The organism is Rothia sp. HMSC061D12 (genome assembly GCF_001836735.1).
Lineage (GTDB): Bacteria > Actinomycetota > Actinomycetes > Actinomycetales > Micrococcaceae > Rothia.
This window is the reverse complement of sequence record NZ_KV830305.1, coordinates 1,288,491-1,346,161: the sequence shown is the minus strand read 5'-3', so window position 1 is coordinate 1,346,161 and position 57,671 is coordinate 1,288,491. Positions and strand designations below refer to the sequence as shown.

Below are 57,671 nucleotides of genomic sequence, written 5' to 3'. Positions count from 1 at the left end.
GCCGAAATCCTCGTCATTGACGACGGATCCGGCAGCACCTACGCACCGATCTTTACCGAACTGCGTATCGACGGCGTGACCGTGCAGACCCACCCCTCCAACAAGGGCAAGGGTGCGGCACTGCGCACCGGCATCGCCTGGGCGAAAGCAAACCGCCCCGGCGAGGTCATCGTCACCGCCGATGCGGACGGCCAGCACCTACCCCAGGACATCTTCCGCGTGGGTGTGCGCACCGAAACCGCGGCGTCGGCAGGCCAGAAGAGCATCGTGCTCGGTGTGCGTACCAAGCCCGACCCCAACGCCGGCGAAGAAGGCACCAAGGTGCCGCTACGCTCCAAGATTGGCAACAGCGCAACCGTAGGCTTCTTCGCCCTGGCGACCGGCGCCCGCGTGGCAGACACCCAGACCGGCCTGCGCGGCTTCACCCCGCAGATCCTGGACTGGCTACTGCAGATCCCTGGCGATAAGTACGAGTACGAGTTCTCCATGCTGCTGCGCGCAACCCGCGCAGACGTGGACCTGGTACAGGTACCCATCGTGAAGGTCTACGAGCCGGGCAACCCGACCAGCCACTTTAGGCCCCTGCAGGACTCGGCGCTCATCTACGCACCGCTGCTCGCCTTCCTGGCCTCGTCTTTCCTGACCGGCTTCCTCGTGGATGCTATCGCCCTCTTCATCCTGGTGGGCTTGGGTGCTCCGCTCCTGGCAGCCGTAGTCGGTGCACGTATCATCTCGGCGCTGACGAACTTCACCGTCAACCGAATGCTCATGCACGACGGAGGCGCACGCCCCTCGGCATCCTCCTCGCTGGTGCGGTACGCCGTGCTGGCGGTGGGTATCCTCGCAGCCAATGCGGCTCTGATGGAAACCCTGACCGGCCTGGGAGTATCCCTGCTGGTTGCCAAGATCCTGACCGAGCTGATCCTCATTCCGGTCAGCTTCGCGGTCCAGCGCCGCTGGGTTTTTCTACCCGCCCAGAGTCAGGAAAAGCCGCGAGAAAAGGCGGTGGCAACCAACGCGCCTTCGGGTCTGCGTGCGGTGAGCAGCTACGAGTCCGCTCGCATGGAGGCAGCCGGTATCCGTACCGGTGTGCGCGCCTCCCAGGTACGTCCCTAGCGCTTTCTACCTAGCGTCCAGCTCGCTAGGGGCGTACCCCAAGATTTCTCCCACCCGTCAGTCGTGAGGGTGGGTGGGAGAAGCAAGCTGCCGCATCAGATGCGGCAGCGTTCTGTTCACGAAAAGCCCCCGCTGAGAAAACTCAACGGGGGCTTTTTGTATATATTTGGCCTTTCAGAAGCCTATTGGCTCACCGGCTTCCGAGCTGGCAACATACCGATTACTGACCGGGAATCAGACCGCCGGGAGTAATCAGGAACGGCGGGTTGTGGTTAACAGCCGGGTTAGTCACGTAACCAACACGAGCCGCACGGGTCGGGTGCTTAGGAGCACGCTTCGGCCAGGGCTTCACCTGCGGGTTCGGGTCCTTCTTGCCCTGCACCATAGCCAGCGCGCTCGCAGCGTTCACAATGCCGGAACCGCAAGCGTTCACATCGCAGGTGAGCGGCTTGGAGCTCTGCTTCAGAATCTGCTTTGCACGCTCAGCGGTCAGGGAGGGGTCAACGGACTTCATCAGGGCAATCACGCCAGCAACCTGGGGTGCTGCCATGGAGGTGCCGTCGTACTCGGTGTAGCCCGCACCCTTGGAAACGGTGGTACCCAGATCCACGGTGGACATGATGCTGCTGCCGGGGGCGCTCACATCAACAAGCTTGCCGTAGTTCGAGAAGTCGCTACGCTTACCCTCCTGGTCGGTAGCGCCCACCACGATCGAACCGCCGCAGTTAGCCGGAGCGACCTTGGAGGTGTCCTGACCATCGTTACCAGCTGCGACCACGAGGATCGCGCCGCGCTTGTTCACCTCGGCAATAGCCTTGGAGTAGGTTGCGGGGCAGGTGCCCTCGCCGCCGAGGGAGAGGTTAATGATCTTGGCGGGGTTGGAGTTCGCGGGAACGCCCTCAACGGTGCCGCCGGCTGCCCAGACCATTGCATCCGCAATGTCGGAGTCGTAGCCGCCGCACATGCCCAGGGCACGCACGGGCAGGATCTTGGAGTTCGGTGCCACGCCGACGATGCCGCGCTTATTGTTCATAATTGCGGCGATGGAGCCTGCAACGTGGGTGCCGTGCCAGTTCGACTCGCTTGCCTCAGAGTCCGCGTCGCAGACGCCGGCTTCTTCCCAGTTGCCCTGGTCGGTCGGGTCAGAGTCGCGGCCGTTGCCGTCACGGGCAATGGAAGGCTCGGTGATGAAATCGTAGCCGGGCAGAACGTTAGCGTCCAGGTCGGGGTGCTTGACGATGCCGGAGTCAATCACAGCAACGGTCACGCCAGCACCCTGGGTGGTCTTCCACGCCTCGGGGGCTGCCAGGCCCTTGGTGCCGTGCAGGTTCCACTGCTGCGGGTAGAGGGTGTCGTTCGGTGCCACAACCTGGTCCGATGCCTGCGCAGCCTTGGCGACCTGAGCCACCTTGGAGGTCGCGGCGCCACGAGCACGCGCGTTCGAGCGGCGCAGCAGGTCGGGCTCAACGGATGCGACGGAGGGGTTGGAGCTCAGAGCCGCCATGTACTTCTCAGCCTGCTCTGCGGTGAGCTTGGAGGAGAGGGTCACCACGGTCGCCTTCTGGGCGGTGGTGCGTACGTAGCTGGTCTTGACCTTCAGCAGCTCGTCGATGCTCTTCACATCGGAGCTGATGCCCTGGTAGAGGGAGTCGCTCCAGGTGGAGACCTGGGTGCCTGCGGGGCTTGCCCAGTTGATGCCACCGGAGTTCAGGGCGCTGTCGGTGTAGGTGATGACGAAGCGGTTGAAGCCTGCCTTCTGCTGACCGGAGCTGAGGGAGGAAATAGTGGTGTGCGCCTTGGCGCGTTCGGCGCCGTTAGCCTTGGCGGGTGCCGCGAAGGATGCGGGGGCGCCCAGGGTCGCGATGAGTGCTGCGGCGGTGCCCAGGCTCAGCGCGGTGCGTGCGATGCGGCGCGCTGAGGGGTGAGTGGTAAAAGACATCGGGGTCCTTTGCGTATGTGAGTGCCGGAAGCGGCAAGTGGGTTGGTCATCCACTCACATAAATGCACTTTTGAGAAAATATTTGCATTCTTTTGCATATTTGCTTGTGAGGAGCGAATAGAAAAAGAAAATGCACATCACTGCATTGATGTGTATTTTTCTCTAAACTCCCGTGCGGGAGTTCTTCGGAAGTAGTTTATGTGGTGAGATATCGCTATCCTAGCACCTTTTCCTATGTATCTAGCGCCTAAAACTCGATAGTGTGGCGCAGGTAATGAGATTTTTCTTTCATGTAAATGCAGATAAAGAAATGCCTAGTCGAGATATTCTCATGCCTTAAAGCAGTGATTTAAGTTTTGCTCATCTTTATATAAAATGAGGTGCATCACATCATATATTTTATTCATAAAGTAACTGAAAAAGGGTGCTAGAGTATCTCACGGTGCGTACCCGTGCATGCACATTGTGAACCCACAACGTAACCCCGTACTACGCACCAACACCTCACTCTTCCGTATTCACTCGTACCGAATGCGCACCCGCGCCCTCAATGCGAATCGGCAATGTTGCGCCGAACCGTGCATACCCGGTACCACTCACACAAGGACGTCCATGCTTCGCATTGCTCGCCCCTCGCAGGCACGCTCCTCACAGCGTTCCCTGCTGAGCTTCGTCACCGCAACCTGCCTGCTCTCAGCAAGCGTCATCCCCGCCGTGGCGGTACCCACCGCGCAGGCAAACCAGGCTTCTAACGCGGCACAGGCTTCTAACGCCGCGCAGACCTCCAACACTGCACAGATTTCTAACACCGCACAGGCAACCCAGTCCGCGCCCGTGGCGTACAACCGCTTCATCATCACCTACACCGAGGACGCGAAGAACGCCGCCTCCACCGACGCCACCGCAGACCAGATTGACTGGTCCGCCGCCGCCGGCACCCAGCAGGCAACCTGGAGCGACGCACTCTACGCGGGCATCACCTCCGACGTGCAGAGCATCGACGAGCTGCTGAACATTAAGACCAGCTACGTCCGCTCCACCGCGCTGGATGCCAGCGTGGTCACCACCTCCGCGGAGCTCACCCCCGCCCAGGCGCAGCAGTACATGAACGCCCTGAGCGCGAACTCCAAGGTTGCCTCCGTGTCGCCGGATATGCGCCGCTACGCCACCGTGGACAACACCTCGGAGACCGTCAAGATTAACGACCCGAAGATGAACCGCATGTGGTCCCTCACCGGCGAGAAGGGCGTCTCCGCTCTGGAGGCGTGGGGCACCACCCGCGGCAAGGGCGTGACCGTGGCGGTGCTGGACTCCGGCATTACCGCCCACCCGGACCTGGACGCTAACGTGCTGCCCGGCTACGACTTCATTGCCGAATCGGCGTTCTCCAATGACGGCGACGGCCGCGACTCCGACCCGACCGACGCCGGCAACTGGACCGTAGATAACCAGTGCTTCACCGGTTCGAAGGCGACCGCCTCCGACTGGCACGGCACCCACGTGGCGGGCACTATTGCCGCTATCGCGAATAACAACGAGGGCATTGCCGGCGTGGCACCCGAAGCGAAGATCGTGCCCGTGCGCGTTCTGGGCGCCTGCGGTGGCTTCGACTCGGACATCACCGACGGCATTATTTGGGCTGCCGGTGGTAGCGTGCGCGGTGTCCCCGTAAACCAGAACCCCGCCCAGGTCATTAACATGTCCATCGGTAGCGAGGGCACCTGCACCACCCCGTACCGCCAGGCGATTGCTCAGGCGAATAAGCGCGGCTCCATTGTGGTCGTCGCAGCGGGTAACAACAACTTTGATGCCTCGAAGTCCAGCCCCGGCAACTGCGAGGACGTCATCAACGTGGGCGCAACCGATAAGAACGGCAAGCGCTCCTACTTCTCCAACTACGGCTCCCGCGTGGACGTGAGCGCCCCCGGTGGCGACCGCCGCTACTGGGGTGGCGGTATTCTCTCCACCCTGAACGCCGGCAAGACTGCTCCCGGTAAGGCCGACTACGCCGAGTACCAGGGCACTTCCATGGCGGCACCGCATGTTGCCGGTATTGTGGCGCTCATGAAGGCGGTCGACCCGAAGCTGACGTACGCTCAGGCGAAGAAGGCTCTGCAGTCCACCTCTCAGGGTGTTGAGTGTGACCAGTCCGCGTGCGGTTCCGGCATTGTGAATGCGGCGCGCGCGGTTCAGCAGGTCCGCTCCGACCGTGAAGCTGCGGATGCTGCCGCGGCTGAGGCAGCACGCAAGAAGGCTGAGGAGGAAGCCGCACGTAAGAAGGCGGCTGAGGAGGCGGCACGCAAGAAGGCTGAAGAGGACGCTAAGCGTCAGCAGGCCCCTGCACCGAAGGTAACTCCTGCACCGAAGGTGACCCCGGCTCCTAAGGCTAACCGTCCGGTGACCCGCCCGTCCCGCCCGTCCCGCCCGGTGACTCGCCCCTCCTACCCGTCGCGTCCGCGTCACGGTCACACCTCCCGTTACCGCTCCTGGTACGGTGCATCCGTGAACACCTACCCGAGCAGCGGTTACCCGAACAACACTTACCCGAACAATGGTTACCTGGGCTTCGCAACCGGTAACCACCGCTAGTCACTGTTATTAGTCGAAATTCTTTTTAGGCGTGAAAAGCCCCCGATGAGTTCTCTCATCGGGGGCTTCACTATGCCCGTAAACCGAGCCTAGCTACATCATGGGGTAGCTTAGCGCTGCTCTTCAGCCTCGCGGGGCTTCTGCGCGGGGTTGGTGACCAGCGGTTCGTCCTGGGTGATGGGCTCGGCGTCACCGTTCAGGTCGTAAACCTGGGCATCTTCGGGGATTTCCATGGCGGGAGCGCCGGGAATCCGGTCGTAGTCACCGGTGAGGCTCTCGCCGTTGGCTCCTGCTGTGAGAGCTTCTGCGGTTGCTTCGGCTGCCTCGTCGGTGGTGGCTCTATCGGCAATCTTGGTGTTAGACGTTCCGGCGCTCAGTCCCTTAGAGATTACCTTGATTGTCTTGCGCGGTCGCAGGTAGGTCACCTTGCCGTTCGCGTCCAGGTTTCCAGCCTGTTTAGCCAGTTTGAAGCTGTTGATAATACCTCGTCCACAGAAGTACTTATCGCATTTGATGCGGTTCGTCCCCATGAGGGTGAACGCCTCCTCGACCTGCTTGGTGGTCATGGAGGTGCCGTTGACCAGCTGCTGCGCCAGCAGAGCGGAGACGTGCGGTGCCGACATGGAGGTGCCGCTCTCATAGTCGTAGCTGAACTTAGTATTATCAGGGCGGTCGAGGCTGTTCATGGACAGGGTGAGGATGTTTTCACCCGGTGCCAAGATGTTAACCCTCGTGCCGTAGTTCGAGAATGATGCTCGCGTGCCAGCCTTGGTGGTTGCACCAACCGTGATGACGCCCATGCAGTTGGCGGGCGCGTACTTGGACGCCTCCGTGTTGCCGTTACCTGCCGCGGCGACCACGATTGCGCCCTTGGAGCGTGCAATGTTGATGGCGCGCTGGTACGCGGCGGGGCACGTGGTTACGGTGCCGATGGACATATTGATAATCTTGGCGGGGGAGGCGTTGTCCGGTACTCCGTCAACGTGTCCGCCAGCAGCCCAGATGATGGCGTCGGCAATGTCTGAGGTGCGGCCACCGCATCGGCCCAGTACGCGCACGGGCTGCACGCGGGCGAGGTCGGCAACGCCGACGATGCCCATGCGGTTATTGCCTCGGGCACCGATAATGCCAGCAACGCTGGTGCCGTGCCAGGTGGAGGTGTGGGCGTTCGCCTGGTCCTTGCAAAGGTTGTAGGGTGCGTAGTCGCCTTCATCCCTGGGGTTGGGGTCGCGGCCGTCGCCGTCGCGGGCGCTGAGCGGGTCGCTGACGAAGTCGTAGCCGTTCGCCATGCCGGTAACCAGGTCGGGGTGCGGCACGTAGCCGGTGTCAAGTACGGCGACCTTCACGTTTGCGCCGCGGCGCAGGCGCGCGTTACCGGTGTTCTGAACGCCGGTGGTGGGGTTGGTGAGGTTCCACTGCTTGCTGTACTGCGGGTCGTTGAACTGGAAGGTGATGTCGCCCTCTGCGGCGGGGTAGTTGATGTAGTCGGGCTCGACGGAGGCTACGTCCGGGTCGGAGGCGACCTTCGCCATGAACTCCTTCGCCTCGTTTTTGTTGAGGGTTTTGGAGGTCTGGATGACGGCGTCATCGGTGGAGGTGTTGTGCAGGAACTTGGTGTCGACGTTCATCGCTTCGCTGACGACGTCGACGGTGTCCATGATGTCGTCAACGATGCCGCGAATAGCGTCCCAGTCGCCGTCGCGCAGCATTTTGCGCTGCTTGGCTTCGTTGGTGTAGGTGACGATGAATCGGTCGAAGTTCTGCTGGGGGAGCGTGCCGGGTGCCGCCGCGGTGGGGGTGTTGGGGCGTGCCGCGCCGTTGCGCGTGAGGGTGAGGGGGCTGACGGGCCCTTCAATCTGGGGTGCTGCCTGAGCTGCTGCCAGGATGGCTTCGTCGCTGGGTGCCTGCGCGAGGACGGCGGGCAGGTCGCCTCCGAAGAGGATGGCGCCGGCGGCGAGCAGGCTCATGGCTGCGCGTGCGGGGCGCTTGCGGCGGGTGCAGGGGCGAGGAGGTGTTTCGGTGCGCTGCGCGCCGATGTATGGAAGCCTCATCTGGTTCTCCTGATGTAGGTGGTATGCGGACTGTGTGATGTGTACTGGTGTTTCCGTCTGTAGGTGCGCGAGGTGCGTATAGGGTTTTTACGGGGCAGTAAAAGAGGCCTTTTTGGGCGCGCTGAAGTAATGAATGGGGTGAGGGAATAGCGTTTCTTTGACCCTTTTTCGTACCGAAAGAACTCTTTTTTGGACGGTGTGCAACGTACATTTCTAAGGTATCACTTCAAGGTGAACTTGAGGGATTTTTGAGGTGCTTTTCACGGGTTAATGTGCAGAAAATCAACCTCTGGAGGCTGAATAGCGCCCAATGATTGAGAGTTTATGTAAGTAAAGCTTGAGGGTTGGAATATGCGAGGCAGGATATGCGGCACCTCTTGCTGACAGGGGAGAAAAATAAATGTTTTAACACTATGGTGTAAGCACTAGAATGCATTAAAAATGCAGTTGATAGCAAAAAATAAAAATAGCCCAAAATACGCGTGAAAATAAATAAAAAGCTGGCATCAAACACACGGGACAGCACGCCCCGCCGGTAGACACACAAAGACCGGGGCGGCCACCGCATGGGTGACCGCCCCGGTCTATAGAATCATCAGCACCAGCAAGCTGGCGCTCGCTACCTGCTGGAGAAAGCGTCCTTAGGAAGCGTAGGAGCCCAGCAGGCGAACCGCGCCGCCGTCCACGCCCTTAGCGCCCTGAACGTAATCGGGGTTGTTTGCCTCGGGCTCGCCGGCGGCAACAACATCACCCATAATCCAGGAGGGGATACCGCGGTCGTTCAGGCGCTTGGTAGCAGCCTCAGCCACGGAGGGGTCAACGATAGCGATCATGCCCACACCCAGGTTCAGGGTGCGCTCCAGGTCAGCCAGGGGTACGTTGCCCAGCGAACCAATCAGGGAGAAGATGGCGGGAATCTGCCAGGTGGAGCGGTCCACGCGGCCCTCCAGGCCCTGAGGCAGAACGCGAGCCAGGTTAGCAGCCAGGCCGCCGCCGGTCACGTGCGAGAAGCCGCGCACACCGCTACCGGTGGTGCCGTCTTCACCGTTGACGGGGAATGCCGCCGCCAGGTCCAGGCAGTCCGCAGCGTACACGCGGGTGGGCTCGAGCAGTTCCTCACCGATGGTGCGGCCCAGCTCGTCCACCTGACGCTCCAGGCCCCAACCGGCAACGTTCAGGACCTTACGGACCAGGGAGTAGCCGTTGGAGTGAATACCGGAGGACGCCATAGCAATCAGCACGTCGCCTTCGCGCACGCGGTCCGGGCCGAGCAGCTCATCAGCCTCAACCAGGCCGGTTGCTGCGCCCGCAACGTCGTACTCGTCTTCAGCCAGCAGGCCGGGGTGCTCAGCGGTTTCGCCGCCAACCAGGGCGGTACCAGCCTGTGCACATGCGCCAGCAATACCGCGAACGATGTCAGCGATGCGCTCGGGAACAACCTTGCCGGTGGCAATGTAGTCGGTCATGAACAGGGGCTTAGCGCCGCACACGACGATGTCGTCCACGACCATGCCGACCAGGTCGTAGCCGATGGTGTCGTGAATATCCAGAGCCTGCGCGATAGCGACCTTGGTGCCCACACCGTCGGTGGAGGTAGCCAGGTAGGGCTTGCGGTACTTGACCAGCTCGGAGACGTCGTACAGGCCCGCGAAGCCGCCCACGCCACCAACGACGGAGGAGTTGTGGGTCGCCTTGATAGCGCCCTTCATCAGCTCAACGGCGCGATCGCCAGCCTCTACGTCAACGCCTGCGCTCGCGTAGGTTACGGTGGTGGTGTTCTCGCTCATTTAGGATTCCTTCGGGGTAGTGGTAGCGGAGGAGTTTGCGGGGGTGCGGTCCTGCTCGGTGAGCAGTGCTTCGAGGTCGGCGTCGGGGCCGGGGTTGCACATGCCCATGCCGGCGTCGTCTGCAGCAATCTGTACTGCGGAGGCGTCGAACTTCGTCTCGAGAGTTTCGGTGCCTTCGCGGGTTTCGATGGAGACAGCCTCGGCGTGCTCGGGCTTGGAGGGGACGGGGCGTTCCACGGTCACCTCTGCCGCCTTGCCGGCGAGGGGGCCGCCCTTGCCCTTCTCTTCGGAATCGAAGAGGGACTTGCCGCGTCGTTCCTCGCTGGGCAGCTCAATCGGGTATTCGCCGGTGAAGCATGCGGTACACATGTTTTCGGCGGGCTGCTCGGTGGCTGCCATCATGCCGTCCTGGGAGATGAAGCCGAGGGAATCGGCACCCAGGGAGGAAGCGATTTCGTCCACGGACAGGCCGTTCGCAATCAGCTCTGCGCGGGAAGCGAAGTCAATACCGTAGAAGCAGGGCCACTTCACGGGCGGGGAGGAAATACGAACGTGCACTTCCTTCGCGCCGGCTTCGCGGAGCATACGCACGAGGGCGCGCTGGGTGTTACCGCGAACAATGGAGTCGTCAATCACGACGAGGCGCTTACCCGCCACCACGGACTTCAGCGGGTTCAACTTGAGTCGAATACCCAGCTGGCGGATGGTCTGCGAGGGCTGAATGAAGGTTCGACCCACGTAAGCGTTCTTGACCAGGCCGTTACCGTAAGGAATGCCTGACTCTTCGGCGTAACCAATCGCGGCGGGAACACCGGATTCGGGGGTAGGCATGACCAGGTCAGCTTCAACAGCGTGTTCGCGGGCGAGCTGACGGCCCATTTCTACGCGGGATTCGTAGACGCTACGGCCGGAGATGGTGGTGTCCGGGCGCGCGAGGTAAACGTACTCGAAGACGCAGCCGGCAGGCTTTGCCTCAGCGAAGCGCTGGGAACGCAGGCCGTTCTCGTCGATAGTGATGAATTCGCCGGGCTCAACTTCGCGCACGAAGGACGCGCCGACAATATCGAGTGCCGCGGTTTCGGAGGCGACAACCCAGCCGCGCTCCAGGCGACCGAGCACGAGGGGGCGAACGCCCTGCGGGTCGCGTGCGGCGTAGAGGGTGTGCTCATCCATGAAGGTGAGGCAGAAAGCACCGCGCAGGGTGGGCAGCAGGTCGAGCGCTGCTTCTTCGAGGGAATCGAAGTCGTGCTCCGCCAGCAGGGCGGTGACGAGCGCGGTGTCGGTGGTGTTGCCCTGGGCGAGCTCGCCGTGCTTGGGAGGCTTGCCGCCGTTCTTAGCAATCACTCGGTCGTAAAGGTCAGCCGAGTTGGTGAGGTTACCGTTGTGCGCCAGGCAGAGCGTGCCGTGCGGGGTGGTACCGAGGGTGGGCTGTGCGTTAGCCCAGTGGGATGCGCCGGTGGTGGAGTATCGGGCGTGGCCGATAGCGTGGTCGCCGGGCATGGAGCTGAGGGTGGCTTCGTCAAAGACCTGGGAGACGAGTCCCATATCTTTGTACACGTGGATACGTTTGCCGTTGCTGGTTGCGATACCTGCTGATTCCTGGCCGCGGTGCTGGAGTGCGTACAGGCCGTAGTAGGTTAGCTTTGCCACGTCCTCGCCGGGTGCCCAGACGCCGAAGACGCCGCAGGCGTCCTTGGGGCCGTGGTCAATCGGATCGAGGTCGTGAGTGAGTTTTCCGTCGGGGCGAATCAATTCACTGTCTTTTCGACGATGGGACTGCGGATGCGTCTGCGCGGGCGCAAGACGGATGTGTGTTTCTGTACTCGCACCTGCCTGTGTGTGCGGTAGCATACACCAGACCCTTAAAAGTGTACCGGGTTTCAATGTAGACGTGGTGAAGGATACGCTAAATACCTCAGTATGGACCATTAGAACAGGCAACAAACACGCCAAATTACGAAAACTGCGTGGGCCTGCGGGCTCGTAGCAAATTCTAGAAGAGCGGCAGCAGGGCAGAGAGGTCACTACGCTCCCCTGAAGCGTCAAGCACCCCAGCGGCAACCGCCTGCTCCCATGAACACGCACCCAGCACCAGCGCCGCCCACACGAGCGGGCGCGCCTCCACCACGGACGGCGGGGTGCCGCGCGTATGGCGAGGACCCGCCACGCACTGGGTCACGCCCAGCGGGGGTACACGCACCTCCACGCTATTGCCGGGGGCGAGGGTCGCCAACTCTTCAAGGGTGAAGCGAACGAAGGTCGCACGCGCCGAACGGGGGAGCGCGGCAAACGCCTGCTCCACCTCCGGGCTATTCAGCAAGTAGCTGTTCAGCAGGTACTCGCCTCGGGTGTGCGAATCCGCAGGCTCGCCGGCTGCCGCACGCTGCGCCTCAAAGAAAGCACGCACTTCGCGTACCGCTGCCATGCCGTCTGCTTCGGAAGTTTTACGTCGAATCGCCACGATTAGTCCTCTTCCGGGGCGCCGGGAACCAGATCCTCGCGGGTGAAAAGCTCCTCGTGCACGCGCAACTCGCCCACCTCAACCGGCTTGCCGTCCACGTAGCCGCCGGTTACCGGGCGCACCACGAGCGGCAGCAGGCGCTCGCATTCTTCAGCGCTCAGGTAGCCGCCAGCGGTGAGAGCGCGCAGAGCCACGGCGTACATGGCGCGGTGCGAACCGTCGCTCATCTTTACCACCACGGACGCACCCGAACGCAGACCGATGCACAGCACGCCCTCTGCGCCGCCCTTGACGATTGCGTCGAGTTCTTCACTGAGCACGGTGTCGGGGGAGCCGGGTGCCTGAATCAGTTCGGGGTAGTCCACCATGGCGGTTGCGACCGTGGAGGCGCGCGCATCCGCCCCGAGGTTGCGGATTGCCGCACCCAGGGTCGAGTAGGCGCGTGCGGCACCGGCCAGGGAGACGGCGTGCACGGGCGCACCGCAGCCGTCAACGCCGATTGCGGCTACGGGCTCGCCGGTGAACGCCTCAATTTCTTCGGTGATGACCTGCTGCAGCGGGTGGGCGGGGTCGAGGTAGTTGTGCAGGGTCCAGTTCTGCGAGCCCTCTTCAAGATCGCCGCGCTCAAGCTTGGCGGTGCACGCCCACAGGAATGCGGCGTGCTTGCCGGAGCAGGGGTGCGCCAGGGGCGTGGCGGCAAGGTTCGCCTGAACCATTGCCTGGCGTGCCTGCTTGTCGGAGGGGAGTGTGGGCTTGAGTGCCAGGTTTGCCGGGGTGAGCGGGTTGGTTTCGGTGCTGCCCTGGGTGAGTACGTCCTGCACAGCGCGCATCTGCTCGAAGGTGCCTCGATGCGAGCCGCAGGCGATGGCGACCTGGGAGCCGCGCAGGGGTGCGCCCGCCTTCATAGATCCGATGGCCTGCAGCGGTTTGGCGGCGGAGCGCAGGTAGAAGGGCTCGTGAATGTCGCCGAGGGCAAGCTGCACATCGCCGTCGGGGCCCAGCAGGATGAGGCGGCCGCGGTGGCGTGCCTCAATGAAGTTGTTGCGGGTGAGCTGTGCGAGTTCTACGTCGAAGGCGCTGCTCTGATGGGTGGTGTGAGTGGTTGCCTGTGGGGTGGTGCTGTTGGTCATTCTTCTAGTTTAAACGGGGCGTGCGGCTTGACCCTATTCGTGCTCAGCGGCGCGGAGCTAGGATAGGCTGGCGCGGTCGAGGGAGAGCCCTGTGAAGAGATTCACGCCCACTACGGGTTGAAGTTATGAGTAACTCATTTTTATAATTGAAGTGTGCTCAAGCGCAACGGGTAAGACTAAGGTAAGTGAGCGAGGCACAGCCCGCACGAACCGAAAAACCCAGCACCGCATAGGACCGACCACGATCGACGCCCGACGAACCATTCCCGCGCCTCGACGTACCGCCTCATGAATATGGCGATGACCAAGGCAGCGGCAGATGAGCAAAACCCCACCCCGTCAATCGATGAGCTATGAGTGTATCCACGGTTCATCATCTCTGACATGCCCCAATATGCAGTCTGAGAACGGGCGTATGTATCCAGTTAGGAAAATGATGCGGCCCCGGGGTCCTATATCTAGGCGAAACTAGTTAGACGCGACCCGGTACGAATATGCATCCTTAACGCCCCTCACCCCTCCTTGATTGGTGAGCGGCAAACCATGTAAAGGAGTACATCCATGGCAGAGCAGAACAACTCTTCTTCCACCACCCCTAAGAACACCGCAGAAAAAAGCGGCATGAGCGCTGAATCTGAATTTCACGCCAAGTTTTTCCCCATTCTTGCGCGAGTCGCTTCGATTACTGCCGTGCTCATGTATGTCTTCTACTTCCCGCAGATTATCGGTAACCTGAACGGTCACAAGGGCGACTGGATTCAGCCCCTGGTAGCCGCTATAAACTGCACTCTATGGTTGCTGTACGGCCTGTGGCGCCCCAAGAAGGACATACCAATTGTCATCGCTAATGCCCCCGGCATTGTTTTTGGTGGTCTTGCGGCTGTGACAGCATTGGTTTAACCCGAATCAAAGCCACCTATGTTGTGGTGAATACTCACCCGATGCGGTTCTTCTCTGATAGGCATTCTTTTGAGCGTGCCGCTAGATGAGAAGAGCCGCATTTTTAGTGTTCCCAGCTCACATTTTTAGCGTGATAGCGGGTACCCTGAATAGCATGAAGGTTTTGGTACTGGGCCCCGGCGGCCGCGAACACGCAATTATTCGAGCGCTTCTGCGCGACCCTGAGGTAACCGAGGTGCACAGCGCCCCCGGCAACGCCGGCATTGCCCAGGATGTTCCCGTCCACGCAATTGATGCGAATGACCCCGCCCAGGCAACCGCCCTGGCACGCGAACTGAACGCCGACCTGGTCGTTATTGGCCCGGAGGCGCCCCTGGTCGCAGGTGTCTCCGATGCACTGCGTGAGGCGGGCTTTGACGTTTTCGGCCCCTCCGCAGCTGCCGCACAGCTGGAAGGCTCCAAGGCGTTCGCTAAGCAGGTCATGGAAGAGGCTTCCGTACCGACCGCCCGCGCCTACGTGGCAACGAACGCCGCTGAGGCGCAGGCGGCGCTGGACGAGTTCGGTGCACCCTACGTGGTGAAGGACGACGGCCTGGCTGCAGGTAAGGGCGTTGTGGTGACTGAGGACCGCACCGCGGCACTGGAGCACGCTCAGGCTTGCTTCAACGCTGGCGGCACCGTGGTCATCGAAGAGTTCCTGGACGGCCCCGAGGTGTCCCTCTTCGTCATCTCTGACGGCAAGAACGTTCTGCCGCTGTCCCCGGCTCAGGACTTCAAGCGCATTTTCGACAACGACGAGGGCCCGAACACCGGTGGTATGGGCGCCTACACCCCGCTTCCCTGGTTGCCCGAGGGCTTCGTGCAGGAGGTCGTGGAGAAGGTTGCCCGCCCGACCGTGGCTCGTATGGCTGAGCGCAGCACCCCGTTCGTGGGCGTGCTCTTCTGCGGTCTGGCTGTGACCAGCCGCGGCGTGCGCGTTATCGAGTTCAACGCGCGCTTTGGTGACCCGGAAACCCAGGCGGTTCTGGCGCGTCTGCGCACCCCGCTGGGTCAGCTGCTGCGCGCGGCTGCTCGCGGTGAAATTTCTGAGGGTACCGAGCTGGATTGGGATCCCCGCACCGCGGTTGACGTGGTTATGGCTGCCGAGAACTACCCGGACACTCCCCGCAAGGGTGACGTCATCTCCGGTCTGGATGAGGCAAACGCGCTGGAGGGCGTGCACGTGATTCACGCGGGCACCGTGGTTTCCGGCGAGGAAATCCACACCGCCGGCGGCCGCGTGCTGGCCGTCGTGGCGCTCGGTGAGAACCTGGGCGCCGCCCGCGACGCCGCCTACGAGGGCGTTCGCGCTATCTCCTGGGCTGGCGCGCAGTACCGCACCGATATTGCGCTGAAGGCTGTGGAGAACCGCATCCACATTCCCGCTCCGCGCGGCTAAAACCTAAGGTGACCGGCTTCCCCGCTTGAGGGTGGGGGAGCCGGTCGCTTCTTTGCCACTCGCTTCTTTATTCCTCGCCGCCTCAGCTGTTCCCCGGTTCATTTCATCGGCTCGGGGGTGCTGGCGGCGGCGACCGGGGCAGGGTGGGTTCTCAAGATTGTGCCGTATTGATGCTCAATTGGCACTATCGGGAGCCGTGCCTGTCGCGGTATTGTAATTACACAGACTTTTTGCATCCACATCACACCACCTCATCAGGAGAAATTCTCATGACTTCTCGTTCTAACCCCGTGGAGATTCCTGGCTGGACTCACATTTATTCCGGCAAGGTCCGCGACCTGTACGTTCCGAATGAAGAACGTTTTGACGCTACCGGCCTGACCGTCAATGATGACGCTGAGCTGCGTGCCGGTTCGGTCATGGTTGTTGCCTCGGACCGTATTAGCGCGTTTGACCGTATTCTGCCTACCGAGATTCCGGATAAGGGCAAGATTCTGACTCAGATGTCCCTGTGGTGGTTTGAGCAGCTTAAGCAGGTTCCGAACCATGTGCTGTCCACTGACGTTCCGGATGTTGTGGCTGGTCGCGCGATGATTTGCCGTTCGCTGAACATGTTCCCGGTGGAGTGCATTGTGCGCGGTTACCTGACTGGTTCGGGCTTGGCGGCGTATAACGAGACCGGTGAGATTGCTGGTGTAAAGTTGCCTGCGGGTCTGGTGGATGGTTCCCGCCTGGAGACCCCGATTTTCACTCCGACCGGTAAGGCTGAGGTGGGTGAACATGATGAGCTGGTGACCCGTGAGGAGCTGTACGCTGAGGTGGGTCAGCCGGTGGGTGAGCGTCTGGAGGAGCTGAGCCTGGGCCTGTACACCACTGCGGAGAAGATTGCTCGTGAGCAGGGCATTATTCTGGCGGACACCAAGATGGAGTTCGGTACTGATTCGTACCGTGGCGAGATTACCCTGGGTGATGAGGTTCTGACTCCGGATTCGTCGCGTTTCTGGGATGCTCAGCAGTACGAGCCGGGTCGTCCGCAGCCGAGCTTCGATAAGCAGTATGTGCGTGACTGGCTTCGTTCGCCGGAGTCGGGTTGGGACGGTTCGGATAACGTGCCGCACCTGCCTGAGGAGGTTGTGGAGAAGACTCGTGCCCGTTACGTTGAGGCGTATGAGCGTCTGACCGGCACGAAGTTCTAAACTCAATATTTCGGACCGAATAAGTCTTTGAGATAGCTAAAGGGCGGTGCCCCGGAAGGTCATTCTTCCGGGGCACCGCCCTTTAGCTATGTGGGGTTATGAGGTTGAGTGGCACATCCTAGCCGGCGTGAATGTTCTCGTGGCACAAATCCTCGTGCAGAATATCCCGCGCCGGATGCTGCCGCGCCCGCTCCTCCGCCGCCCGGTCAGACAGCGAATAGAACCATGTAATGTGCTCACACACCCGCTCATAGGCTGCCTGCTCATCGTGAGAGGCAATCGCCTCAATAATGCCGTAATGCTGCTGCTGCAACGTGCGCTTGACCGCCTCCCAATCCTTCAGGAAAGGAACCGCCTCCTGCACATAACTCATCGTCGCCATATGCAGAGAGTCAATCACCGTATCAAGCACAATATTGCCGCCGAGCTTCGACAGCTCATAGTGAAAACGCGTATCGCAGAAGTGGAAGCGCTCATCGCTGATCTGCTCATCCATCTCCGCCAGATGCACGCGCGCCCGCTCCAGCGCTGCCGCACGCTCCGGAGTGTCCGGCGCGGCAGCTGCCGCACGCGCCGCAGGACCCTCCAGCAGCAAGCGGGTTGAGACAACGTCCTTCACCGGCAGGCTACGGGTCGCAATGTGCATGCGTAGCGCCCAGCTGAGCGCATCCGACGGCTCAGAAATGATAATCGCGCCCGACTTCGGCCCCGAACCGGTGCTGGAACGAATCAGACCCAGCGCGTTCAGAACCCTCAACCCCTCACGGACCGAGGGGCGGGAAATGCCGTGCCGTGCCGCCAGCTCACGCTCGGAGGGGAGCTTATCGCCCACACGCAACTCACCCAGGCGCAGGCGCCGCTCAAAGGTCTCCAGAATGATGCTGTAGCTGCGGTCCGCCAGAATCGGCTGGCGCTCAACCACAGGGGGCGCCTCTGCAGGCTGGGTGTCGTCAAAAGAACGAGGCATACTCTCTCCTGATAACGAGGCGGATAACGAAAAGAAGTCTCGACTCAGCATGTTCCCGAGAACTATCGGGGCAACCTGTCGAGTCATAAGGGGCATAAAAAGCGGGGCGGCAGAACCGATAAGGTTCGCCGCCCCGCCGTGGCCACCGGAAGATACCGGGGCGAATGTCCTACGGCCCTTGAGGCTTCCACCTCAAGAACTCTCTAAGGGGCGAGCCTCAGATTAGGGAACCAGGAAGGACAGAACGTTGGTCTGCAGGAAGACCAGGACGCAGACGACCACGAGCATACCGAAGGACCAGGGAAGAACAGCCTTGAGGATGTCGGATTCCTTGCCTTCCATGTCCACGGAGGTAGCAGCAATAGCCAGCGACTGCGGGGAGATCATCTTACCGACCACACCACCGGTGGTGTTAGCAGCCAGCATGAGCTCGGGGGTTGCGCCGTGGATACCTGCGTGCTGCAGGTTCTCAGCAGCAGACACCTGCAGCTTGGAGAACAGTGCGTTCGCGCTGGTGTCCGAACCGGTCACAGCGGTACCGATCCAGCCCAGAGCCGGTGCGAGGAACGCGTAGACGGTGCCCAGGCCAGCCAGGAAGGTACCCATAGCAATGGTCTGACCGGAGAAGTTCATGACGTATGCCAGTGCCAGAACCGAAGCAATGGTCAGGATGGACCAGCGCATGCGGTAGACAACGGAACCGAACTCGGTGAAGATTGCCGGGAACTTGAAGGCGTAGCGGCCCTTCTCGTTGAAGAAGAAGTAGACCACAGCAACAACCAGACCGGAGATGATCAGCAGGGTGCCGGGGTTGGACATCCACGCGAAGTTGTAGACTGCGTCCTTGACGGGCTTGCCGTCAGCGGTGACGAGGCGGGAGCTCAGAGCCTGGATGTCGATCTTGAGGACGAAGCTCTTCAGCCATGCCTTCAGGCCTGCGTGCAGGTTAGCAACACCGAAGATTGCGACAACGATGACGTAGGGCAGCAGTGCCATCCAGACGCGAACGGCGGGCAGAGCTTCCTTCTCTTCAGCCTGTGCGGGCAGGCCGTAGCGTTCACGAACGCCCTCGACGCCGCGCGGCTTCCAGAACTGCAGGAAGATAACAGCAACACCCATGGAGACGATGCAAGCAACAACGTCGGTCAGGTTGAACGCGGGGGTAGCAGCGGTGACCCACTGGGCAATTGCGAAGGAAACACCGATGATCAGTGCGGGCAGCCAAGCGTCCTTCAGACCCTTCATGCCGTCGAGGATGACCAGCAGGATGAGGGGAACGAGCATTGCCAGGAACGGAGCCTGGTGACCAACGATGGTTGCGATAACGTGTGCGTCCTTGCCGCCAACGTCAGCTGCGGTGGTAATCGGGACAGCAACTGCGCCGAATGCCACGGGCGCGGTGTTAGCAAGCAGAACGGTAATAGCAGCCTTGAGGGGCTTAACGCCCAGGGCGAGAATCATGGTTGCGGTAATTGCAACGGGAGCGCCGAAGCCAGCCAGTGCCTCGAGCAGACCGCCGAAGCAGAATGCGATGAGGATAGCCTGGATGCGCAGGTCGCCGCCGCCGAGGCGGTCGAAGACGCGGCGCAGATCTTCAAAGCGGCCGGAGAGAACGGTGAGCTGGTAGAACCAGATTGCACCGAGGATAACCCAGCAGATGACCAGGCCGTAGATGCCACCGCGAACGGCGCCCAGACCGGCGAGGTCAGCGGGCATGTGGAAGCCCAGGACTGCTACGAGGATAGATGCTGCCAGTGCCACGAGTGCGGACCAGTGAGCGCGTGCCTTAACGCCCAGTAGCATCACAAAGAAGGTGAGGAGGGGAATGGTTGCCACGAGCGCGCTGAGGCCGAGGCTACCTCCCACTGCATTGGTTACAGCGGTATAAGTTTCCACTGGAACTCCTTTGGTTCAGGGTGTGTCTTGTGTGTGGTCAGACCATAGATAATCCCGCCGGGGAACGAGTCGTTGTTTCCCATGCGGGGATGTGGTCAGACCATTGATCGCATGTTTAGAAGAGTACCGGATAGTGTGGTGATTCACCAAAAGTGACCTGACTCATTTTCGCGACTAAGGGGTGTTCGGCGGGCTAGCACCCTGTGAATTTACCGAAATATTGCGACTCTGACAGTTAATGCCAGCTTCTGAAACTCAGATATTTCTGAAGGCGTAATGAAATGGGTGTATGAGTGATTGGCTTATCCAGTAAGAAATCTCCAACTGTGGGCACATTCCCGAAAAGAATGTTGTGTTAAAGAGGAATCACCCCACGAAACAATCATTAATGCTTCAGAAAGGCGGATTTCTAGGGGGTTTAGCTGCAGAAGATGTGCGTTTGATAAATGTTCAATAAATAAAGAGGCATAGGGGATAGGGTGAGGCTGAAAACTAGATGAGGTCATATATACCGGAAGGTAGGGAAATATACCTTAAGGTCAGGTTGACCTAACCGGTTATTTAACAAGGAAAGTATGTGCTATTCCAACTAGAGAAAAGCCGCCCAACGGTGTTAAATGGCTAGGAAGATAAAAGACATCACCACGGTTTCTGATCCCACCGCATCCCACCTCCACTTGGGGCGCGCACATTAGCCGGAACCATCCGGCCCAGCTTCCCCGACTCAATACATCTGAGTCGCTTCTTTGGAAGACCGAACTTGTTCGGACTGTGCCCCGCCTGCCCCAGACGCAGGCGGTGAGACCGAGAAACTCTGAACACAGAGGAAAGGACGGACAAGTCATGCGCATTGCACTCTTCTCCACGTGCATCGTTGACGGCATGTACCCCCGCGTAGCACGCGCCACCGTCGAAATTCTTGAGCGCCTGGGCCACGAGGTTGTCTTCCCCCCGAACCAGACCTGCTGCTCTCAGATGCACGTCAACTCCGGCTACTTCGATGACGGTTACGAAGTCATCAAGAACCACGTTGAAGCTTTCGACTCCTGGGACTGGGACGTAGCTGTTGCGCCCTCCGGCTCCTGCGTTGCTTCCCTGCGTCACCAGCAGGCAATGGTCGCACGTAGCCGCGGCGACGAAGCGCTGGCTCTGAAGGCAGAGCAGATCGCTTCCCGCACCTTCGAGCTTTCCCAGCTGCTGATCGACATCCTCGGCATCACCAACGCTGCCGAGCAGCTCGGCTCCTACTTCCCCGAGCACGTCACCTACCACAGCTCCTGCCACGGTATGCGTATGCTCGGCCTGGGCACCCGCCAGCAGGACCTGGTCCGCACCGTCGAAGGCATCAAGTACACCCAGCTCGAGGGCATGGACCAGTGCTGCGGCTTCGGTGGTACCTTCTCCTTCAAGAACGCTGACGTCTCCGGCGCAATGGTCAACGACAAGGCAGACAACGTTGAAGCAACCGGTGCTTCCGTCTGCACCGGCGGCGACTGCTCCTGCCTGATGAACATCGGCGGTGCGCTGATGCGTCGCGGCTCGGACGTTCAGACCATCCACTTCGCTGAGATCCTCGCATCCACCAAGGAAAACCCGCTCAAGATCAACTCCGAGCGTGTTGAGCTCTCGATCGGCTAAGGAAAGATAAGACCTCATGACCGCTATTCAGCTTGGTATGCCCAAGGTCGTTCACTACGGCGAGGGCAACATTTTCGAAGAAACCCCCTTCCCCAAGTACGCGAAGGAAGAGCTCAAGAACGAGCAGCTACGCGCCAACCTGCGCTTCGTGACCCACGCGATCCGTAACAAGCGCGCACGCGTCACCGCAGAGGTGCCCGACTGGCAGGACCTGCGTAACACCGGTGAGTCCGTCAAGAACTACGTTCTGGCGAACCTGCCCGAGCTGCTCGAACAGTTCGAGCGTAACTTCACTGCCGCAGGCGGCCACGTGCACTGGGCACGCAACGCCACCGAGGCAAACCAGATTGCTTTGGACCTGATCCGCGAGCAGGGCGTGGACGAAATCATCAAGATTAAGTCCATGGCAACCGCAGAGACCGGCCTGAACGAATTCCTCGAGGAAAACGGCATCAACGCTATTGAGACCGACCTCGCGGAAGAAATCGTCCAGCTCGGCCACGACCGCCCCTCCCACATTCTGGTGCCCGCAATTCACCGCAACCGCCGCGAAATCCGCGACATCTTCCTGCGCGAAATTGAGGGTATTAACCCGGACATCACCGATGAGCCGGCAGAACTGGCAGAGGCATCGCGTAACCGTCTGCGCAACAAGTTCCTGAACACCACCGTGGCAGTTTCCGGTACCAACTTCGGTATTGCTGAGACCGGTACCCTGACCATCGTGGAGTCCGAAGGTAACGGCCGTATGTGCCTGACCCTGCCCGACACCCTCATTACCTTCATGGGTATTGAGAAGATTCTGCCCACCTTCCAGGACTACGAGGCATTCCTGCAGTTGCTGCCCCGTTCCTCCACCGGTGAGCGCATGAACCCCTACACCTCCATGTGGACCGGTGTGACCCCCGGTGACGGCCCGCAGAACATGCACGTCATCCTCATCGACAACGGCCGTACCGCCGTTCTGTCCGACGAGCTGGGTCGCCAGGCACTGCGTTGCATCCGTTGCTCCGCTTGCATGAACGTGTGCCCCGTGTACGAGCGCGCAGGTGGTCACGCCTACGGCTCCACCTACCCGGGCCCCATCGGCGCGATTCTGTCCCCGCAGCTCTCCGGTATCGAGGCTGCAGAGAACAACTCCCTGCCGTACGCATCCTCCCTCTGTGGCGCATGCTACGAGGTCTGCCCCGTGAAGATTAACTTCCCCGAGGTCCTCGTGCACCTGCGCGCTAAGGACGTCGAGTCCAAGCACGCTGTCCGCGAGTTCGAGGGCAACAAGAAGGCTCCCTTCTCGCAGATGGACGGCATGATGCTCGGCGCGAAGAAGCTCTTCACCTCCGGCAAGATGATGTCGATTGCAGAGCGTGGTCTGCCCATGTCCCGCCTTATTACCGGCCGCAAGCACAGGATCACCGCTGTTCCCGGTATCGTCGGCGGCTGGACCGCTTACCGTGACATCCCCGAGCCCCCCAAGGAATCCTTCCGCAACTGGTGGAAGAAGGAGAAGGGTCAGGCTCCGGCACGCGATAACGCTCAGCGCGTTGACATTCAGGCCCTCATCGAGGCTAACAAGGGTAAGGCAGCTGAAGCGGCTGCAAACGCTAAGGCTGCTCAGGAAGCCCGTGAAGCTAAGGAGAACAACTAATGTCCTCTGCTAAGGAAGATATCCTCGCACGTATCCGCTCGTCCCTGGCTGACGCACCCGTCGCCCCCGAGCCCGTACGTAACTACCGCCGCGTCAGCGAGCTGAATGAAGAGCAGACCATTGAGATGCTCGTCGACCGCCTCATTGACTACAAGGCAAACGTGTTCCACGCGAACAAGGAGAACATCTCCGAGGTCATCGCAGAGCGCCTGGGTGAAAAGTCCACTTACGTGGTTCCCGAGGGCCTGAACATGGAGTGGCTGCCGGCTGACACCGCTAACCGCAAGCGCGTCACCGACTCCGGTAGCACCCTCAAGCCCGGTTGCCTGAGCCTGAAGGAACTGGACGCAGTTGACGCTGTGGTGACCGGTTCGACCGTCTCCTGCGCAGAGACCGGCACGATCTTCTTGAACACCAACCCCGATGAGGGTCGCCGCGCCATCAGCCTGGTGCCCGACCACCACATCTGCGTGGTGCCCCGTTCCACCGTGGTGGAGCTGGTTCCCGAGTCGATCGAGCGTATCACCTACACCCGCCCCGTGACCATGATCTCCGGTCCGTCGGCAACCAGTGATATCGAGCTGATCCGCGTGGAGGGCGTGCACGGCCCCCGTACCCTGGACGTCATCATCTACGACGCCTAAGGTAAAGCGCCAGAAGGCGAACCTCTAAAGAAACCGCCCGAGAGCTAAGGCTCCCGGGCGGTTTCTTTATGTCCTCGCGGCTTCTAGCTGCAGAAGCGAGGCGACAGTCATGAGCGCACAAAAACGGTGGCGGGCCCATGTTTCCCGCCACCGTTCTGTGCTTTATAGGGTGGTGTATCGACGGTTAGCGTCGTAGCGCCCCGTGAGGGTGCTTAGGCGCGTGCGTCGAAGTGCTGCAGACCGGAGTCCTCGCGGCTACCGCCCTGGCCATCGCCAACATCGTGGTAGTCCTTGATCCACTCGATCTTCTGAACCCACTTGACCATCTTGTAGCCGTGCATGGAGTCCGCACGCAGACGGAGCGGGCCACCGTACACATCGGGCAGGGGCTTGTCGTTCATGCCCCACGCCAGGATGGTCTCATCTTCCATTGCCATGGAGATGTCCAGGCACTCGTAGTAGGGTTCGGTCGGGCGGCCGTCGTAGGTGTGGCCCACGTGGCCGAAGGAGGTCACCATAACGTAGCGTGCCTCGTCGGTCTTCTCGACCAGTGCGAGAACGTCGCGCAGGCGCACGCCCTCCCACTTGGCGATGCCGGTCCAACCCTGCATGCAGGTGTGCATGGTGATGTTGACTTCCTTGCCCAGCTGCTTGAGCTCGTCAATGCTCAGGGACTTGGATTCCTTCACCAGGCCGCCCAGCTCCAGGCGGTAGTCAACGAACTCGTGCTCCTTCAGGCGGTTCCACTCGGTGCTCTCACGCTCTGTCGGCGGGCGAGTGTTAACCCAGTGGAAGGGCGAGATGTCGGCATCGGTGAAGGTCTTCTTCTGCACCTGACGGGAGGTGATACGGTCCAGCAGGACGTTACGAATCGGCTGGGTCAGACCCCAAATGAAGGTCTGGGTGAATCGCAGGTCGCGCAGGGACCAGTACGAAGCGAAAATCCACAGGGCCACAGCGAAGACAATGCCGCCAATGAGCATGGTGACTGCCTGAGCGAACTGTGCTGCGTCGACCTCGTTGTAGGGCTTGTTCAGCATCATGTGGGCGATGTTGTACTGGGGGTGAACCACGAACACCAGCGCCACGTGAATGACGGTGAAGACGCAGTAGAACGCCATGCCCAGGAAGTGGATGGAACGTGCGGTCTGGCGGTTACGGAAGAGGCGCACGTAGCCGGGGAAGCGGCCGCAGAATGCCGGGCTCATAATCGGGCCGGTTGCAATCATCAGCGGTGCCACGATGAACACCACGGTGAAGTACATGATCTGCTGCAGAGCATCGTACGGCTGGAAATGCTCAATCGAGGGAATCTGGAAGCCAGCGTAAATCTGGATGGATTCCCACGCCTGCGGGATGATGTCCCAGCTGGTCGGGACGATGCGGCGCCACTGACCGGTCAGGAACAGCAGGGAGACATATACCAGACCGTTAACGATCCAGATGACGGTCACCAGCGCGTGCCATGCGCGGCCCAGACCAATCTGAGCCTTACCGGGCAGAGAAATCAGGGGAGACAGGGTGCGCTGGTCATCGCGCGCAGTAAATGCACCGGGGGTGGTAGGGACCTTGTCCTTGGTGAACTTGAGCCACTCAGACCCCGGGGTGCAGTGGTTGTTCCAATACAGGCGGGGGTGAGAGGCGAGAACTTCCCAACCTGAACGAATCAGGAAGCCCATCATAATGAAGTTGATGAAGTGCGTAATTCGGAGCCAGGCCGGGAAGTCCAGCTCTACGCCACCAGTGCTCGCGGTGAGGAGTAGTTGGTGCATGATATTTCCTTCGGAAATGACTGTGTGTGCAGACAATCGTTAGGATTCAGTGCGAGGCCTTGAGATGTGAGGTTAGAAATAATTACCTTTCTGAACCATATGATCCTCCTCCGTGGTTGGGAGCCGCCGGGGGTATCGTCGCGGATACTCCCGAAAGGGGCGCCTCCCGTGTGTGAAATGAGAGGCGCGCCAGCTCCCGCTGGGGCGGAAGCGACTCTGTGTATGTATGTTGGTTTATGTGTGTTTTAGGGAAATTCCCTGTCCGCTTTTAATTTTATAGGACAAAGTGTCAGTCGAGAAAGCTAAGACACGTCATCTTCTGTAATATTTGCATAAAAAATCCGAATTTAAGGAGGATTCTCATCTTCCCGCGGTTTATAAGGTTATTTGGATGTAAAAAGCCCACCGCAGCCTCAAGAGAGGATGCGGTGGGTTTTGATCATATATGTGGGATGCATGTTGGTTTGCAGGGTCTTATCTGCCTGGTATTGTGTGGTTTTGTAAAGCTAAACCCACATAAGGTTGGGGTGACTGTAAGCGGGACCCCCGCTCAAACCGGTTCATCAACCCAATCTTGAAGGACCGAAGCGCAATCCGGCGTCGCCGCAGCTACTTCTCCGCAGAACCAGTAGTCTTCGCAGAGCCGGGCTGAGCCTCCGAATTAGACTGGGGCTCAGAATCAGACTGGGACTTCAAACGAACCACCGGAATCATGCCCGTGGTCAGCTTCGTCTGAGCATTACGCTGAGCCTTCAACGCATTCATCTGCTCCTTACGGCTCGGCTCCTGCTGAACCGGCTGACCAGAACCAAATGCCTGACGAATACCCAATGCCCACAGCGGGAACAACAGAACCGTCAGCGCGCCACCAGCCACCAGCAGCGACGCCGTGGACTCCTCCAAAAGATCCGAACTGGTCGCAACCTCCGTCACCGCCACAATAATCGGCAGACCCGCAGCCGAATACAGAGCCAACTGCGCCTTCTGCGCACGCGTGGTCAGGCCCGAACGGGTATCGAAGAAATGCTCCGCCAAAAGAACCGGAACACCGCGGCACAGCAGAATGCCCACCACCACGGCAAGCAGACCCAGAGGATTCGCAAACACCGCAGACACGTCAATGCCCATACCGCTGACCACGAAGAACAACGGAATCATGAACGTAAAACCAACCACCTCAAGGCGGCGAGTCATCATATGCAGAGCCGCCGGAGGAGTCAGAGTACGCAGAATCAGACCCGCCGCAAACGCACCCAGCACCGCATCCAAATCAAAGAGCGCGGTGCACATAATCAGGGTCGCCAGCAGGAACATCGCAAGACGCAGAACCGTCTGGCCGGTCGTATTCGCCTCCGCAGCCATAATCTGGCGCAGACCCGGCACATGCGCAAACAAGCGGTGGGGAATCAGTGCCGTAATCACCGCAACCACCATGAACGCCAGCAGCACCACAAACGCCATGCCCGGCGAACGCGACGACAGCAGCAGCGAAATAGCGAAAATCGGCAGAAGCTCACCCACAGCGCCGTGCACCAGCACCGCATTACCCACCGGCGTACCGGCGGCGCCATGAGACTTCAACATCGGCAGCAGCGTACCCAGAGCCGTAGAACTCAGCGCCACACCCACCGCAACATACGTATTCAGCTCACGCGAGAACGACGTAATCACCGCCGCACCCGCCATACCCAAGGCAAAACACACAAACCACGTGGCAATAGCGCTATACCCCTGACGGCTACGCAGGGACGACACATTAATCTCAAAGCCCGCAATCAAAAAGAGCATGCCCAGACCAAGCTCCTTCAGCAGCGGGATACCGCCCTCACTGCTGGCAAGGTTGAACATATTTGGGCCAATGAGCAGACCAAAAATGAGCAGGAAGACCACATCCGGAATCTTCTTACCCGTCAGACGCGAAAGAATCGGGGACAGCAACGCAACCAGGGTAATCCAGAAAATGGACACAAACTGGCCGCTATCGTGGCTCGATCCTTCCGAGAGGGTCGTACCCGAGGCAAGAAGAGCACCGGAAGTTCCCCAATCCGTCAGAAAAAGAGGGGAGAAAGTCGAAAACATAAAACCTCAACGTGGTGTATGTGCAGGTGGGGCGCGTTTGAGACAGTAAACGGGGCAAAAACATGCGCCCGCTGGATTACCCCACCTTTAAGAACGTACCAATGGTACACACCTACCCCCACATAAACACACTTGAACAGCACTCACCAAGGGCGAAAGGCACCGGTCAACAGCCGGCAGAGAAGCGGCATGAGAGCAAAACCTCCGCGCCACCGCCGGACCAGACACAGCTTCCACCGTTACACTTAACACCTATGCCAGCGCATCCGGCACACACCACCGGAAGCGGCACACAGACTCTCAAACACGGCACTACAAGGAGCGAGGACATGGCAGCAGGGCGCACACAACCCATCCCCACCGTCAGCAGCGGGGCACGTGCCGCCTCCCTCGGAGGCACCCGACGCGACCTCGGGCTCGACCTCGCCCGCGCCTTCGCCGTGCTCAGCCTGCTCATCCCCTTCGGATACTGGCTACAGCTGATCCCGGTGTCCTGGAAATTCTGGATTCCGCAGACCCTCGTGCCGGCTGAACCGCTCTTCGCCGCAATTCTCGGCGTAGCCGCCTGGCGGTACGCACGCACCGCAAACTTCCCGCAGCTCTTCGCCGGAACCATCGTGCGATTCCTCGCACTACTACTGCTGGGCGTGGCGCTCATGCAGGGCATCACCTACCTGCCGCAAACCGGCGTGACCGTACCCGCTCAGGGCTTCTCCTACTCCCTGCCCTTCGACATGCTCGTGCACCTGGCACTACTCACCCTGCTGACCCTATTCGTCGTGCACCTGCCCCTCTGGGCAGTCGCAGCGCTTGCGGTGCTCACCAGCCCCTTTATCACCTGGACCTACACCCTGCTCATGGACGTAGCCGCCCAGGCTGATGCGTGGACCGCCGTGCAGCTGCCCTTCCTCGCAAGCCACGGCGTCAACCACGCCCAAAGCGCTCAGCTCATCTGGGTCATGTGCCTGGGCATCGTGCTCGTTCGTCTCTACGACAACCTGCAGGCAAAGCTCGCAATCCCCGTCGTACTCGCCGTACTGGCGCTCGCCGTGTACCGCACCTTCAACCCCTACACCGAGCTGGGCTTCCTCAACAGCCCGCAGGTACTACTGACCCTGAACCTGGCTGCAACCATCTACTTCTGGGCTGAATGCGCGCGCCTGCTCTCCGCGCAGGCGGGAATGCTCACCCCCGTTGCTCGCCTGGGCCAGATGTCGCTGAGCGCCTCCATTGTTCTGAGCGGAATCATCATCTACGCCGGCCCCACCATCAAAGCATTCACCGTCGGCGAGCACTACGTGGCAACCGGAGGCTGGGGCACCGCCGTGTACTGGAGCGCCTTCCTGCTGCTCGGCGCCGTCATCGCCCTGGGCTTCTGCACCCTCTGGTCGCGCATGGCGCGCTCCGTAGCCGGACGCGGCCCCCTGGAGGCGATTCTCGCCCTTATCTCCGGGCGCGGCTAAATACGGCCGTATAACGTACAAGCGACCCCTTACCTGCGTTTCTGCGCGGGGAAGGGGTCGCTTTTATACACTCAAGCTCTGCACCAAAAATACTGTGGCAGAAATACTGCGACAAAAATACTGTGGGTACGACAAAGCCCCGGTCCAGCGGACCGGGGCTAGTTGTCGGGATGACAGGATTTGAACCTGCGACCTCGTCGTCCCGAACGACGCGCGCTACCAAGCTGCGCCACATCCCGATGTTGACCTATCAGCGAATACCGTAGGCAACTCACCTAGGATAACCCAAAAAAATTCAGAACGCAACACAGCGGCACGCCACCGGATGTTGGGGCGGCTCAGAAGCGCCTAAGCGTCAGCCTCCTGAACCTGATTCAGCTCATCCCACGAGGCGTACATTGCCGCAAAACGACCGCCGGAGGCAATCAGCTGCTGCGGGGAGCCATCCTCCACCACGGAGCCCTCATGAATCACCAGCACGCGATCAGCGCCCAAAACCGTCGAGAGGCGATGCGCAATCACCAGCGCCGTACGCCCCGCCAACACGGTACGCAGCGCCGCCTGAACCGCACGCTCACTCGGAATATCCAGCGAAGCCGTCGCCTCATCCAGAATCAGCACCCGCGGATTAGCCAAGAACACGCGAGCAAAGGACACCAGCTGACGCTGACCCGCCGACAGGGTAATGCCGCCGCGACCCAGACGCGACTCGTAGCCGTCACGCAGACGCTCAATGAACGCGTCAGCGCCCACCGCCTTAGCGGCAGCCTTCACCTGCTCATCGGTCGCCTGCGGGTTACCCATGCGGATATTCTCCAGAATCGACGCGGAGAACAGGAACACCTCCTGGGTCAGCATGAGCACCTCACGGCGCAGCTGCACGTCCGCCAGCTGGCGAACATCCACACCGTCAATACGCACCTGACCGGACGAAACATCGTAAAAACGAGCCACCAGCTTAGCGATAGTCGACTTACCGGCACCCGTAGCACCGACCAGCGCAACGGTCGTACCCGGCTCAATGCGCAGGGTTGTCTCCTTCAGCGCGTGACGGTCCGACGTGTACCCAAAGACCGCCGAATCCAGCTCAACCAGCGCACCCTGAACCTTGCCGGATACGCCCTCAGCGGTACCGTCAGCAGACTCCACGGCGCGCTCATGCGGATGCTCCGGCTCAGCAACCTCCGGCTCCTCAGCCAAGAACGACGAGAGCTTCTCCAACGCGGACATCGCCGACTGGAACATGTTGTAGAACTCAGAGAGCTGCATGACCGGCTCAAACACACGGTTCGCGTAAATCACCAGTGCCAGCAGGGTACCGATCTGCATGGTGCCGCCCAGCACCGCGTAACCACCCAGTACCAGCGCACCGGCAATAAACACATTGCCCAAAAGCATCAGCACGGGCGAGTAGATGCCGAAAATCTTAATCGAATCCATCACCGCCAGGCGGTAACGCTCCGACGCCTGGGCGTACTCAGTGCGCATCTGCGCCTCCGCACCAAAAGCCTTCACCGCACGGATACCCGTAAAAGTCTCCACAAAGCGGCTCGTCAGATGTGCAGACTCGGTACGCATTGTGCGAAAAACCGGTACAGCCGTCTTCTGGAACCAGCGCGTCAAAAAGTAAATCGGCACGCCCATGACCAGCATGAACAGGCCAATACGCCAATCCAGCAGGAAAATAGCGACCGCAGAAATCACCATGGACAGCAGAGTAATCGCCAGCTGGCTAATGCCGCTGTCCAAGAAGCTACGGACCGTATCAATATCGCTGGTCAAACGCGAAATGACCTTGCCCGAAGTGTACCGCTCATGGAACGACACGCTCAGCGACTGCGCGTGACGGAACACCCGCTTACGCAGGTACACCACCACACCCAGCGACACACGCACCGTGTACGCCACGTTAACCCACGAGAAAATCGCGGTCACCGCCGTAGCCGCCACAAAAAACACCAGCAGGGTCAGCAGGACAGAAGCATCACCCTGCTTGAGCGGCTCAATCGAACTATCCAGGACGCGGGCAATCAGAATCGGCGCAATCGCCGAAGACCCCGACACCAAAAGCACCGAAATAATCGACAGCGCCAACGCCCCACGATGCGGGCGCAACATCTGACGCAGCAGAGCCATCGAGCGTTCACGGGTTTCCGCGCGCTCCTGCGGGGTCATCTGCTCCCGCGGCTCCGCCGGACGATGATGGGCCATTAGCCCTCCTCCATCGTCATCAGCTGGCGGTACTGCTCCGAAGAATCCATCAGCTCAGCGTGAGTACCCTCAGCCACCACGGCACCATCAACCATCAGCAGCACGCGGTCAGCCAGAGCCACCGTGGAGGGGCGATGCGCCGTCAGCAGGGTAGTGGCACCGCCCAGGCCCTCCAGACCCTCACGCAGGCCGGTAATAATGCGCTCCTCGGTGCTCACATCCAGCGCCGAGAACGGGTCATCCAGCAGTAGCACGGAGGGGCGCTTCGCTAGGGCACGCGCCAAGGACAGGCGCTGACGCTGACCACCGGACAGGTTCATGCCTTCCTCACCAATGACGGTATCCAGACCCTGCGGAAGCTCCGCCACGAAATCGCACGCAGCCAGCTGCAGCGCGGTCTGAAGGGTCGCCTCCAGCTCTTCCTGGCTCGGGTAGTCCTCATCCTCGGTGCCGCGCTCGTACTGCTCGGCAACGCCCATCAGCACATTCTCGCGGACCGTGCCGGAGAAGAGCACCGCCTCCTCAAAGACGAACGCGGTCTGGGCTCGGACCTCCTCAATAGACATGTCGGCGGTATCGCGGGTGCCAAAACGCAGGGAACCGGAGGTCGGCTCGTAGAAACGCGGAACCAGCGAGAGCACGGTGGACTTACCGCTACCGGTTGCACCGACCAGCGCCAGAATCTCGCCGGGGAAGACCTTGAAGTTCACGTCCTTCAGCACGGACACCTCGGGTGCCTTCACCTCAGAGTCTGCACCGGTAGCCTCTGCAGGAACAGCGGCAGGCGCCTCGGCAGCGTCGTAGCTGAACTGAACGTGATCGAAAGCGACAGATACTGCGCCACCGCTGGGGTACTGCATAGTTTCCTTCCCGGAGCCGCCCTCGGCGGACTCTCCAGCTACTGTTGACGAATCAGAAGCACTCTGCGGATGCTCGGGCCCAGACACAGCCCCGGAGCCACGGACCAGCGGCACCGCCTCAAAGCCAGGCTCGTCCATGACCTCGTTGTGGCGTTCGAGCGCCACCTTATAGCTCAAATAGGCAGACATCAGCGCGGTCGAGCGCGTCACGTGGCTGAGCACGGTCGTCTGCACCGCAAAGTAGGCGGTCATCGCGCCCAGGCTCAAGGTGCCCGCCGCAACCTGCGAAGCGCCCACAGCCAGAGCCACCGCCGTGGAGACACCCACAATCAGACCTTGATACAGGGCAACGCGAGCCACCAGCATCGACCTGCCGTACTCGCGTACCTGCAGGGCATCCACGGACTCGGAGTATTCCTGAATCTGCTCGGGGGAGCGGCCCAGCGCCTTAATCACGCGGATGCCGCGCACCGACTCCTCAATGCGGGTGGAGAGGTCGCCCGTCATCTGCTGAATCTCATGCGAGGCACGGTAGTACTTGCGGGTAAAGTTCACCAGCGACAGCACCAGAATCGGCACGGTCACCACGAACACCAGCGCCAGGGTCGGCGAAGAACGCAGCATGAAGAAGCCGCCGACCAGGAACATCACCACAATAGTCAGTAGCTGCACAATACCGAAGGACAACCAACGGCGAATCGTGCCCAAATCGCTCATGGAGCGGGTCAGCAACTGACCGGAGGGCCAACGGTCCAGCAGAGAAAGCGGGGCGCTGAGCAGGCGGTCAAAGAAGTTCATGCGCATGGACAGCTCAATCGTGGAGGTCGGGTCCACAATCAGCCAGCGCCTCCAATACATGAAGGAGGCGTGCGCAATACCCAGCAGAAGCACCAGGCCGCCGGCAATCCAGATGGCGCTTTCAGTGGTGCTCTGCGAGAGATGATCCACGATAATCTGCAGCATCTGCGGGATGGCAATCTCAAGGGCACCGGCGCCGAACGCCACGAGCAGACCCACACCCCAACGCACACGAATCGGACGCGCATAAGCCGCCAGGGTGCGCGGAGCACGCTGACCGTGCGCGTAGTCAATCGGGTCGGGGGTCGGCTCGCTCGCGGTCTCCAGGAAGGGGTTGCGGCGGCGCTTAGTCTCGTGTGCTGTAGAGGCCTCAGACATTAGCGGCGACCACCTGCCGAAGCGGCGGCGGTAGGCTGCTCCTTATCGCGAGCCGTAAGGGTCACCAGAATCGCCTCCGGCGGGCAGAACAGACGCACCGGAGCAAAACGAGAGGTACCCAAACCGGCAGAAACCTGCACCGGAACACCGGACTGCTCGCTCACACCCTTCGCACGCGAAGGCGGCAAATCGCAGTTACTGACCAGGGCGTGACCGCCGGGCAGGCAGACCTGACCGCCGTGCGTATGGCCGGCAAAAATAGCCTGTGCGCCATCCTGTACGAAACGGTACAGGGTACGCATGTAGGGGGCGTGCGCCACGCCAATACGAATGCTCGGCTCCTCATCCTCATCGAAGGCACCGGGGGCGAAACCGGGGTGCTCATCGTAGCGCAGGTGCGGGTCATCCACACCGGAGAACTCCAGACGCAGACCCTTGAGGTTCAGGGTGTCGTAGCGATTGATCAGGCCCGTCCAGCCGCGCGACTCGAACGCCTCGTGCATCCGCTCAATGGGCAGTGCTACGCGCGAGCCCTCCTCAATCATCTGCGGGGTGCGCGGCTGCCACAGGTAGCGTGCCGGGTTCTTGAAGACGGGTGCGAAATAGCAATTCGAGCCGGGCACAAACACACCGGGGAAGTCCATGAGCGGGTCGAGAGCCTCCAGCAGCGGACCCATACCGTCCACGTGGGAGAGGTTATCGCCCGTGTTCATCACCAGATCCGGCTCCAGGGCAGCCAGCGAGTGCATGAAGTCAATCTTCTTCTGCTGGCCCGGAATCATGTGCATATCCGAAATGTGCAGAATCCTGAAGTCGGGGCTACCGGCGGGCAGCACCGGTAGGGACTCGGTGCGGAGCTGAAAATTATTCAGCTCAATAAAGTGCCCATACGCCGCCGTGGCGGCCCCCAAGGCTGCAGTGGCGGCTACCGCCCCCGCAACCTTCTTCAGGAGCGGGGAGGAGCCGCGTGCGCCGGGGACCGCCACGGGGACGCGGGCGTTGACTGCGTTTTCACACATTATCAATCGCCTTTCAGGCTTCAGCTGATGAGCTGTGATTCTAGCTGTACGACAGAACCTTATCGCTGGGGGTGGTGAAGTCCTTCGTGTCGTACTTCGGGGCCATCGTCTTCATGAACGACTGCCACTGTGCACCCGCGTAGGTTGCACCATCGACGTACTCGAGGACTCGACCGTTAATGCCCACACCGTTCAGGGAGCGGAAGCCGAGGTTGTTCGAACCAACCCAAGACGCGGTGGACAGGCCACGAGTGTAGCCAACCTGCCAGGTCTGGGAGGAGTTATCGTTCGTACCGGTCTTCGCAGCCGAACCGTTCGGCAGGCCAATGCCACGCTGGGATGCGGAACCGCCAGGCTGGATAACGCCCTTCAGAACCCAGCTGACACCGTTTGCGATGTCCGGCTCAAGAACCTGCTCGCACTGGTTCTGGTATTCCTTGAGGGTCTCACCGTTGGTCTTGGTGATCTTATCGACCGGGCGGGGGGTGCAGTACTTACCCTCAGAAGCGAAGATAGCGTACATGGATGCGCTGGTCAGCGGGGAAATACCGTACTTGGTACCACCAATGTTGGTACCCAGGTCGGGGATGCTGTGCAACGGCTCGCCGGTGCCGTCCAGTGCGTGCATCTTGATGGACAGGTCGTGCACATCGCACAGGTCAATCTGGGAGAGCATGCCGTACAGATACGAGTTCAACGACTGGCGAATACCGTACGCAGCGGTACCGTAGGTCAGACCGCCGTTGACTGCGTTCTTGTAGGACCAGCCGTTCGCCTGACCGGTGTAGTAGTATTTGCCGCCGTCGTAGCACTTGGCGTTCCAGCCGAAGCTGGTGGGCCAGAACAGCTGGGTGCCGTTCACGGTGCCGTTTGCGCCGCGGCCGGTTCGGAGCCACTGAGCCAGAATAATCGGCTTGAAGGTCGAGCCAGGCTGGAAGCCGCTGGTACCGCCGTATGCGGCATCAACGTTGTAGTTGTACTCGGTCTTCGAGTGGTCGTTCGCGTCAGCAGGGGTGCCGAGCTCGGTGTTCTGAGCCATGGCGATGACGCGGCCGGTGCCGGGCTCAACACTGGTCAGTGCGGAGTTCACGTCGTTCCAGTTGGTTGCTGCCGGCTGGGTGGAGTCAACTGCCTGCTTTGCCGCGGTCTGAGCTTCGGGGTTCAGGGTGGTGACAACCTTCAGGCCGCCACGCTTAATCGCGGTGTTACGCAGCTCAGCGGTTGCGCCGAGGGACTCGTCCTGCAACAGGTAGTTGACCACGTAGCGGCAGAAGAACGCCTTGTCGCCCGCCAGGGAGCAGCCCTGGGACTTGGGGTGGACGTTGAGCTTAATGTCGCTGGCGATGGCGTCGCTGTATTCCTTGTCGGTAATCTTGCCGTCGCGGAGCATGGTGCCCAGAACGATGTCGCGGCGTTCACGGGCGAGTTCGGGGTTCACGGTCGGGTCGTACACGTTCGGTGCCTGCACCAGACCTGCAAGGAGCGCGGACTGAGCCACGTTCAGGTCCTTAGCGGAAATACCCCAGTAGTACTGTGCAGCAGCCTCAACACCGTAGTTCGAACCACCGAGGTTCACGATGTTCAGGTAGCCTTCAAGGATTTCGTCCTTGGACTTGTTCTGCTCCATAGAAATCGCAAGCTTCATCTCGCGAATCTTTGCGGCGTAGGTCTTGTTACCGTTCAGGGTTGCGGTAGCGCCCTCACCGCGAGCCACAGCGGCATCAACGATGAGGTTGTTGACGTACTGCTGGGTCAGGGTGGATGCACCCTGACGGCGGCCGCTACCGGAGTTAATGATGTTGTTCAGGAACGCACGACCAATACCGATAGCGGAGACCGCACCGTGCTTGTAGAAGTCGCGATCCTCCACCGAGACGATAGCATCCTTCATGTTCTGCGAAATCTGATCCAGCTTGACCGGGTCGCGGTTCTCTTCGAAGAAGGTCGCGATTTCGGTCTTGCCGTCAGCAGCGTAAATAGTAGAAGGACGGGAGGAGATGCCATCGGCAATGTCGTCAGGAAGGTCCTGGAACCATGACATCGACGCGTTCGCGACCATACCGGCACTCACTGCCGGGGGTACGACAATAATTGCCGCGAGGAAACCGGCAATCACGCTGAACGCGAGGAACTGCAAAAAATCTCCCGGGCGGCGACGCGCACGGGTTTTCTTAGATGAAGCCATTCATTCAGTTTATCCCATGAAACTGTGAGAAGAAGCCCGTCTCGGCACCCCACAGGGAGGTGAACTTCTCCGCCCTAAGAATAAAGCCTCAAAAGCCGCGGACATTGACCGAAACCATAGTGAATCCCTTTTACTTATTCGACCCTGAAAGCTAGGCTAGAGGGTATGAAGAAATGGGAATACGCAACTGTACCGCTGATGATCCACACGACCAAGGCTATCCTCGACAACTGGGGTGAAGACGGCTGGGAGCTCGTCACCGTGCTGCCCGGTGCTTCCGCACCTGCCGGTGCAACCCCCGCGTCGAACATGGTCGCTCCGACTCAGGGCAACCCTATCGCCTACTTTAAGCGCGAGAAGGCTGACTAAGAGCAGCGTACCCGGCGGTCACCTCGCTATCTCGGCTCTCCCTTTAACTAGGGGAGCGCGGGAATAGATGAGGAAGGCCGCCGGTTAGCCGTTTAACTGCTGCCTGAATATCAGTAGCGTTTAGATTTGCGGCATTTCCCCTATCACCGTTTGGGTGCCAGCACCCGCCATCCTTCTGGAGTAATCATGACTGAATCCCGTATTGAAGCACGTATCCGCGAACTCGGTTACGAACTGCCCGTAGCACCCGCCCCCGTTGCCGCCTACGTTCCCGCGGTGACCTCCGGCTCCTACGTGTACACCTCCGGCCAGCTGCCCTTCGTTGACGGCGCCCTGCCCGAAACCGGTAAGGTGTCCGACTCCGGCGCTGAAGGCTTCGTGACCCCCGAGGATGCGAAGAAGTACGCGGGTATCAGCCTGCTCAACGCCCTGGCAGCGGTCAAGTCCGTCATTGGCGACCTGGACCGCGTGCAGCGCGTCGTGAAGGTTGTTGGCTTCGTGGCATCCGAGGTGAACTTCACCGCTCAGCCCGCCGTCATTAACGGCGCATCCGAACTGCTCGGCGAAATCTTCGGCGAGGCAGGCCAGCACGCCCGCTCCGCCGTGGGTGTTCCCGTTCTTCCCCTCGATTCGCCCGTAGAGGTCGAGATTATCGTTGAGTATGTCTAATCTGTACACCGGCGCGCTGCCGCTGTCTGCTATTCGTGCTGCCCAGGCTCAACGGGCAGCACAAAGTGGCGCCCAAAAGACGGTGAACGGTATCGACGGTCACGGATCCGGCGAATCGCAGGATATCAAGACTCTGCCCCTGCCGGTGCAGGAACGCCGCTTCGGCACCCCCACCCCGGCTGAAGGCGTGGAACGCCCCCGCATGTTTACCGGCCGCCAGTCTGCGGCTAACCCGCGAACCTCCTGCATTCAGCGTCTCTACACGATTCCCGAGTTCATGCGCACCGCAGCCGAAAGTTGGCGTGAAGGCGGTAACGAAGGTGCGACCGGCTGTACGATGCGCCAGGCGGCATCCGTCATTTTTGTGCGCGACGGCGACAACGGCCTCGAAACGATTCTGACCTACCGCCCCGGCACCTCTCCGCTGGGCGTGGTCGCGTTCCCCGGTGGTACGGCTCTTCCCGGTGATGATGAGGCGGCCTCCTGGGTCGGCCCCGGCGCCGAATACTGGGAAGAACAGTTCCACTTCTCTGACGTAACTCAGGCACGCCGCAGCGTCATGGCTGCCATCCGTGAGTCCTTTGAAGAGACCGGCATCCTACTTGCCGGTGAGGACGACCAGGATGTGGTGGAGCGCTCTAGCACTCCCGAGCTCATGAGCTGGCGCGAAGCGGTTGCGGCGCAGGACAAGAGCTTCTCAGACTTCCTGACCTCCAGCGGTTTGAGCGTGCGCGCCGACCTGCTGCGCCCCGTGGCGCGTTGGCAATCCCCGGACTTCTTCCTCAAGCGTTACGACATTGCCTACTTCACCACGGCGCTACCCGTAGGCCAGGACCCGAAGCTGCTACTCGGTAAGGGCGTGTGGGGCGACTGGCTGAACGTGCGTGAACTGCTCGAAGCCAAGGACACCAGCGAACTCGGTGACCGTATCGGCCAGTCCAATACGGTGGGTCGTACCCTCGATCAGCTCATCACCCCCGGCGTGATGTGCATGCTCGAGTCGCTGGCGAAGGCACAGACCTCCGTGGCGTGGCTGTCCAAGCGCCGCAAGATTGAGGTGAAGAAGCCCGTGCTCGTGACCCACAACGGCGCGTGCATGCTCTCCTTCACCGAGGTGGTCCCTGCGACGACCGGATCCATGTACACCGGCGCGATGGGCGTGCTCTAACGGGTGTGCCGCATCCGCTCGCTCATGAGTGAAGCGTTAAAGAAATCAGGAGCCGTTTCCCCATGCAGAGGGAAACGGCTCCTGATCTTTTTAAGTCGTGCGTCTTTAGCGGGAACGCTGGCGCAGGCGGGGCAGGTCCAGAATGACCACCGCGCGTGCCTCCAGGCGGATCCAGCCACGAGAAACGAACTCGGCAAGAGCCTTGTTCACGGTCTCGCGGGATGCGCCAACCAGCTGTGCCAGCTCTTCCTGGGTCAGCTCGTGAGCAACGAGCACGCCGTCGGTTGCCGGGCGGCCGAAGCGGTCAGCTAGGTCCAGCAGCGCCTTGGCGAGGCGGCCGGGAACGTCGGAGAAGACCAGGTCAGCCAGTGCCTCGTTAGCGTGGCGCAGGCGGCGAGCCAGAGTCTTAATAACCTGATCGGAAATCGAAGGATCCAGCTGCTGTGCACGCTTGAAGGACTCGTGCTTGATGGCAGCCAAGCGGGTCTCAGAAACAGCCACAGCATTGGTCGAACGGGGCGAAGGATCGAAGAGAGCCATCTCGCCGAAAACGTCACCGGGACCCATAATCGCGACCATGTTCTCGCGGCCGTCAGCGGCGGTGCGGCCCAGCTTGACCTTACCGGAGAGCACAGCGAAGAGCTGGTCATCCTGGTCACCCTCGTAGAAGAGGACAGCGTTGCGGGAGAGGTCAATCTCCTGAATGTCATCGGTCAGCAGAGCGAAAGCTGCATCGTCGAGGTTAGCAAAGAGAGGGGTACGACGGAGGATCTCGAGATCCATAAAGTTCTCCTAGATATGAGGTGATGAGCCGAAGCTCGTAAATGTTCAGTGAGTGAGCCCGAACCGGTGTCATGCGTCTCAACATCTGAAATGTGAGAAGGCTCAAGCTAGTGTGACATATTCAACTGATATGAGCGTACCCTAAAAAAGCGCTTTATGCATTCCGATATAGGGCGCTTTACAGCAAAAGTTATTTCTTTCGAGAAAATTCAAAGCTTACCCACAGGTTCAGCACCTAATATCAAGCATCCAGGTGTGTACTTTTTCGGTACCAAGCACGCTGACACCCTCATGACAAACCCTCATGACAAGGAGGCGCACCGCCTCCACACGCGGTACGATGCGACGAGGCAGAACCCGGTCTCAACAACCCCGGAACCGCCCGTCACGCCCGCCGCAGGGTACAGCGTGCCACCACACTCACCGGGCACAGCCCGCACCAACCACAATGCGCACACCGTGACCACTTCTACCCACCAAGGAGGCAATTAGTCGTGACGACCGGCATCAACCTGCTTGATATTGCTATCCCCATCATTCTGCTGCTCTACTTCCTCGCCGGAGTCCGCAGCGGATTCTTCACCACCCTCGGAACCTTCCTCGGCCTGGGCCTGGGCGTCTGCGCTGCAGCCTGGCTCGTGCCCCTCGCCGTCGCCTCCGTGGGATCCCAGTGGAGCCTCATTACCGCCGTCGGTGTGCTCATCATCTGCCTGACCATCGGACAGTGGCTCGGCCTCGTCGCCGGACGCACCATCCGCCGCGTCACCGACATTACCCCGCTCAAGGGCATTGAACGCTTCTTCGGCGGAGTGCTGAACCTCGCCGCCTGCGCCCTGGTCATGGTCGTGCTGACCATCTCCATGCGCACCGTGCCCATCCCGCAGCTCAACACCGTGCTCAGCGAATCCAAGACCCTCTCCTGGATGGTCGCCTCCACCCCCGAGGTCGTCAAGGACCGCATCAACACGGTACGCAACGACGTGCTCGCCTTCGGAACCATTCCCGAAGTCAGCCAGCTCATCGCCCCCGAAACCAGCGCCCCCACCCAGACCGTAGAATCCGCGGCACTGGACCGGGCGGCAGCCTCCGTGGTTGAGATTCTGGGAGCCGCAGAGCAGTGCGGCTACACCTCCACCGGCTCCGGCTTCGTCGCCGATAACGGCCTGGTCGTCACCAACGCCCACGTGGTCGCCGGCGTGACCTCCCCGGTCGTACAGGACTCCCGAGGCCGCACCTGGCCCGGCACCGTCGTCTACATGGACAGCGAACAGGACATCGCCTTCATCAGCGTCCCCAAGCTGCCGCTTGAACCGCTGAACATCGGCACCAACGCCGCCGCAGGTAGCCTCGTAACCTTCATGGGCTACCCCAAGGGCGGCCCGTTCAAGGCACTGCCCGCCACCGTGCAGGGCATCGGCAACACCCAGACCATCGACGCCGACACCGGCCGCGCCAACGCCATGCGCCAGGTCTACCAGCTGGCAGCCGACGTGCAGCACGGCAACTCCGGCGGCCCCGTCCTCGACGAAAACGGCAACGTGGTCGGCGTGATCTTCGGCAAGGCAACCAGCGGCCAGACCGGCTACGCCATCACCGCAAGCACCCTCAAGCAGGCACTGGCTGAAGGTGGCGACAACACCGCCGCTGTCTCCACCGGATCCTGCCGCAAGTAACTAGCCGCTAGACAGCGATAAAAGTTCAGGCTCCCGCCCTCAAGTAAGGGACGGGAGCCTGAACTGTTTAACAAGGGGGGGGATAGGCGGGGCTATTCCGCCCAGATGCTGTGCTGCTACTCAGCGAGGTGCTGCGCTGGGTTATTCCGCCAAATGCTGGGCGAGGAAATCAACCGCCATAACGTAGCCGTATGCGCCCGCACCGGCAATCACCGCAGTAGCCTGCGGCGACACAAACGAATGATGACGGAACTCCTCACGACGATGCACATTCGACAGATGCACCTCAACCACCGGAAGCTCAGCCGCCTCCAGCGCATCATGTAGCGCCACCGACGTGTGCGTATACGCCGCCGGGTTGATAATAATCGCCGCACTACGGGTACGAGCACGCTGAATCTCATCCACCAGCGCACCCTCATGATTCGACTGCATAAACTCAACATCAAAACCATGAGCCGCCGCGCGCTCACGCACCATACGCTCAATATCGTGCAGAGTGGTGTAGCCGTACACCTCGGGGCGGCGCTGCCCAAGCAGGTTCAAATTCGGTCCATTAAGCACAAAAATCGTATCTGACATAAAACCAGTGTGGCACAGCGAGCGACCGCACAGCAGGAGCCGACGCGAACTGCCCAGAAAATGACGGGGAGGGGCGAGAAACGCCACGAGCTAAGTACGGTGAACCTCGCTACCGCACACACCCAAAGCCCGGTAACCTCGCGCTATGACCGAGAACGCCATCCGCACCGAAGTAGACGCACAGAACACCGCGGCAGAGAATGCCGAATCGCTCCTGCAGATTCGCTTCGTCCCCGAATTCAAGGCAGCCGCAGCAGCCCGCCGCCTCAAGGCACGCGCACCCGAAAGCCACCTCGCCACCGTGCGCCGCGCCCGCAAGATTAACCGCATCCTCGGTGAAACCTACCCCTACGCCGTCGCAGAGCTCGACTTCGACAACCCCTTCGAGCTGCTCATCGCCACCGTGCTCTCGGCACAAACCACCGACGTGCGCGTCAACTCCGTCACCGGTGCACTCTTCGCACGCTACCCGGACGCCGCCGCGCTCGCCTCCGCACGTACCGAAGAGGTCGAACCCTACATTCAGTCCCTCGGCTTCTACCGCGCCAAGGCACGCTCCATCGTCACCCTCTCCCAGCAGCTCGTCGAACGCCACAACGGGCAGGTCCCCTTAACCCTCGAAGAGCTCGTAGAACTCGCCGGAGTCGGCCGCAAAACCGCAAACGTGGTGCTCGGAAACGCCTTCGACGTGCCCGGACTGACCGTAGACACCCACTTCGGCCGCCTCGCCCGCCGCATGGGATTCACCACCGCAGACGCCCCCGAGACGGTCGAAAAAGACGTCGCCGAACTCATCGAACGCAAAGACTGGACGCTCTTCTCACACCGCATGGTCTACCACGGCCGCCGCATCTGCCACGCCAAAAAGCCCGCCTGCGGCGTATGCCCCGTCGCCGACCTCTGCCCGTCCTATGGCGCCGGGGAGACGAACGAACAAGCAGCACGTAAACTCATGAAATACGAAATGGCACCCGGCCGAGAAGACTTGCACCTGCGATTCCTGCAGGGCGCAACCCGCCGCGAACTCATGGCAGAAGGCTACCCGCTCAGCGCCTAATGGCACCTGAACCGGAATGCATCCGCGCAGAAGAGAGGTACACAGATGAGCGCACCCGAGCAATCGGTACAATCCGAACCGGCGCAACCCGAACAGGTGCAATCCGAACAGGTGCAACCCGAACCGGCGGGGCAGGATGCACAGCACCCCGCCCAGCAGGCGTTGACGGCTCTCGCAGAAGGCGGCGTGGAATTCGATGTCCAAGCCCTGTTGCGCAGCGCACCCGCCAGCCCCCTGAGCAAAGAAGCCGCCGTACTGATTCTCTTCGGCGTGCTCGATGACTCGCCCTCCACCGGCGAATTTGACGGCTGCCCCGACAACGTCAGCGCCGACCTGGACGTGCTCCTGCTCGTGCGTGCCACAACCCTGCGCTCACACGCCGGTCAGCCCGCCTTCCCCGGCGGCAAAATCGACCCCGAAGACTACGCGCTCGCCGAAACCACCGGCGAACCCGTCGCCCACATAGCCGCCCTGCGCGAGGCGGTCGAAGAAACCGGGCTCGACCCCGCCGGTGTGCAGGTCCTCGGCCAGCTGCGCACCCTGCCGCTGCCCATCAGCAACTTCATGGTCACCCCCGTTATCGGCTGGTGGAACAGCCCCGTGCCCGTCGAGGTCGTCGACCACAATGAGTCCGCGCTCATCGCCCGCGTGCCCGTGCGCGACCTGCTCAACCCCGCCAACCGGCACACCGCCTACGTCAAGCGCGGCCGCACCTCACACCGCACCCCCGCCTTCGAGGTGCGCATGCCCGGCGGCGAAGAATTCACCGTCTGGGGGTTCACCGCGATTCTGCTCGACCGAATCTTTGACTCGCTCGGCTGGACCGTGCCCTGGGACAAGAAAAAGATGCGCCCGGCACCCGGCTACGAAGAATAAAGACTCTCGCGGAATAAGTCCCTGACTTGCAGATACGAGGTGTAGATAGGGGCGGCAGGTAGCTTGAACGAAGCTACCCGCCGCCCCTATTTTTGCCTTTATTCGCCCGCAGATTATTTACCGTCTGCGTAGTTGTGCACCCGCGCCACCGACACCGGAAAATCAACCGGCACCCGACCGAAGAGCAGACGCGCCGCCTCCGCAGCACCCTCACGTACAATACGCTCCACGCGATCCGCCTCCAGCTCAGGACCGCACAGCAGAAGCTCATCGTGCAAAAAATACACAATGCGGGTGCGCATCGGCATACCAAAAATCCGCTCAGACAGCAGACGAGAACGCACCGCGCCCATCCAGCACAGAGCCCACTCAGCCGCCGTACCCTGAACAATAAAATTGCGGGTCATACGCCCGTGCGCACGCGCAGTCGACACCGCACGCGACTCAGCCGCCGGCGAAGACCGATCAGCCACAATCTCACGGAAACGCTCATCCACCGGCGGGGACGTACGACCCAAAAAAGTCGTCACCTGCCCGCCCGCCTCACCAATGCGCGCGGCACGCTCCGTAAACTCCATCGCCTGCGGAAAAAGCGCCGCCACATGCGGCAACAGGGCACCAATCTCACCGCTGCGACCGCCATACATAATCGCCAGCATGCCCACCTTCGCGTGGGAACGCTCCGTCAAACCCACACCCTTCATGCGCGCCAGCTCGGCAATACCCGCATACAGGTCAGCGCCACGACCCGCCGAAGCGAGCGCCTCATCACGGCTCAACGCCGCCAAAATACGCGGCTCAATCTGCGAGCCATCCGTCACCGTCAGCACCTGACCCTCCGGCGCCTGCACCGCCTGACGAATCTCCGCAGGCAGCTGCAACGCACCACCGCCGGAAGCGCCCCAACGCCCGGTCGCGGCGCCACCCACCTCAAGATGCGGGCGGAACGCACCCTCAGAAACCCAAGTATCAGCCCACGTCCAGCCGTTAGCAGTCCAAATACGGTACAGCTTCTTATAACGAAGAATCGGGTCAACCAGCGCCCAACGCTTCTGCCGCTGAGCCGGAATCGCATCCGCCCAACTCTTCAACTCCCACGAACGCGTAGACTTCACCGAAACCCCCGCAGACTGCAAAGCACGCAAAAGATCCTGCGGCGAATCCGGGTTCAACGACGGCATAAACAGCATGCGCTGAATCTGCTCCGCCAACTCCTGCATCTTCTGCGGACGCTCACCAGGCGCCGGACGCGGACCCAACAACTCGCACAGATGCTCATGATGCGCCTGCACATTAAACGGGATGCCGTAATAACCAATCTCAGCCGCCACCAACGCACCGGCAGATTCAGCCGCCGCCAAAAGACGCAACCGCTCCGGGTGCCTTGACTCGCTAATAGCGCGCGCCTGTGCCAGCCATTCACGCATCAGCACACGCACCACCGGATGCTCCGGCAGCAGAGTCACCGGGCCCGCCGCCAACTGCGGGGCAAAAGGCTCATGAGGCGCCGCCTCAAGGAAATCGGGGGAGGAATCTGCAGAGGAATCGGCAGGTGCGGCGGAAGAGGTGGCGGGCGCACTCAAAAAATCAGGGCCGAACAGCTCCTCCTGACCCTGAATCTGCCGCGCCATCGGCAGATACCCCTGAGGCTCGGCCGCCTCACGCACATCAGAAAGATCCAGCACCGGGCTGTACTCCACAAAACCGCTCGGATGCGTAGCGGCAGTCGCCAAAATCCGCTGCACCAGACGCAAATCATGGCACAGATGCACCCGCACCCCGCGGCGCAGAAGCAACGGGTCAACATGGCGGGTATCAGCCCAAATCCAGCGGGGGAAACGCGTCTGCGCCGAATCTGCCGCCTGCCGCTCCACCTCTCGCACATACGCTGGAAGATTCGCCGCACTCACCCGATCCGCACGTGTAATCCGCGGAATAAAGGTCGGGTCCTGCAACTGCTCAGCGGTCGGCGCCGAAAAATGAAAAGCACCCCACGAGGTCACCGGCTGAGCACCGCGCGGGGACGCACCCGCGGCAATAGCCGAGGTGACCGGGTGCGCGGGGGTGCCGGTCTGGGCGGTAATACCCGCGCCGGTGGCAGGACTGAGCAGAACGTACATTCTTCCATTATCGAGGATGTGCCGGTAGAACGGGTGGTGCGTGGTTATCACCAGAATTTACGGGTGGTTTGTCATAAAAGCGCCGGATGCGTGCGTTTTGTTCGTTTGAGGTGCGTGCATCGTGGATATTTCAGGGTGCGAGAGGAGTTATCCACAGAACGCTCATTCTCTTAAAAATTCGGGGCGGGCGCAATGCTCTCCTAGAGCCATGAACCCCGCCATGAACCCCTCCAACAATCCCGGCAGCCCCAACGGTTGCCCGCCGCGTGCCGTACAGGGCGTGAATCAGCCGGGCGCACAGAATACGGGCGTCCAGAACACCCGCACGCACTCGCTACCCGCCCTGCTCATTCCCGAAGACTATCGCGCCCGCGCCGTCGCCCTGCACGCCCGCGAACTGATTCTGCGCTCGCCGCAGATGAGCGCTACCGCCCTGAACGGTTTTAGTGGCGGGTTCGGTGGCGGACTCAATGCTGAGTTTGAGAGGGTAGGGGAGCGTACGCCCGCAGAGGGTGCAATCGCCGCGGGGAGTGCAGCCCCCGCGGGCAGTGCAAATACTGCGAGTGCTGCGGACGGTGGATTACTCCAGGAATCCCAGCCCCTCCGCGAGATTCTCGAAAACGCCGTGGACGAGGCAATCTGCGCCATCGACGGTGGACACCTGGGGAACACGAACGCAGAAGGAACGGGCGCAGGCGGAACTAATGTGATGAAGCCCCGAAAATTCCGCACCAAAACGGTGCAACCCGCGCCCGCCTCCTGGAGTTACCCCAGCGTGGAATACGTGCCCGTCAACCGGCAGACCGCGCTGCGCTACCTCGCCGCGGAACTCTACGGTCTCGGCGCCCTCGACCTGCTCCTTGACGAGGGGCAACGCGCCGGAACCATCACCGATATCTACGTGAACTCACCCTGTGATATCTGGGTGGGCATCAACGGAACCACCCGCCCCGTGGCGCTGAGCCTCGGCAATGAGCGGCGCGTGCGTGACCTCGCCGAGCGGCTCATCCGCAGGCACGGCGGGCAGCTGGATGCCGCGCATCCGGCGGCTGACATTAGCGATGAGCACGGCAGGCGTATCCATGCGATTATCCCGCCGCTGAGCGAACGCACCCGGCTCTCCGTGCGCCTACCCGCCCGCGAGCGCCCCACCCTGGCGCAGCTGCAGGCTGCGGGGCTGTGCGATGAGGCGACCGCCGCCTACCTGCGCCGCATGATTGCCGAACGCCGCGGATTCCTCATTAGCGGGGGCACCGGCACTGGCAAAACCACCCTGCTCAATGCCCTGCTGGGGCTGTGCACGCCGCAGGAGCGCCTCATTTTGCTCGAAGACACCCCGGAACTTGCACCGCAGCATGAGCAGGTTATTGCCCTCAAAACCCGCGCCGCCAACTCCGAAGGCGCCGGCGAAATCGGGCTGGGTGAGCTCATTGTGCAGGCGCTACGCATGGGCCCGGATCGGCTCGTGGTCGGTGAGTGCCGCGGCGCGGAGGTGGTGCACCTGCTGACCGCCATGAACACCGGTCACCGCGGTGCTGGAACGACCCTGCATGCCAATAGCGCGCAGGCGGTGCCCCTGCGTTTGTGCGCCCTGGGTGCACTCGCCGGGCTGGATAGTAGAACGGTTGCTCTACATACGGCGACGGCTTTTGAACGCATTATCCACCTGGAACACCGGGATGGTCGCCGCCGCATCGAGGGTATCTACAGTCTGCACCCCGCCACACAGGGGAGTGAAGAGTACCTGCAGGTCAGGCGTATTTCTGTCGAATCCAATGTTGGGTACTAGCCCCCGAAATGGGGGAAACGGAAAACGTGAAAGGAGGAAGCAATGAAGCAGAAAGAGAAGAGTAATGGAAGCCCTCGCGGACGCTGGGCTGAGTGCTGGGTTGAGCGTATCGCCGGGCCCGCCAGTGCCGAGGAAATGCGCATGTGGCCGCTCATGTTGCGCACCCTCGCGCTGAGCCTGCGCGCCGGTATTCCTCTGCAGGAAGCGGTGCACGCCAACCCGGGCTCCGGGCAACTCGGGGAGTCCGGGCAGTTCGGGGAGAACGAGCTGGTGCAGGGTGCGGGGAAAACGCACGCAAAGAAAACAACCGCCCGGAAAAGCACCCGACTCCGACGAGCGCGAAGCTCCTCGCCGCTCTCCGAAGACTACGGGCAGAAGCGGTGCGCCGAAGATATTCGCCGCTTCACGCAGGCGCTCGCCACGGTCACCTCCTGGGGTGCCCCAGCGCACCTCGCCTGCGCCCAACTGCTCGAAAACAGCGCCCGGATGCGCCCGCACAGTCGCGAGCGCCTGCACGACCTGCAGCTGAGCCTTCGTATGAGTGAGAGCGCCGGCGCGCCGCTCGCCACGAGCCTGGAACGCGCCGCCGAACACGCCGAAGAACGCATTGACGCGCTCCTGGGTAGGCAGAGCGCCCTCGCCGCACCGCGCGCCACCGGCAGAATCCTCTCCTGGCTGCCGTTGCTCGGCCTGGGTCTGGGTGTGCTCATGGGAAGCGACCCCGTGGGCGTGTTGACCGGCTCCATTCTCGGGGCGCTTACCGGCTTGCTCGGGTTGGGGCTCGCCTTTGCCGGGCGACGCTGGACCGCCGTGCTCGTGCATCGGGCTGAGGTGGAGAGCGCGGCAAGTAGTGGAGCCGAACAAACCTCGAACGTGCCGCCCGTCGATACCGCCCTCGTGCTGGAACTACTCGCCGCGCAACTACGCGCCGGGCTCGCACCGCTCGCCGCCCTGGGCACCCTCGCCGAGGCGCTCAACAGCCGACCGCTACACACGGTCTGCCAGCGCCTACAGATGGGCAGCGGTTGGGGGAGCGCCTGGTCGGGCTCCGCGGCGGGAACCTTCGGTGAGCTGCGGGATGCGCTCGCCCCCGCCTACACGGGCGGCGCACCCAGCACTGCGCTACTGCTCTCCCTCGCCGATGCGCACCGCCTCAGCGAGCGCCGCGCGGCAGAACGTGCCGCAGGAAGGCTCTCCGTGGCGCTCGTGGTGCCCCTCGGGCTGTGTTCGCTACCCGCCTTTATCTGCCTGGGTATTGTGCCCATCCTCATTTCGCTGCTACCCACGCTGACTGGCTAAAGAACCAAGCCCATAAGCGCTGTTGACTAGCTGAAATGCCGAAAAGTTTAGACCCTCGCTCTGCGCCTCGAAGGCAGAAGAGCACCCACCCCGCCCCGAATGACCGGGGCGCAACGAAAGGAAAACCAATGACGAACACCCTCTGCGAAGCAATCCGCCACGACCTGCACCCGGGCGATGCCCCGATTACTGCCCCGGTCGGCGCACCGCGTGAAATTCAGGCTCACGCACCCGGTGCTGAAGCGCAGACCATTCTGGGTCCCGTACCGCTGTCCGTTGCCATTGCAACCACCATGAAGCAGCTGCGCGAAGAATGCCCCGAGCTTTTTACCGATGTTGAACTTTTCACCGGCGCTGAGCAGAAGCATGCCGGCCCTAGGATTGACCCCGCCGAAATGGAGATGGATATGAACACTGACCGCCTGAGCCCCGAGCAGGCGCTGACCATTGCCCGAGCGCTCGCCGAGGGCTGCACCCTGGACGAATGCGGCGCCACCTGCCGCAGCCTGGGTGAGCACGCGCCCGGCTGTGCCGAATACGTGCCTGCTGAAGGCGATGAAAAGACGCCCGCTGAGTATGCCCCGGCGGGTGATCCGGAGGAGGGCGCCTCCACCGCGGAGTACGGCATTGTGATGCTTGCGGCGGTCGGCTTTGCTGGTCTGCTGGTGCTGATTCTCAAGTCCGATGAGGTGCGTTCCATGCTCCTGGATATTGTGCGTAATGCGCTGTCTATTGCGGGCAATACGGGACTGCTCTAGCGCTTTTGAAAATTCCATCGTGGAGTTTTGCTCTAGGTGCTATGCACCCCGAAAAATGAGGCAAGAAAGGAGGAATAAAGAATGAATGCTCATGTGAATTTGGGTGCTTGGTGGCATGCTCAATCCGCAGGTAAAACCGGGGCGGAATCGGTGCCCGATACCCCGCACGAGGACGCCGCAGAAGAGGGTGTCATCACCGCCGAATTTGCGGTCGCCCTACCCGCCGTGACGGTGGTGCTCGCCCTCTGCCTGGGCGCCGCCTCCACGGGGGTTGCGCAGCTCAAGGTGGAGGAATCCGCGCGAACGGCTGCCCGCGCCGCCGCCCGCGGAGACTCCGAGGCGCAGATTCGCTCCGCCGTCAGTCGCATCGACCCGGCGCAGAGTGTGCAGATTTCCGTTTCTCCTGATAGCGCAGTTGATGCAGGGGAGGGGCGCGCCCGGCAGGTGCACGTGCGGGTGAGCCGCCCCGCCCCCGGCGTGATTGGCTCGACGACCGGCTGGGTACTGCGAGCGGACGCCCATGCCCGCGTTGAAGGTGGTGCTGGCAGTCAAGAAGGCACTGGCGCTCAGGAAAGCGCTGACAGTGAAGAAAGCATCGGCAATGATGGTGAATAAAAGCTCGGTTCTCGCCTGCTCCGCGGAAGAGCAACCCGAAGAGGGTAGCGGCACCGTCCTCGCCCTCGCCATTATTGCCGCGCTGCTGGTGCTGACCGTGGTAATTGCCGGGCTCATCGGGGTGGTTTCTGCGAATCGCAGGGCGTCCGCCGCCGCCGATTTGAGTGCGCTCGCGGCGGCGGATGCCTACCGCGGGCTCACAGAGGGCGACCCGTGCGCGGTCGCAGCGGACCTTGCCGAACGCCACGGCGCGCACCTGGAATCCTGCACGTTTCCGGATCGCCCCGAAACGGTGGAGGTGACGGTCGCCGTCCCCGTCGCAGGACCCATGGGCATGCTGGGCCCGGCGAGGGTGCGTGCCCGCGCCGGGGCTGAGTCCCCCGAGGAAGAGCTTCCCGAAGAAGAGCGCGCGGCGGCGGGGGACGCGGAGGAGCTGAGCCCCGATGAGGTTGCCGAGCTGGAGGAAGAGCTGGGAGCCGAGCGGGACTCGGTGCCCGAATCTCCCGATCCGGAAGGCCCAGTCGACCCAGAAAACCCCACCGACTAGGCTTTTTGCGCTCACCGGGAGTTGTCATCCCAGCTTGCGTGACCTGTGTTCCTACACCTCCGCCATACTCCGCAACATTGCCGTCAGCAGCGCCCGCGCGCCGTGTTTGCTGAGCGGCTCGTTGCGGTTGCCGCATTTGGGCGAGTGCACGCAGGAGGGGCAACCGTTTTCGCATCCGCAGCTTTCGATTGCTTCAAGGGTGGCGCTCAGCCACTGCGCAACCGCGTTGAAGCCGCGCTCGCTAATGCCCGCGCCGCCGGGTGCGGCGTCGTAGACGAAAATGGTGGGCCTGCCGGTGTCCACGTGAAGCAGCGTGGAGAGTCCACCCAAATCCCAGCGGTCGCTGGTGGCGATGAGCGGCAGCAGTCCGATGGCGGCGTGCTCGGCGGCGTGCAGGGTGCCGGGGCCGTCCTCTTCGGTTACGCCCGCGCCGAATAGGTAGCTGGGCTCGAAGGTGAACCAGACCGCCTCGGTCATGAGCACTTCCGGCGGCATGGGTTGCGCTTCTTCGCCCAGGTATTCGCCGCCGTAGACGGAGAAGCGCCGGTATCCGGTGACCTGGTCGGTGACCTGAACCTGCCCGCGGTGCATGGTGAGCGGGGCGAGCTGCTGCGCGTCGGTTTCGGGGATTGAGATTTCGGGAGCAAGCTCGCTGGGAACCGCTTCCCCAACATTCTGCGCACCGTAACTAACCCGCGCACGCTCCGCCAGAATACGCACCTCGGTGCTCTCAACGGCGCGCGTGTAGTAGTCCGGGTAGACGCGGCTGAGCAGAATCACGCGCTCGCCCTCGCTGAGGGACTCGACCACGTACTGCGCGCTCTGGTGAATGTAGATTGCGCCCGGGTGCCCCTGGCTCATGGCGTGTGCGGCGTCCATGGTGCCAACCAGGGTGCCGTCTTCGGTGTCGATGAGCTGGTAGGGTCCGCCGCCGGTGCCGCGGATATCGACCAGGTCGGCGGCGGATTCGGCGTGCGTCCAGTACCAGCCGTCCGGGCGGCGACGCAGGTATCCCTGCTGTACCAGTCGGTCCAGCAGTGCGGCGGTGTGCGGTCCGAACAGGCTTAGCTCTTCGGTGCGGATGGGCGCCTCCTGCGCGGCGGCGCACAGCTGCGGGGAGAGCACGTACGGGTTCGTCGGGTCGAAAACAGTCGCCTCAACCTCCTGCCCGAAGATTGCCTCCGGGTGGTGCACCAGGTAGGTGTCGAGCGGGTTGTCGTCGGCGATGAGTACAGCGAGCGCATCCTGACCGCTTCGGCCCGCGCGGCCCACGCGCTGCATGAAGGAGGCGCGGGTACCCGGCCAGCCCGCCACGATGACCGCGTCCAGTCCGGAGATGTCGATGCCCAGTTCCAGGGCGGAGGTGCTCGCCAGGCCGAGCAGTTCGCCGTTGCGGAGTTTGCGTTCGAGTTCGCGGCGCTCTTCGGGGGTGTACCCGGCGCGGTATGCGGCGACGCGGTGGGAGAGACCCGCCTCCACCTCGTCGAGGTAGCGTTGGGTTTTCTGAGAGAGGATTTCTACGCTGCGGCGCGAACCGGCGAAAACCAGGGAGCGGGTGCGGGAAAGCACCAGGTCGGTGAGCATTTGCGCGCCCTGCTCCACGGGGGAGACACGGCGCGGCGCCTCCTGCTCAGCCTTCGACTGGACCGCCTGCTGCTGGGTGCTGCGGGCGCCCTTGGCGAGCTGATCGTGCGCCTTGGGCGGCATGAATTCGGGCTCCCAGAGCGCGACGGTGGTTTCACCGCGTGCGGAGGTGGACTCGGTAACGGCGGTGACCGCCTGCTGCGGCACGCCGATGAGCTTGGAGAAAGACTCGACCGGGTTGGAGCTGGTTGCGGAGGCGCCGTAGAACACGGGCACGGTGCGGTAGAGCGCGCAGACGCGGCGCAGGCGGCGCAGCAGGTTGGCGATGTGTGCACCGAAAACGCCGCGGTAGCTGTGCGCCTCGTCGAGCACCACGTAGCGCAGCCCGCGCAGGAAGGATGCCCACTGCCGGTGGTTGCTCAGGATTGAGTAGTTGAGCATGTCCGGGGTGGTGAGGATGAAGTTGGCGTGTTCGCGGATCCAGCGGCGTTCGCCGGTGGGGGTGTCGCCGTCGTAGCTTGCCGCGTGGAGTCCGGGTAGGTTGTAGGAGGTGAGGGCGGTGAGCTGGTCGGCGGAGAGTGCCTTCGCCGGTGAAATGTAGAGAACGTTCGCTCTATTATTGAGGTTTTCTGCCACCGAATACGCGGAAGTTGAGCTCACCGGCTCGCCACAGGATGCACGATAAATAGCGTCCAGGGTGGGCATCAGGTAGCTCAGGGTCTTGCCCGAGGCGGTGCCAGTCGCCACAATCACGTGCCCGCCGCTGCCGGTGCTCTTCGCGTCTTCGGCGTGCGCGGGAGCCGGTGCTTCAATGCGCCCAGGCTCAAGACGCTCAGCTTCAACCCGCTCAGCCTCAATGCGCCCCGCCTGCCAGCCGTAGCGCGCCGCACTCGCCGCCAGCGCCGCATCAAGACCCGCGTGGGCGGCGTTCGCCGCCTGCACCTGGTGGGCGTAGGGCTCGGCAATGCCGAGCGATTCGAAGGCCTCCACCACGCGCGGATGCAACCACTGCGGCCACGGCGCGTAGCTCGCCTCCCTGGCGGCAATGGTGTGAATATGGGTCACCTGCTCGGGCAAGGTTCCGGTGCGTGCCGCCTCCGGCAACAGGGACGCCAGTACCTGCTGTGCGCTCGCGGGTAGCTCGCGGTAGCGCGGCGTTTTTGGGTGCGCCGCAGACTGCCCCTGCTCGTGCGGGTGTGCGGGCAACTGTTCGGGGTGCTGGTTGGCGTTCTGCGGGGAGGTGCTGTGCGGCATGGGTTCCATTGTAGAGCGGCGGGCTAAAACCCGACCTGCCGCCGGTCACGCGCTACCCTGAACGCCGGCTCCGAATCCGGCTCCGAATCCGGCTCCGAACCCGCTCGGATCCTGCCCTGACCCCGGGCCTAGCCCCCTAACCTAACCCCGCCCTAATCCTGTCCCAGAACCGCCCCAGTACCGCTTCTGTACTGCCGACCCCGTAGTCAGCGCGCACATATCAAAAAATCTGCATACTTTAGGCGTATATGACGATAAAATAGTTTCGTGGCTCAAAATAAGATTATTCTGTATTACCAGTTCGCCCCCATCGCCGATCCGCAGGCGGTCATGCTCTGGCAGCGTGCCCTCTGCGAGAAGCTCGGCCTGCGCGGGCGCATCCTCATTTCCAAGCACGGCATTAACGGCACCCTCGGCGGCGAAATCAACGCGGTCAAGGCGTACACCAAGGAAACCCGCAAGTACCCCGGCTTCAAGAACATGGAGTTCAAGTGGTCCGAGGGTGGCGCGGAGGACTTCCCCCGTCTGTCCGTGAAGGCACGCGACGAGATTGTGGCTTTCGGTGCTCCCGACGAGCTACAGGTGGACGAGAACGGCGTCGTTGGCGGCGGCGTGCACCTGAAGCCTGAAGAGGTTAACAAGCTTGTTGAAGAGCGCGGCGACGAAGTGGTCTTCTTCGACGGCCGTAACGCATTCGAGGCGAAGATTGGCAAGTTCAAGAACGCTATCGTTCCCGACGTGCGCACCACCCACGACTTCATTCGCGAGATTGAGTCCGGCAAGTACGATCACATTAAGGATAAGCCGGTCGTCACCTACTGCACCGGTGGTATTCGCTGCGAGATTCTCTCCGCGCTCATGAAGAACCGCGGCTTCAAGGAGATCTACCAGATCGACGGCGGCATCGTGCGCTACGGCGAGAAGTACGGCGATAAGGAACTCTGGGAAGGCTCGCTCTACGTCTTTGACAAGCGCATGCACATGGAGTTCACCCCGGACACCGTCACCATCGGCAAGTGCGAACAGTGCGGCGCCCCCTCGAACAAGTTCGAGAACTGCTCTAACGAGAACTGCCGTGAGCTGGTTCTGCTCTGCCCCGAGTGCGCAGCTGATGACGCGAAGCGTCATTGCGTGCCCGAGTGCTCGGTGGACCGCGAAGCAGCTGAGGCGAACGCCTAATGGCAGCCGCTAAGGGCGGCGCGGTTCAGATTTCTGAACCTCGCATTGAGGAGCACCCGGCGATGGTCGTTGCCGGCGTTTCGCAGGTGTTCCCCCTGGACGGCGACTTCTCCTCGCTGTGGGATGAGCTGAATCAGAAGGCGTCCCCGGCGATGCTGGATGTTCTGAACGTGACCCAGTACCTGGGCGTGTGCACTCAGCCGAACCCGAAGGGGCAGGTCCGCTACACGGCGGGCTTCCTAGTTTCGGAGCCGGCGAGCGCGGCGAAGCTTGGTCTGGGCGTGCTGGAGTTGCCTGCGAGCACCTATGCGGTGGTTGAGGTGACCGGCCCGATTTCGGAGTCCATTCCGGCTGGCTTTGCGAGCTTTGAGGAGGCGTTCTTCGCGAAGAATCCGCAGTACCGCCCGGTGGGTGGTCTTGAGGTGTACGGTCGCGGCGATATGCAGGCGGCTGATTACCGTATGGAGCTGTGGGTTCCGCTGGCGAAGCGTTCCTAGGGCAGTTTGTTTCTGCCGTTGTAGTTGCAGTTTTAGCTGTTGAGTAGAAGGGCCCGGTGGTGCGATGCGTTCGTGCCGCCGGGCTTTTCTGTGCCCTTTTCGGCTATATTTTGCGTCAGCATTTTGTGGCGGTATGTGTGCGCCGGGTGGGTGGGGTGTGCAGGCGGGTGAGGCGTGCGGGCGGGTGAGGTGTGCGGCGAAAGGGGAGTGGTGCTCTGTGTGTAATACTCCGAAACAAAATACTTGACATGTAAAGTATTTGGGTTTAGATTTAAACCACCAGCCCGGCACTACACGAACCCGGGCGCAACCCGCAAAGGAAAAAACAATGAGCACCCCCACCAACCCCGGCACCCCGCAGCTCGACGAGTCCATCCGCATCAGCCACCTCGAACCCATGCACGGCGACGAGAAGAAGCTCGGCTTCCTCTCCTTCGGCCACTGGGCTGAGGTCCCCGGCTCCCGCGTGCCCTCCGCCGCAGAATCCCTGCACCAGGCAATCGACCTCGCCGTAGGTGCCGAAGACATCGGACTGGACGGCGCGTTCTTCCGCGTGCACCACTTCGACCAGCAGCAGGCAACCCCCTACCCGCTGCTCTCCGCAATCGCCGCCAAGACCGAACGCATCGAGCTCGGCACCGGTGTGATTGACATGCGCTACGAAAACCCGCTCTACATGGCTGAACTTGCCGCCATGGCAGACCTTATTGCGGCGGGTCGACTGCAGCTTGGCGTCTCCCGCGGCTCGCCCGAATCCGTTATCCGTGGCTTTGAGAGCTTCGGCTACTACCCGGCAGAAGGCGAAAACGAGAGCGACATGGCGCGCCGCCACCTCGACATTTTCCTCAAGGCAATCGAGGGTGAGGGTATGGCGCCCAGTGCCCGTGTGGCGGGCAAGTACGCCCCCGTCCAGCCGCAGTCGCCGGGTCTGCGCGAGCGCATCTGGTGGGGCGCGGGCACCGATAGCACCGCCGTGTGGACCGCGCAGAAGGGTCTGAATCTCATGTCTTCAACCCTGATGCTGGAAGATAGGGGCATTCCCTTCGATCAGCAGCAGGCGCAGCAGATTCGCCTTTTCCGCTCCGAGTGGGTGAAGGCGGGCAATTCGGGTGTTCCGCGTGTTTCGGTGTCCCGCTCGGTGCTGCCCGTTATCGACGAAACCTCGGCACGCTACTTCGGTCGCCGCGCCGCGGAGGACTGGCAGGACTACACTGGCATTATTGACAACAGCTTCTCCCGTTTTGGTCGCAGCTACATTGGTGATCCGGCGGATATTGCCGAAGAGCTCGCACGTGACGAGGCGGTTCAGGCGGCGGACACCGTGCTGCTGACCATCCCGAACCAGCTGGGTGTGGACTTCAACCTGAAGATGCTTGAGGCAATCGTGAAGGAGGTCAAGCCCGCGCTGACCACCAAGTAAAGCCCCTGAGGTGAAGACTCCGCAGAACCTTCTGCGCTAGCAGGGTTTCGCGCCAGCGTGCCGCCGTCGCTTCCGTGATGGGCGGTGGTCGCTGATGAGCGCGAACTCTGCCGCCTCCCGAGGGCAAGGGCGCGGAGCACGTGCGGCAGCCCGCACAAGTGGACAATTGGTCAGTTATCACTGTATAGTCATCGTATGCTGACTATTGCTTCACACCTCGACGTCATGAACCGGCTCGGCCGCGCCATGGCCGACCCGACACGTTCCCGGATTCTGATGACCCTCCTCAGCGGCCCGAGCTATCCAGCCGTGCTCTCGCGCGAGCTGGAGCTGACCCGCTCGAACGTGTCCAACCACCTGACCTGCCTGCGCGATTGCGGAATCGTCGTCGCCGAGCCCGAGGGCCGCCAGACGCGCTACGAGATCGCCGACCCGCACCTCGCCGCGGCACTGACGTCCCTAATCGACGTCACGCTCGCGGTGGACGAGGCCGCGCCGTGCATCGACCCGGCATGCTCGGTGTCGGGCTGCTGTGGAACGGCGGCGGGAGCATGAGCGAGACCCTGACCACCGCGCGCCGCGCGATGCTGCACCGGCGCGTCCGCTTCATCGTCGGCTTCACGATCACGTACAACGTAATCGAGGCAATCGTCGCAGTCTGGGCAGGCGTCCTCGCCTCGTCCGCGGCGCTCATTGGCTTCGGGCTCGACTCGGTTGTCGAGGTACTCTCGGCCGCGGCCATCACCTGGCAGTTCACCCGCAAGGACCCTGAGCGGTGGGAAACGGTCACCGTCAAGGCCATCGGTATCGCGTTCTTCGCGCTGGCGGCCTACGTCTCAATCGACGCGGTGCTAGCCCTGGTCGGCCAGGAGGGCCCCGACCGCAGCCCGCTGGGTCTCGGTATCACCGCGCTGAGCCTGGTCGTCATGCCTCTGCTGGCGTGGATTGAGGTCCGCACCGGGCGGGAGCTGGGCTCCAAGAGCGTGATGGCCGACGCCAAGCAGCTCATCCTGTGTATCTACCTCTCCGGTGCAGTGTTCATCGGCCTCGTCCTCGACAGCCTGTTCGGCTGGTGGTGGGCTGACTCGGTCGCGGCGCTGGTCGTGGCGGTGCTCGCGGTGCGCGAAGGCCTGGAGGCCTGGCGCGGCGACGTCGAGTCGCCGTTCGAAGTGCTAGAGGACCTCGAAGACGAGGACGACTAACCCGTCACCCGACGATGAAGAGCCAGTGCTGCAACCCAGACATGCGCTACGAAAACCCGCTCTACATG

Annotated in this window: 43 protein-coding genes and 1 tRNA gene (1 of these 44 only partly in view); 25 read left to right on the top strand and 19 right to left on the bottom strand. The window is 61.7% G+C overall.

Features of this window, described 5'->3' with window-relative positions; translation table 11 throughout:
- A protein-coding gene (locus tag HMPREF2682_RS05270) for a bifunctional glycosyltransferase family 2/GtrA family protein (protein ID WP_070832013.1) crosses the window boundary here: on the top strand, positions 1-1,116 show its 3' portion. Its footprint begins 81 nt before the window's first position; the window shows 1,116 of its 1,197 coding nt (coding positions 82-1,197); the start codon falls outside the window, past its left edge; its stop codon occupies positions 1,114-1,116.
- A gap of 220 nt (positions 1,117-1,336) precedes the next feature.
- Here HMPREF2682_RS05270 and HMPREF2682_RS05265 read toward each other — a convergent pair whose 3' ends face one another.
- Positions 1,337-3,055: a S8 family peptidase gene (locus HMPREF2682_RS05265; protein ID WP_070832010.1), complete on the bottom strand. Its 1,719-nt coding sequence runs from the start codon at positions 3,053-3,055 to the stop codon at positions 1,337-1,339.
- A gap of 612 nt (positions 3,056-3,667) precedes the next feature.
- Between HMPREF2682_RS05265 and HMPREF2682_RS05260 the strand changes: the two genes are divergently transcribed.
- A complete protein-coding gene (locus HMPREF2682_RS05260) occupies positions 3,668-5,644 on the top strand; it encodes a S8 family peptidase (RefSeq protein ID WP_070832007.1) in 1,977 nt (658 codons plus the stop codon).
- Between the two features lie 110 nt (positions 5,645-5,754).
- On the opposite strand, the gene HMPREF2682_RS05255 is transcribed toward HMPREF2682_RS05260, so the two are convergent.
- The 5 genes from HMPREF2682_RS05255 to HMPREF2682_RS05235 form a co-directional block, all read right to left on the bottom strand.
- Entirely contained in the window at positions 5,755-7,695 is a 1,941-nt protein-coding gene (locus tag HMPREF2682_RS05255) for a S8 family peptidase (RefSeq protein WP_070832004.1), read from the bottom strand.
- A 641-nt stretch (positions 7,696-8,336) separates the two neighbouring features.
- Positions 8,337-9,482 (bottom strand): phosphoribosylformylglycinamidine cyclo-ligase, encoded by a 1,146-nt coding sequence (gene purM / locus HMPREF2682_RS05250; RefSeq protein WP_060824316.1) that lies wholly within the window; start codon positions 9,480-9,482, stop codon positions 8,337-8,339.
- Positions 9,483-11,234 carry an amidophosphoribosyltransferase gene (gene purF / locus HMPREF2682_RS05245; RefSeq protein WP_070691174.1) on the bottom strand — a complete coding sequence of 584 codons (1,752 nt, stop codon included), beginning with the start codon at positions 11,232-11,234 and terminating at the stop codon, positions 9,483-9,485.
- 241 nt (positions 11,235-11,475) lie between these two features.
- The gene (locus tag HMPREF2682_RS05240) at positions 11,476-11,943 is read right to left on the bottom strand and encodes a sterol carrier family protein (RefSeq protein ID WP_168167722.1); all 468 of its coding nucleotides are present in this window, start codon (positions 11,941-11,943) and stop codon (positions 11,476-11,478) included.
- 2 nt (positions 11,944-11,945) lie between these two features.
- On the bottom strand, positions 11,946-13,073 hold the full coding sequence (locus HMPREF2682_RS05235; protein ID WP_070832001.1) for an asparaginase: 1,128 nt from the start codon (positions 13,071-13,073) through the stop codon (positions 11,946-11,948).
- A gap of 561 nt (positions 13,074-13,634) precedes the next feature.
- On the opposite strand from HMPREF2682_RS05235, the gene HMPREF2682_RS05230 reads away from it, so the two are divergent.
- The 3 genes from HMPREF2682_RS05230 to HMPREF2682_RS05220 all read left to right on the top strand — a co-directional run bounded on the left by HMPREF2682_RS05230 (position 13,635) and on the right by HMPREF2682_RS05220 (position 16,607).
- On the top strand, positions 13,635-13,973 hold the full coding sequence (locus HMPREF2682_RS05230) for a PQ-loop repeat-containing protein (protein WP_049351963.1): 339 nt from the start codon (positions 13,635-13,637) through the stop codon (positions 13,971-13,973).
- A 154-nt stretch (positions 13,974-14,127) separates the two neighbouring features.
- Positions 14,128-15,411, top strand: coding sequence for a phosphoribosylamine--glycine ligase (purD, locus tag HMPREF2682_RS05225; RefSeq protein WP_070831999.1), 1,284 nt, complete (start codon positions 14,128-14,130; stop codon positions 15,409-15,411).
- A gap of 269 nt (positions 15,412-15,680) precedes the next feature.
- Positions 15,681-16,607 (top strand): phosphoribosylaminoimidazolesuccinocarboxamide synthase, encoded by a 927-nt coding sequence (locus tag HMPREF2682_RS05220; protein WP_070831996.1) that lies wholly within the window; start codon positions 15,681-15,683, stop codon positions 16,605-16,607.
- 118 nt (positions 16,608-16,725) lie between these two features.
- Here the strand turns inward: HMPREF2682_RS05220 and HMPREF2682_RS05215 are convergent, their stop codons facing one another.
- Both HMPREF2682_RS05215 and HMPREF2682_RS05210 read right to left on the bottom strand, forming a co-directional pair.
- Positions 16,726-17,574 carry a FadR/GntR family transcriptional regulator gene (locus HMPREF2682_RS05215; protein ID WP_049340966.1) on the bottom strand — a complete coding sequence of 283 codons (849 nt, stop codon included), beginning with the start codon at positions 17,572-17,574 and terminating at the stop codon, positions 16,726-16,728.
- 222 nt (positions 17,575-17,796) lie between these two features.
- Positions 17,797-19,470: an L-lactate permease gene (locus HMPREF2682_RS05210; RefSeq protein WP_070831993.1), complete on the bottom strand. Its 1,674-nt coding sequence runs from the start codon at positions 19,468-19,470 to the stop codon at positions 17,797-17,799.
- Between the two features lie 843 nt (positions 19,471-20,313).
- On the opposite strand from HMPREF2682_RS05210, the gene HMPREF2682_RS05205 reads away from it, so the two are divergent.
- From HMPREF2682_RS05205 to HMPREF2682_RS05195, 3 genes are read left to right on the top strand one after another with little or no spacing between them, the layout of a single operon-like run.
- Positions 20,314-21,108: a (Fe-S)-binding protein gene (locus HMPREF2682_RS05205; RefSeq protein ID WP_005504630.1), complete on the top strand. Its 795-nt coding sequence runs from the start codon at positions 20,314-20,316 to the stop codon at positions 21,106-21,108.
- Positions 21,109-21,124: 16 nt separating this feature from the next.
- Positions 21,125-22,753 (top strand): lactate utilization protein B, encoded by a 1,629-nt coding sequence (locus tag HMPREF2682_RS05200; protein WP_070831990.1) that lies wholly within the window; start codon positions 21,125-21,127, stop codon positions 22,751-22,753.
- Entirely contained in the window at positions 22,753-23,397 is a 645-nt protein-coding gene (locus HMPREF2682_RS05195) for a LutC/YkgG family protein (protein ID WP_049357255.1), read from the top strand. The genes HMPREF2682_RS05200 and HMPREF2682_RS05195 overlap by 1 nt, the downstream gene beginning before the upstream one ends.
- A gap of 212 nt (positions 23,398-23,609) precedes the next feature.
- Here HMPREF2682_RS05195 and HMPREF2682_RS05190 read toward each other — a convergent pair whose 3' ends face one another.
- Entirely contained in the window at positions 23,610-25,169 is a 1,560-nt protein-coding gene (locus tag HMPREF2682_RS05190) for a molybdopterin-dependent oxidoreductase (protein ID WP_070685876.1), read from the bottom strand.
- Between the two features lie 609 nt (positions 25,170-25,778).
- On the bottom strand, positions 25,779-27,248 hold the full coding sequence (locus tag HMPREF2682_RS05185; RefSeq protein WP_070831987.1) for a cation:proton antiporter: 1,470 nt from the start codon (positions 27,246-27,248) through the stop codon (positions 25,779-25,781).
- 329 nt (positions 27,249-27,577) lie between these two features.
- On the opposite strand from HMPREF2682_RS05185, the gene HMPREF2682_RS05180 reads away from it, so the two are divergent.
- Entirely contained in the window at positions 27,578-28,711 is a 1,134-nt protein-coding gene (locus tag HMPREF2682_RS05180) for a hypothetical protein (protein ID WP_070831984.1), read from the top strand.
- A gap of 165 nt (positions 28,712-28,876) precedes the next feature.
- Here HMPREF2682_RS05180 and HMPREF2682_RS05175 read toward each other — a convergent pair.
- The 5 genes from HMPREF2682_RS05175 to HMPREF2682_RS05155 all read right to left on the bottom strand — a co-directional run bounded on the left by HMPREF2682_RS05175 (position 28,877) and on the right by HMPREF2682_RS05155 (position 36,162).
- Positions 28,877-28,950: transfer RNA gene (locus HMPREF2682_RS05175), tRNA-Pro, on the bottom strand.
- Positions 28,951-29,059: 109 nt separating this feature from the next.
- Complete coding sequence (locus HMPREF2682_RS05170) at positions 29,060-30,922, bottom strand: ABC transporter ATP-binding protein (protein WP_070831981.1); 1,863 nt, start codon at positions 30,920-30,922, stop codon at positions 29,060-29,062.
- Entirely contained in the window at positions 30,922-32,958 is a 2,037-nt protein-coding gene (locus HMPREF2682_RS05165; RefSeq protein WP_070831978.1) for an ABC transporter ATP-binding protein, read from the bottom strand. The genes HMPREF2682_RS05170 and HMPREF2682_RS05165 overlap by 1 nt, the downstream gene beginning before the upstream one ends.
- A complete protein-coding gene (locus HMPREF2682_RS05160) occupies positions 32,958-33,977 on the bottom strand; it encodes a metallophosphoesterase (RefSeq protein ID WP_070831975.1) in 1,020 nt (339 codons plus the stop codon). The genes HMPREF2682_RS05165 and HMPREF2682_RS05160 overlap by 1 nt, the downstream gene beginning before the upstream one ends.
- A gap of 40 nt (positions 33,978-34,017) precedes the next feature.
- Entirely contained in the window at positions 34,018-36,162 is a 2,145-nt protein-coding gene (locus HMPREF2682_RS05155) for a transglycosylase domain-containing protein (protein ID WP_070831972.1), read from the bottom strand.
- A gap of 165 nt (positions 36,163-36,327) precedes the next feature.
- Between HMPREF2682_RS05155 and HMPREF2682_RS05150 the strand changes: the two genes are divergently transcribed.
- The 3 genes from HMPREF2682_RS05150 to HMPREF2682_RS05140 all read left to right on the top strand — a co-directional run bounded on the left by HMPREF2682_RS05150 (position 36,328) and on the right by HMPREF2682_RS05140 (position 38,368).
- On the top strand, positions 36,328-36,531 hold the full coding sequence (locus HMPREF2682_RS05150) for a DUF4177 domain-containing protein (protein WP_005504647.1): 204 nt from the start codon (positions 36,328-36,330) through the stop codon (positions 36,529-36,531).
- Between the two features lie 186 nt (positions 36,532-36,717).
- The gene (locus tag HMPREF2682_RS05145; protein ID WP_070831969.1) at positions 36,718-37,200 is read left to right on the top strand and encodes a RidA family protein; all 483 of its coding nucleotides are present in this window, start codon (positions 36,718-36,720) and stop codon (positions 37,198-37,200) included.
- The gene (locus HMPREF2682_RS05140; protein WP_070831966.1) at positions 37,193-38,368 is read left to right on the top strand and encodes an NUDIX hydrolase; all 1,176 of its coding nucleotides are present in this window, start codon (positions 37,193-37,195) and stop codon (positions 38,366-38,368) included. Before HMPREF2682_RS05145 ends, HMPREF2682_RS05140 begins: the two co-directional genes overlap by 8 nt.
- Positions 38,369-38,473: 105 nt before the next feature.
- On the opposite strand, the gene HMPREF2682_RS05135 is transcribed toward HMPREF2682_RS05140, so the two are convergent.
- A complete protein-coding gene (locus tag HMPREF2682_RS05135) occupies positions 38,474-39,151 on the bottom strand; it encodes a Crp/Fnr family transcriptional regulator (protein ID WP_005504653.1) in 678 nt (225 codons plus the stop codon).
- A gap of 494 nt (positions 39,152-39,645) precedes the next feature.
- Here HMPREF2682_RS05135 and HMPREF2682_RS05130 point away from each other — a divergent pair, with 494 nt between their 5' ends.
- Positions 39,646-40,824 (top strand): MarP family serine protease, encoded by a 1,179-nt coding sequence (locus tag HMPREF2682_RS05130; protein ID WP_070819335.1) that lies wholly within the window; start codon positions 39,646-39,648, stop codon positions 40,822-40,824.
- A 141-nt stretch (positions 40,825-40,965) separates the two neighbouring features.
- Here the strand turns inward: HMPREF2682_RS05130 and aroQ are convergent, their stop codons facing one another.
- On the bottom strand, positions 40,966-41,406 hold the full coding sequence (gene aroQ, locus HMPREF2682_RS05125; protein ID WP_070819336.1) for a type II 3-dehydroquinate dehydratase: 441 nt from the start codon (positions 41,404-41,406) through the stop codon (positions 40,966-40,968).
- 145 nt (positions 41,407-41,551) lie between these two features.
- Here aroQ and nth point away from each other — a divergent pair, with 145 nt between their 5' ends.
- Together nth and HMPREF2682_RS05115 are read left to right on the top strand one after the other, a co-directional pair.
- A complete protein-coding gene (gene nth, locus HMPREF2682_RS05120; protein WP_070831963.1) occupies positions 41,552-42,463 on the top strand; it encodes an endonuclease III in 912 nt (303 codons plus the stop codon).
- A gap of 45 nt (positions 42,464-42,508) precedes the next feature.
- Positions 42,509-43,339: an NUDIX hydrolase gene (locus HMPREF2682_RS05115; RefSeq protein ID WP_070831960.1), complete on the top strand. Its 831-nt coding sequence runs from the start codon at positions 42,509-42,511 to the stop codon at positions 43,337-43,339.
- 113 nt (positions 43,340-43,452) lie between these two features.
- Here HMPREF2682_RS05115 and HMPREF2682_RS05110 read toward each other — a convergent pair whose 3' ends face one another.
- On the bottom strand, positions 43,453-45,459 hold the full coding sequence (locus HMPREF2682_RS05110) for a bifunctional 3'-5' exonuclease/DNA polymerase (RefSeq protein WP_070831957.1): 2,007 nt from the start codon (positions 45,457-45,459) through the stop codon (positions 43,453-43,455).
- A 208-nt stretch (positions 45,460-45,667) separates the two neighbouring features.
- Here HMPREF2682_RS05110 and HMPREF2682_RS05105 point away from each other — a divergent pair, with 208 nt between their 5' ends.
- From HMPREF2682_RS05105 to HMPREF2682_RS05085, 5 genes are all read left to right on the top strand, one after another.
- Complete coding sequence (locus tag HMPREF2682_RS05105; RefSeq protein WP_246827255.1) at positions 45,668-47,248, top strand: TadA family conjugal transfer-associated ATPase; 1,581 nt, start codon at positions 45,668-45,670, stop codon at positions 47,246-47,248.
- Between the two features lie 42 nt (positions 47,249-47,290).
- Positions 47,291-48,547 carry a type II secretion system F family protein gene (locus HMPREF2682_RS05100; protein ID WP_070691120.1) on the top strand — a complete coding sequence of 419 codons (1,257 nt, stop codon included), beginning with the start codon at positions 47,291-47,293 and terminating at the stop codon, positions 48,545-48,547.
- 128 nt (positions 48,548-48,675) lie between these two features.
- Positions 48,676-49,305 carry a DUF4244 domain-containing protein gene (locus HMPREF2682_RS05095; RefSeq protein ID WP_070691115.1) on the top strand — a complete coding sequence of 210 codons (630 nt, stop codon included), beginning with the start codon at positions 48,676-48,678 and terminating at the stop codon, positions 49,303-49,305.
- Between the two features lie 81 nt (positions 49,306-49,386).
- Positions 49,387-49,920, top strand: a complete 534-nt coding sequence (locus tag HMPREF2682_RS05090; RefSeq protein ID WP_070634910.1) for a TadE family type IV pilus minor pilin — start codon at positions 49,387-49,389, stop codon at positions 49,918-49,920.
- Complete coding sequence (locus tag HMPREF2682_RS05085; RefSeq protein WP_246827254.1) at positions 49,826-50,467, top strand: Rv3654c family TadE-like protein; 642 nt, start codon at positions 49,826-49,828, stop codon at positions 50,465-50,467. Before HMPREF2682_RS05090 ends, HMPREF2682_RS05085 begins: the two co-directional genes overlap by 95 nt.
- Before the next feature lie 51 nt (positions 50,468-50,518).
- On the opposite strand, the gene HMPREF2682_RS05080 is transcribed toward HMPREF2682_RS05085, so the two are convergent.
- Complete coding sequence (locus tag HMPREF2682_RS05080; RefSeq protein WP_070831951.1) at positions 50,519-53,314, bottom strand: DEAD/DEAH box helicase; 2,796 nt, start codon at positions 53,312-53,314, stop codon at positions 50,519-50,521.
- A gap of 258 nt (positions 53,315-53,572) precedes the next feature.
- Here HMPREF2682_RS05080 and HMPREF2682_RS05075 point away from each other — a divergent pair, with 258 nt between their 5' ends.
- The 5 genes from HMPREF2682_RS05075 to HMPREF2682_RS05055 all read left to right on the top strand — a co-directional run bounded on the left by HMPREF2682_RS05075 (position 53,573) and on the right by HMPREF2682_RS05055 (position 57,603).
- Positions 53,573-54,484 (top strand): oxygen-dependent tRNA uridine(34) hydroxylase TrhO, encoded by a 912-nt coding sequence (locus HMPREF2682_RS05075; RefSeq protein ID WP_049338579.1) that lies wholly within the window; start codon positions 53,573-53,575, stop codon positions 54,482-54,484.
- Positions 54,484-54,981 carry a GyrI-like domain-containing protein gene (locus tag HMPREF2682_RS05070; protein ID WP_049338580.1) on the top strand — a complete coding sequence of 166 codons (498 nt, stop codon included), beginning with the start codon at positions 54,484-54,486 and terminating at the stop codon, positions 54,979-54,981. The genes HMPREF2682_RS05075 and HMPREF2682_RS05070 overlap by 1 nt, the downstream gene beginning before the upstream one ends.
- 328 nt (positions 54,982-55,309) lie before the next feature.
- Positions 55,310-56,401 carry an LLM class flavin-dependent oxidoreductase gene (locus tag HMPREF2682_RS05065; RefSeq protein WP_070831948.1) on the top strand — a complete coding sequence of 364 codons (1,092 nt, stop codon included), beginning with the start codon at positions 55,310-55,312 and terminating at the stop codon, positions 56,399-56,401.
- Between the two features lie 195 nt (positions 56,402-56,596).
- Complete coding sequence (locus tag HMPREF2682_RS05060; protein ID WP_005508274.1) at positions 56,597-56,956, top strand: Cd(II)/Pb(II)-sensing metalloregulatory transcriptional regulator CmtR; 360 nt, start codon at positions 56,597-56,599, stop codon at positions 56,954-56,956.
- Positions 56,953-57,603: a cation diffusion facilitator family transporter gene (locus HMPREF2682_RS05055; RefSeq protein WP_049347144.1), complete on the top strand. Its 651-nt coding sequence runs from the start codon at positions 56,953-56,955 to the stop codon at positions 57,601-57,603. Before HMPREF2682_RS05060 ends, HMPREF2682_RS05055 begins: the two co-directional genes overlap by 4 nt.
- Positions 57,604-57,671: the final 68 nt, after the last annotated feature.

Coding starts and splice junctions, on each gene's coding strand:
- HMPREF2682_RS05055 (WP_049347144.1), top strand. CDS start 56,953: ATGAGCGAGACCCTGACCACCGCGCGCCGCGCGATGCTGCACCGGCGC.
- HMPREF2682_RS05065 (WP_070831948.1), top strand. CDS start 55,310: ATGAGCACCCCCACCAACCCCGGCACCCCGCAGCTCGACGAGTCCATC.
- HMPREF2682_RS05080 (WP_070831951.1), bottom strand. CDS start 53,314: ATGGAACCCATGCCGCACAGCACCTCCCCGCAGAACGCCAACCAGCAC.
- HMPREF2682_RS05190 (WP_070685876.1), bottom strand. CDS start 25,169: ATGCACCAACTACTCCTCACCGCGAGCACTGGTGGCGTAGAGCTGGAC.
- HMPREF2682_RS05160 (WP_070831975.1), bottom strand. CDS start 33,977: ATGTGTGAAAACGCAGTCAACGCCCGCGTCCCCGTGGCGGTCCCCGGC.
- HMPREF2682_RS05110 (WP_070831957.1), bottom strand. CDS start 45,459: ATGTACGTTCTGCTCAGTCCTGCCACCGGCGCGGGTATTACCGCCCAG.
- HMPREF2682_RS05095 (WP_070691115.1), top strand. CDS start 48,676: ATGACGAACACCCTCTGCGAAGCAATCCGCCACGACCTGCACCCGGGC.
- HMPREF2682_RS05115 (WP_070831960.1), top strand. CDS start 42,509: ATGAGCGCACCCGAGCAATCGGTACAATCCGAACCGGCGCAACCCGAA.
- HMPREF2682_RS05170 (WP_070831981.1), bottom strand. CDS start 30,922: ATGGCCCATCATCGTCCGGCGGAGCCGCGGGAGCAGATGACCCCGCAG.
- HMPREF2682_RS05220 (WP_070831996.1), top strand. CDS start 15,681: ATGACTTCTCGTTCTAACCCCGTGGAGATTCCTGGCTGGACTCACATT.
- HMPREF2682_RS05215 (WP_049340966.1), bottom strand. CDS start 17,574: ATGCCTCGTTCTTTTGACGACACCCAGCCTGCAGAGGCGCCCCCTGTG.
- purD (WP_070831999.1), top strand. CDS start 14,128: ATGAAGGTTTTGGTACTGGGCCCCGGCGGCCGCGAACACGCAATTATT.
- HMPREF2682_RS05265 (WP_070832010.1), bottom strand. CDS start 3,055: ATGTCTTTTACCACTCACCCCTCAGCGCGCCGCATCGCACGCACCGCG.
- HMPREF2682_RS05100 (WP_070691120.1), top strand. CDS start 47,291: ATGAAGCAGAAAGAGAAGAGTAATGGAAGCCCTCGCGGACGCTGGGCT.
- HMPREF2682_RS05255 (WP_070832004.1), bottom strand. CDS start 7,695: ATGAGGCTTCCATACATCGGCGCGCAGCGCACCGAAACACCTCCTCGC.
- HMPREF2682_RS05060 (WP_005508274.1), top strand. CDS start 56,597: ATGCTGACTATTGCTTCACACCTCGACGTCATGAACCGGCTCGGCCGC.
- nth (WP_070831963.1), top strand. CDS start 41,552: ATGACCGAGAACGCCATCCGCACCGAAGTAGACGCACAGAACACCGCG.
- HMPREF2682_RS05235 (WP_070832001.1), bottom strand. CDS start 13,073: ATGACCAACAGCACCACCCCACAGGCAACCACTCACACCACCCATCAG.
- HMPREF2682_RS05140 (WP_070831966.1), top strand. CDS start 37,193: ATGTCTAATCTGTACACCGGCGCGCTGCCGCTGTCTGCTATTCGTGCT.
- HMPREF2682_RS05230 (WP_049351963.1), top strand. CDS start 13,635: ATGGCAGAGCAGAACAACTCTTCTTCCACCACCCCTAAGAACACCGCA.
- HMPREF2682_RS05185 (WP_070831987.1), bottom strand. CDS start 27,248: ATGTTTTCGACTTTCTCCCCTCTTTTTCTGACGGATTGGGGAACTTCC.
- purM (WP_060824316.1), bottom strand. CDS start 9,482: ATGAGCGAGAACACCACCACCGTAACCTACGCGAGCGCAGGCGTTGAC.
- HMPREF2682_RS05070 (WP_049338580.1), top strand. CDS start 54,484: ATGGCAGCCGCTAAGGGCGGCGCGGTTCAGATTTCTGAACCTCGCATT.
- HMPREF2682_RS05155 (WP_070831972.1), bottom strand. CDS start 36,162: ATGGCTTCATCTAAGAAAACCCGTGCGCGTCGCCGCCCGGGAGATTTT.
- HMPREF2682_RS05260 (WP_070832007.1), top strand. CDS start 3,668: ATGCTTCGCATTGCTCGCCCCTCGCAGGCACGCTCCTCACAGCGTTCC.
- aroQ (WP_070819336.1), bottom strand. CDS start 41,406: ATGTCAGATACGATTTTTGTGCTTAATGGACCGAATTTGAACCTGCTT.
- HMPREF2682_RS05105 (WP_246827255.1), top strand. CDS start 45,668: ATGAACCCCGCCATGAACCCCTCCAACAATCCCGGCAGCCCCAACGGT.
- HMPREF2682_RS05205 (WP_005504630.1), top strand. CDS start 20,314: ATGCGCATTGCACTCTTCTCCACGTGCATCGTTGACGGCATGTACCCC.
- HMPREF2682_RS05085 (WP_246827254.1), top strand. CDS start 49,826: ATGCCCGCGTTGAAGGTGGTGCTGGCAGTCAAGAAGGCACTGGCGCTC.
- HMPREF2682_RS05165 (WP_070831978.1), bottom strand. CDS start 32,958: ATGTCTGAGGCCTCTACAGCACACGAGACTAAGCGCCGCCGCAACCCC.
- HMPREF2682_RS05090 (WP_070634910.1), top strand. CDS start 49,387: ATGAATGCTCATGTGAATTTGGGTGCTTGGTGGCATGCTCAATCCGCA.
- HMPREF2682_RS05145 (WP_070831969.1), top strand. CDS start 36,718: ATGACTGAATCCCGTATTGAAGCACGTATCCGCGAACTCGGTTACGAA.
- HMPREF2682_RS05150 (WP_005504647.1), top strand. CDS start 36,328: ATGAAGAAATGGGAATACGCAACTGTACCGCTGATGATCCACACGACC.
- HMPREF2682_RS05135 (WP_005504653.1), bottom strand. CDS start 39,151: ATGGATCTCGAGATCCTCCGTCGTACCCCTCTCTTTGCTAACCTCGAC.
- HMPREF2682_RS05200 (WP_070831990.1), top strand. CDS start 21,125: ATGACCGCTATTCAGCTTGGTATGCCCAAGGTCGTTCACTACGGCGAG.
- HMPREF2682_RS05180 (WP_070831984.1), top strand. CDS start 27,578: ATGGCAGCAGGGCGCACACAACCCATCCCCACCGTCAGCAGCGGGGCA.
- HMPREF2682_RS05195 (WP_049357255.1), top strand. CDS start 22,753: ATGTCCTCTGCTAAGGAAGATATCCTCGCACGTATCCGCTCGTCCCTG.